The following is a 57,671-nucleotide window of genomic DNA, read 5'->3' on the forward strand; positions in this document are numbered from 1 at the left end:
TTTATTTAGTAGATAGTGCAGGTGTTTATTTGCCGTTGCAAGATGAAATTTTCCCGGATAAAGAACATTTCGGTCGGATTTTTAGAAATAATGCCCAAATGAGCAGTATGGGAATTACCCAAATCGCTGCTGTAATGGGAAGTTGTGTTGCTGGTGGTGCCTATTTGCCAATTATGAGCGATGAAGCTTTAATAGTCGAAAAAACGGGAAGTATTTTTCTGGCTGGGAGTTATTTAGTGAAAGCTGCCATTGGCGAAAGCATCGATAACGAAACATTGGGTGGAGCAACCACGCATTGTGAAATTTCGGGGGTGACCGATTATAAAGCCAAAGATGACAAAGACGCATTAGACAAAATAAAAAATATAGTTGACAAAATTGGCGATTTTGATACAGCGGGTTACAACCGAATCAAAGCGGAAAAACCAGTTTTAGACGAAAACGAAATCTATGGCATTTTACCAAAAGCTCGTAATGAACAATATGACATGATGGAAATCATCAATCGTTTAGTAGACAATTCCGAGTTTGAAGCGTACAAAGACGGTTACGGCCAAACTATTATTACCGGCTATGCCAGAATTGACGGTTGGGCAGTAGGAATTGTTGCCAACCAAAGAAAAGTAGTAAAAACTAAGAACGGCGAAATGCAGTTTGGAGGCGTAATCTATTCCGATAGCGCAGATAAAGCCACCCGATTTATTGCTAATTGCAACCAAAAGAAAATCCCTTTAGTATTCGTTCAAGATGTTACCGGTTTTATGGTGGGATCCAAATCAGAACATGGCGGAATTATAAAAGATGGCGCGAAAATGGTGAACGCCGTGAGTAATTCAGTTGTTCCAAAATTCACCGTTATTGTAGGAAACTCCTATGGTGCAGGGAATTATGCCATGTGCGGTAAAGCCTATGACCCAAGATTAATTTTTGCCTGGCCAAGTGCGGAACTCGCCGTTATGGGTGGAACGCAAGCGGCGAAAGTATTGGCACAAATTGAAGCTTCTTCGCTTAAAGCAAAAGGAGAAGTGGTAGATGAAACGAAAGAAAAGGAATTATTCGATAAAATAAAAGCGCGATATGACGAACAAGTTTCGCCCTATTATGCAGCCTCCAGATTATGGACTGATGCCATAATTGATCCAATAGACACCCGTACTTGGATTTCAATGGGTATTGAAGCAGCAAACCACTCTCCTATTGAAAAAAAATTTAATTTAGGTGTTATTCAGGTTTAGATTCCAGAGAGCAAATTTCTGTTGACCGATTTCTAAATTTAGATTGCAATCATCAACTTACGTAGTTAAAACATGAGAAAAATAGCTCTATCCCTCTTAACTGTATTCATTTTTGTTCAATGTGCTTCCATAAAAAAGCACAACAAGCATTTGAACGATATGATAACTGAAGAGAAGTTACAATCTGATGTTGATTATACCTATCGAAAATTACAGGAATTACATCCCAATTTATACTGGTATATTAGTAAGGAAGCGTTAGATTATAAATTTGACAGTCTAAAATTGACCCTTACAAAACCAATGACCTCTTTTAATTTTTACAAAAAATTGAGTCCTGTTGTAGCCGCGGTTCGACAAGGACATTTAGTTGTTTATCCTCCAACAAAATTATTGACAAAGAGAGAAACCAAAGCACTAATTAAAAAAGGAACAGGCCCTTTTTCACAATTTGATTTTGAACTTTTTAAGGAAAAATTGTATGTTGTAAAAAACAAGTCCTGTAATAAAACGATACAACCAGGAACTGAAGTCCTCGCTATAAATGGCACAAAACCAATCGATTTAATTAAAAAATACAATCAATATTACAGTTCAGACGGTTATAATAGCACTTTCAAAAAAAATTATTCAGGCAAACGGTTTTCTACGTTTTTCTCTTATGAAAATGGAATTAAGGATAGTCTGAAATTTGATTTCAAATTTAACGATAGCCTAAAAACGATTACCATCAGAAGAAAAAAGGAAGATACAACTACACATTCTAAGAAAAAAATTGCTGCTAAGGATAAAACCAAACCGAAAGAAAACAGAAAAAAGAAAAGAGTAAATGGCTATTATTCGATTGAAAAAAATTACAATAGAAACCTTCACTTTTTAGAAAAAGACAGTAGCATAGCTGTAATGAAAATAAGAAGTTTCAAAATTGGTGATTATAAAACTTTTTACAAAGAAAACTTTTCTAAAATTGCAACATATCAGTCTAAAACACTTATTCTGGATTTAAGGAATAACGGTGGCGGACGAGTAAGTGAAATTGCTGATTTATATTCTTATTTAGCTAACTCTCCTTTCGTTTTTTTGGATAAATCCGAAGTAGTTTCAAAAGCAAGCTTGTTCAATGGCGCCTATTTAAACGGTGGTTCTTTTGGTTTTAAAGCATTAAAAACTGTTTTTTCTCCAATAATGTACACATATTTGCTATTGACTGTTCATAAAAAACAAAACGGTAAAAATTACTATGAAACACAAACTAAATTACATAAAGTGAGTAAAAATGCTTTCAAAGGAAAAATTTATGTTCTTATCAATGGAGGAAGTTTTTCGGCTTCAAGTATAATTTCTTCCAATTTAAAAGGTTCAAAAAGAGCATTTTTTGTAGGCGAAGAAACTGGAGGAGCTTATAACGGGACTGTTGCGGGATTTACTCCTCGAGTAAAATTACCAAATTCGGATATCCAAATTCGGATAGGATTAATGTATATGGCTGCATATTTTAAAACAACTTTACAAGGTCATGGCATATTCCCTGATATGGAAATAATTCCTACAATTGAAGACAGAATAAAAGAAAATGACCCTGAAATGAGCTGGATTCTTAAGAATCTAAAATCGAGTTTTTAAAAATCCTCTCCAAATTTATATTCTATTTTAACAAAAATAATAAAAACGTAAAATTAAATATTTGATTAATCTTTTACAATTGATTAATAGTTATTTGTATATTTACTTAATCTTTACATAAGCAAACACTAATCTTTACTATATCATTTTTTTTAATACAATAAAAAGTATTTCTGAACATTTGAATTATTTAATTATCAGAAAAAATGAAAATGATTCCGGTTGTATTATTAAGTATAATAACCTCCGTTGTACAGTTTAGTGCTGCACAGACGGTAACGGAGAATGATGGATCATTTTTATACAAAAAAATTTACCTAGAGTCTGGAATTAATCTATCAATACCGGTACATATTCAAATGTATCGCTCTCATAAATTTGAAATTGGCGTTAATATAAGAGCATTTAAAAAAATTTCTCCAAAATGGGACTTGGGCCTTAAGGCTGATTATGATTACTGGCTTGTAAAAAAAAACAGCCCAATTCTAACTTCTGAGAGTACATTAGAGGAAAGAACTCTATATAGTAACTTTAGTATTTTTTCCATTAAAGGTAATACCCAATATAGTTTTACCCCTAAATGGTATTGGGGAATTGAATCAGGAGTAGGTTATACTCTTTCGGACGCAGATCGCAAATTCGGACTCGGTTTTGTATCCGAATTTGGCGGAGGAGCCCAGCAATTTGGACTCTCTTCAGCTTTTTACCTAGGAAGGTATTTTATCATTGGGAATAAAACAAACAAACTAGGTTTATCAGCTGATTTCACCCAATTTTTGGCTCATGGTCATGCTGAAAATAGTCTAGGTCTAAAAGTAAAATACCGTTTTATAGACTAAACTTCTTTAATCATTATTACTTTTTCTAAGCATACTAATCTTCAGGCTAGATTATATTCAATAATAACTATTTTAAATATACATCTGAAAAATATTTCCATATATCTATAAAAATTAGTAACCTAATGTTAAATATTTTAAACTATAGTATCATGAACAATGTAAAAAGCTTGAATAAATGGGCAAATTCGCACACTTATTTACCAGTAGATTTAGCAAGAATAGCACTTGGTGTGTTTTTATTTATGAAAGGAATTTCTTTTATAACAAACATCCAATATTTACATGATTTGATATCTCCAATTGACAAAATTGGAGGTGGAATGTTTCTCATACATTATATAGCACCAGCACATATGGTAGGAGGAATAATGATTGCGTTCGGTTTACTTACCAGATGGGCAATAATTGCGCAATTACCTATATTGATTGGGGCGATTATTGTTAATTTTATGGGACAAATGCATTCTCAGAACTTATTGTTGGCCATACTTTTACTTGGAATTTGCGTCTTTTTCTTATTTTATGGAAGTGGCAAACATTCGGCAGATTACTATTTTAAAATGCAACAATAATAAAGACTAAAAAAGAATCCCGTTTTCAAAAACGGGATTCTTTTTTATATCTAATCGTAGCTAGAATAATCTAAATACATTCCAGAATTTCTTTCCTTTTTATTTTCCCATTTTGTGTTTCAATAAATTTAGAAACATAATACACTTCTTTAGGTTTTTCATATTTGTCTAAACCATCAAAAATAGTTTCGTCCAAAGGTTGTTTTTCACCTTCGATAATTAAAGCTAATTTTTCACCTAATGTAGCATCTTGAATTCCAGTTACAAAAAATCTTGAGTGAATTTTATCAGATAACTTTTCCTCTATTTGTTCTGGGATTAACTTAATTCCACCGCTATTAATCACATTATCAATGCGACCTAAAAAAATAAATTCTTTATCATTTATCAATTCAACCAAATCATTAGTTACAATTGTTGCTTCTGAAATTTTTGGCGCATCAATTACTAGGCAATTTCTATCGTCTTGATAAATTTTTATGTTAGGTAAAACTGAGAATGCCTTCTCCCCTATTTTCTTGGCAGCAATATGAGTGATTGTTTCTGTCATACCATAAGTCTCATATCCTTTCATATTCAATTTAGAAAGACTTTTTTCTAGTGTTTTACTCAATTTTGCTCCACCAACAATCATTTTTTTAACATTTTTTAATTCCGCTAATGAATTTTCAGCCTGCAAAGGTACCATCGAAACAAAATCATATTTAGTTTCATTATGCAACAAGGGATGGGAACTTGGAGCTACAAAATCCATATCAAGTCCCAAAATAAAACCTCTGACAAACATCATTTTCCCCGCTATATATTTTGTTGGTAAACAATGTAATGCTTTATCGCCTGGACTTAAATCAAAAAAATTACCTGTAGCCAAAGCTGAATTTACCATGGCCTGTTTATCCATTCGAATGATTTTTGGGTTTCCAGTAGTTCCTGATGAGTTTAATTCGATATAGCTTTTTTTATCAAACCAATCGAGTATAAAATCCCCAACAGATTTTTCGTATTCTTCACCTTCTTTTATAAAACTGTACGCTACTCTACATAAATCATTTCGATTCAGATGAAACCCATTTAGCTTAAAATGATTATTCACGTTTTTGTAAGTGATTTTATCCATTGTGATTATATTGATTTAAATGATTATGTGGTGTTGGTTCTTCAATTTTTCCTGTTAATTTTTCTTTCCAGTTTGTCCAATTGTATTTTTTACTAAAGATAAATAAAAGTATCGGGTAAATGACTACAACAGGCAATATAACATCTAAACCAGCCGATGGTTTCGAAATATCTTTAAAAATAGAATGGGTTTGAAACGCAGACCAATCAGACGTAACTAATAAAGCACTAACTAAATTATTGGCCGCATGAAAACCTAAGGCTAGTTCCATTCCTTCATCCATCAAGGTGATGATTCCTAGTAATAACCCTGTTCCTATATAATACACTAAAACAATATTTCCTATTTTAGAAACTTCGGGGTTTGAAATATGCATGGCTCCAAAAATAACAGAAGTCATAATTAAAGGGAACCATTTATTTTTAGCAAGATTAGCGAAACCCTGCATCAAATAGCCCCTGAAAATATATTCTTCGGTACTGGTTTGAATTGGTATTAATAACGTCCCTATTACTGCTAATATGAGAAATGGAATGGGTTTAAAATTGATTACAAAATCAATTGGATTCGAAAAATAAAACAATACTGTTGAAAAAATTGTAAAAATTGACCAAATAGAAAACGAAAATAATACTCTGTTCCAATCTACCTTCGATCTGGATGTTGTTATGGAAAGCATCGTTTGTTTGTGCAAATATTTGACCACAAAGAAAATTCCAAGCATTGCGAAAACAAATGAAATCAATATCAAAAACAAAGTCAAATTTGGTTCAAAAAAACGCATAATAGCATTATTTGTAGTAGGATATGGTTTCCCTTTTACAAGTGTTTCATAGAACAACGCTATTAGTAAAGGTGCCTGACCCAAAAAAGAAGCACCAATAATTATTACTGAACCTAAAATATACTTCCAAAACCTATTCTCAGACTTTATTCCTAATTCTATAAACATAGATTTTTTATTTTTATATAGTATCAAAATTAGAGTAACAAATTTTACTTTTGTCACTCTAATAATAAAAATTTAATTCTCAATTAGTTAAAAAAACACATGATACAAATATACCACAATCCCCGTTGCGGAAAATCAAGAAACTGCCTCGCTCTTATAAAAGAAACTGAAAAAGAATTTGAAATCATTAATTATCTTACTAACATTCCCACTTTTAATGAATTAAAAAGTCTTATACAAAAACTAAATTTTGAACCTCTTGCACTAGTGCGTCAAAAAGAGAAAATTTGGTTAGAAAACTTCAAAAATAAACCAATGACTAATGACGAAATCATTCAAGCAATGGTGACTAATCCAATTCTGATTGAAAGACCTATTGTAATCAAAGGGAATAAAGCAATAATAGGAAGAGATTTAGATAATGTGACTGATTTTCTATAATTAAATTAACACTTTTTTATGATTTACATATTAAACCAAACTTCGTTTTGGTAATCTAAAAAAAGAAACTAAAACTATAAAAATGCCAAAAAAATTAAAAACCCTTTTAGCGCTTGCATTCTTATTTACAAGCCTACTAATTTTTGCACAGCAATCCAGTCCTGTACAAAAAGTAAAGGTAAGCGGAAAAGTAATTGAAAAAATCAGCAAGCAACCATTAGAATACGCTACGATCACTTTGATAAATACTAAAAATCCAAAAGCACTTGCCGGAGGAATTACTAATGCAAAAGGAGAATACAGTATTGATGTGAATCCAGGCATTTATAACATAAAAATTGAGTTTATCTCTTTCAAATTATCTGAAATCAAGGAAAAAAGCATTCAGAGTAATATTAATTTAGGAACAACTGCTTTAGATGAAGATGCAGCTCAATTGAATGAAGTAGTCATAAGAGCTGAAAAAACTACCGTAGAAATAAAATTAGACAAAAAAGTCTATAATGTGGGTAACGATTTAATGGTAAAAGGAGGAACAGTTAGTGATGTTCTTGACAATATTCCATCAGTTTCAGTGGATGTTGAAGGAAATGTGAGTCTGCGTGGTAATGACAATGTAAAAATACTTATCGATGGAAAACCATCAAACGCTATAAATATAGCCGATGCCTTGCGATTAATTCCTGCCGATGCTATCGAAAAAGTAGAAGTTATAACCAATCCTTCGGCAAGATATGATGCTGAAGGCGGAGGTGGTTTATTAAATATCATTTTGAAAAAAGGAAAAAACCTCGGTTTAAATGGAACTTTCATTGCTTCTACGGGTTATCCTGAAAATTATGGATTGAGCGGTACTGTAAATTATAAATCAAAGAATTTTAATCTTTTTACTAATCAAGGATACAATTACAGAAGTAGCCCTGGAAATATGATCACAAATACTGAATATTTAAATTCTGATAATTCGATTCGAAATTATGTAGATGAAAATAGAGATAACGAGAGATTAAACAAAGGTTACAATGGGAATTTTGGTGTCGAATTGTATATAGACAAATCTACTTCTTGGACTAACACGCTTAATTATAGAAAAAATAGTGGAGATGACACAGATAATGTTTTCCAAAAATATTATAACGCGGACTATATTTACGACTATACTAGAACTCGAATCAACGTCGAAGATAGTAAAAGTGAAAATGTAGAGTTTGCAACAAATTTCACGAAAAAATTCAAAAAAGATGGACACAAATTAACTATAGACGGTTCCTTTTCTACTAATGATGATAACACTACCGCTTTAGTCACTGATACAACAAATAATTCAGATGAGATAAAACTAGATAATACACTTAATCATCAAACTCAAAACAGAAATTTACTTCAAGCAGATTATGTTTTACCTTTAGGAAAGGGAAGTCAGTTTGAGGCAGGATATCGCGGTGATTTCTCTAAATTAGTTACTGATTACCAAGTTCAAAATGATGGAGTGATTGACCCAAATTTCACAAATACATTAGAATACAAAGAAAAAGTGAACGCTATTTACACCCAATATGGTATGAAAGCAAATAAATTTTCAGCGCTTTTAGGATTGCGTTTTGAAGATTCAAATATAGAAATCAATCAATTAGCAACGAATGATTTCAATACTAAAAAATACAACAACTTCTTTCCCAGTGCTTTCTTGACCTATGAAATTTCAGATAAAAGCAGTGCTTCCATAAGCTACAGCCGAAGAATTCAAAGACCTAGAGGGAGAATGATCAATCCATTCAGCAATTTATCCAGTAATATCAATATTTTTATGGGAAATCCTGATTTAGATCCGGCATTCAGTGATGCTATTGATTTAGGATATCTCAAACGTTGGGATAAATTAACCTTCAATACTTCATTATATGTAAACAAAACCAGCGGTGCATTCCAATTTGCAAGAAGAGAGTCTGGCAATTTTGTAAATGGAACACCAGTTATTTTCAGTTCACCAATAAACTTGGCTACAGAGTATAGAACTGGATTTGAGTTTACCTTAAACTATTCTCCATACAAATGGTGGAAATTGAATGGGAACTTCAATTTCTTCAGAAACCAAACACAAGGTGATTTTACCTATATTGATTTTAATGACAAAGAAGTTATTCAAAATTTTGACAATACCACAACGTCATGGTTTGCCCGTGTAACATCAAAAGTTAATTTACCATACAAAATTGACTGGCAAACTAATGCGACTTATAATGGTCCACAAAACAACGCTCAAGGTAGAAATTTAGGTAATTTTTCAGCCAACTTAGCATTCAGTAAAGATGTTATGAAAGACAAAGGAACCGTTTCTTTTAATGTAAGTGATGTGTTCAATTCTAGAAAAAGACTTTCGGAAACGAATCTTCCCGGCATACTCAACTCCTATTCTGAAATGCAGTGGAGAGTGAGACAGTTTAACCTATCATTTACGTATCGTTTCAACAAACCTGCAAATGAAAAAGAAAAACCTAAGAAAAATCAAAATGAAAATGGCGATGGAGGCGATTTTCAAGGATAAAACAATAGGGGCTCGTGAAAACGGGTCCTTTTTTATTTAAGAATAAATCGATTACAATTAATACTCTTCCTTATAAATCCGGAAGTATCTTTACCACAAAAAAAAGGACTCGTTTTCACGGGTCCTTTTTTTATAAAACAATTAGATTAAACTGATTGTTCGTGCTTCTTTTTTGCTCTTTTCTCTTTATATGCTTCCCAAGTCGCTCCTCCTACCCAATAGGATACGAAACCAACAAGAAAAAACATCAACCAAAATCCTATTGTAAGAACGGTTAAGAAAAGTAAAAAGCCTAAGTACTGTGAAAATTCAAACATGTTTTCCGGAATTTTTGAATGTAGCCACAAATGTAAGTTTAATTCCTTTTCTTACCAATAAAAAGTAACAAAAACTACCAATCAATTTTTATAAAAAGGGAATTATCCGTATTTTTGAGCTCAGAATTTGGAGCTGATCCCGCTATCCGTTGCAATCTTTTATACCGAACCCCGGCATAAAAGGATTTTCATTGCTATCGGGGCTAAAAAATCTACTAAACTACTTAATACTTATAAACAACAACACCATGAAATTTAGAATAGAAAAAGACACGATGGGTGAAGTGCAGGTTCCTGCAGACAAATATTGGGGCGCACAAACAGAACGTTCCCGCAACAACTTCAAAATAGGTCCATCGGCTTCTATGCCAAAAGAAATTATCGAAGGTTTTGCTTTCTTAAAAAAAGCTGCTGCTTACGCTAATTGCGATTTAGGCGTTTTACCAGTCGAAAAACGCGATGCTATTGCAGCCGTTTGTGACGAAATCCTAGCCGGAAAATTAGATGATGAATTTCCATTGGTAATTTGGCAAACAGGTTCAGGTACACAAAGTAACATGAACGTAAATGAAGTGGTTGCTAATCGTGCGCAAGTGCTAAAAGGATTCAACATTGGCGAAGGCGAGCAATTCATCAAAGCGAATGATGATGTAAACAAATCACAATCTTCAAATGATACGTTCCCAACAGGAATGCATATTGCAGCTTACAAAGCAGTTGTAGAAATCACCATTCCTGGTGTTGAAAAACTAAGAGATACACTTCATGCCAAAGCAATTGAATTCAATACTGTGGTTAAAATAGGTCGTACGCATTTAATGGATGCTACTCCACTTACATTAGGACAAGAAATTTCAGGTTATGTAGCGCAATTGAACTACGGTTTAAAAGCAGTTAAAAATACTTTGGCACACTTATCCGAAGTGGCTTTAGGAGGAACAGCTGTTGGAACCGGATTAAATACTCCAGAAGGATACGATGTAAAAGTAGCGGAATATATCGCTGAATTTACGGGGCATCCATTCGTAACTGCCGAAAACAAATTTGAAGCTTTAGCAGCACATGATGCAATCGTAGAATCACACGGAGCATTAAAACAACTAGCGGTTTCATTAAATAAAATTGCCAATGATGTGCGTATGTTAGCATCTGGACCACGTTCAGGGATTGGAGAAATCATCATTCCGGAAAACGAACCAGGCTCCTCTATCATGCCAGGAAAAGTAAACCCGACACAATGTGAAGCATTAACAATGGTTTGCGCACAAGTAATGGGGAATGATGTAGCAATTTCTGTTGGTGGAATGCAAGGGCATTATGAATTGAATGTTTTCAAACCATTGATGGCAGCAAACTTCTTGCAATCAGCTAGATTGTTAGGTGATGCTTGTATGTCTTTTGACGAACATTGCGCACAAGGTATCGAGCCAAACCACAAAAGAATCAAAGAATTAGTTGATAATTCATTGATGCTAGTTACGGCTTTAAACACTAAAATTGGATATTACAAATCCGCTGAAATTGCTCAAACCGCACACAAAAACGGAACTACTTTAAAAGAAGAAGCTGTTCGTTTGGGTTATGTGACTCCCGAAGATTTTGATGCTTGGGTTAAACCGGAAGATATGGTTGGAAGCTTAAAATAAGTAAAGCTGAAACATTAGGATTTTTACAGGAAACCCTGCAACGTAATAGTTGCAGGGTTTTTTATTTTATGATGTAGAGACGCACTGCAGTGCGTCTCTACCGCACGCCTTTACAAATAAAAAACCGTTCACCCAAAGGCGAACGGTTTTCTTTATACCATGTAAAGACGCGATGATTCGCGTCTGTACGTACAGGAAATTATTATTTTACTTCTTCGAATTCAACGTCTTCAACATTGTCTCCTTGAGCAGCATCCCCTTGAGGTTGTGCTTCACCTTGACCTTGTTCCCCTTGAGCATACATCGCTTCAGTTGCTTTTTTCCAAGCAGCGTTGATGTTGTCAAGAGCAGTTTGAATTGCAGGAATGTCTTGAGATTGGTGTGCCATTCTCAATTCAGTTAATGCATATTCTACAGCAACTTTGTTTTCATCAGATAATTTAGAACCTAATTCTTTCAATTGAGTTTCAGTTTGGAAGATCATTCCGTCTGCTTCGTTCAATTTTTCAGCTCTTTCTCTTGCAATTTTGTCAGCATCAGCATTAGCTTCTGCATCTTTTTTCATTCTTTCGATTTCTTCAGCAGTTAAACCAGAAGAAGCTTCGATACGAATATCATGAGATTTACCAGTTCCTTTGTCAGTTGCCGAAACTTTGATGATACCATTAGCATCAATATCAAAAGTTACTTCAATTTGTGGAACACCTCTTGGTGCTGGTGGAATACCATCTAAATGGAAACGACCGATAGTTTTGTTATCAGCAGCCATTGCTCTAGCTCCTTGTAAAACGTGGATTTCAACTGTTGGTTGAGAATCTGCAGCTGTAGAGAAAACTTGAGATTTTTTAGTTGGAATGGTTGTATTAGACTCAATAAGAGTTGTCATAACACCACCCATAGTTTCGATACCTAAAGATAAAGGAGTAACGTCAAGTAACAATACATCTTTTACATCTCCAGAAAGAACTCCACCTTGAATAGCTGCTCCAATAGCAACAACCTCATCAGGGTTAACTCCTTTAGACGCTTTTTTACCAAAGAATTTTTCAACCTCTTCAGCAATTCTTGGCATACGAGTAGAACCTCCTACAAGAATTACTTCGTCAATATCAGAAACCGATAAACCTGCATCTTTCAACGCTTTAGCAACTGGTGCCATAGAACGCTTAACTAATGAATCAGTTAATTTTTCAAATTGAGCTCTAGTTAATTTTTTAACTAAGTGTTTTGGTCCTGAAGCTGTAGCAGTTACATAAGGTAAGTTGATTTCAGTTTCAGTAGAAGAAGACAATTCAATTTTTGCTTTCTCAGCAGCTTCTTTTAAACGTTGCAAAGACATTGGATCTAAACGTAAATCAATACCTTCTTCAGTTAAAAATTCAGCAGCTAACCAGTCAATAATTTCGTGGTCAAAATCATCCCCACCTAAGTGAGTATCTCCGTTTGTAGATAATACTTCAAAAACTCCGTCTCCTAATTCAAGAACAGAAATATCAAATGTACCTCCACCTAAATCGTAAACAGCAATTTTTTGATCTTTACCTTTTTTATCAAGACCGTATGCCAAAGCTGCAGCAGTAGGTTCGTTGATAATACGCATCACTTTAAGACCTGCAATTTCACCCGCTTCTTTCGTAGCTTGACGTTGTGCATCATTAAAGTAAGCAGGAACAGTAATAACTGCTTCAGTAACTGTTTGACCTAAGTAGTCTTCAGCAGTTTTTTTCATTTTTTGAAGTGTCATTGCTGACAATTCTTGTGCAGAGTATAAACGACCATCAATATCCACACGTGGTGTATTGTTGTCCCCTTTTACTACTGAATAAGAAACTCTTTTTGCTTCAGCAGAAACTTCTGAAAAAGAATGACCCATAAAACGTTTGATAGAAGCAATAGTCTTAGTTGGATTAGTTACCGCTTGTCTCTTAGCAGGATCTCCTACTTTAATTTCTCCACCTTCTACAAATGCAATGATAGATGGCGTTGTTCTTTTTCCTTCAGCATTAGGGATAACTACTGCTTCATTACCTTCCATTACAGAAACACAAGAGTTTGTTGTACCTAAATCAATTCCGATTATTTTACCCATTTTTACTATATTTAATTTTATTATATACTCATTTTAATAGCTCGAAGTCGATAAGTCAATCTTTGTGCCAATGCAATACACGTCCTTAAATTGTCAGTTTATGTTAAAATTGGCGTAAAAAAATCTGACAACATGACATTTTAGAGAGTTTGTCATTATAACCGAAGTTGTCATTCCTAGTGGCACCCTAATCCCAGCCGACAGTTAGATTCATCATGAATTCAATATAGTAGCCAGTTGCCGTTACTATTTAGCTCTACAAAGAAGAAATAATTAGCCAAACCGCAACTTCCTGTAGCTGCGCTCACATTATATAAAAGGGCTAGCAGATTGCATAAAAATCTATTTCAATAAAAATGAAATTAAATATATAATTTCACTATATTTGAAATAACTTAATTAATTTCATTAAAGATGAAACATTATATAATAATGGCAGATATTATTGCAAGTGTTGAAAAGAATCAAAATCAACTTATGCAAGATTTTAAAGAACTTATAAGAGAAACAAACGAATCTTATAAAGAAGAAATATTATCCCCTTTAACAATCACTTTAGGAGATGAATTTCAATGTATATTAAAAGATTTAGAAGCTTCAGTCAATATTATTCTAAATTTAGAAGAGGCTATTATTCATAAAAAATTAAATTTTCGATTAAGATATGTTTTACATCAAGGAAATATTGAAACGCCAATAAATAGTACTATTGCATATGAAATGCTTGGTTCTGGCTTAACAGAAGCTCGACACAAACTAAATAATTCAAAACATAATAAGTTCCGATATACAATTTCAGTCGAAAATAAATTACAGCATACTATTTTAATTAATGCTTTCAAAATATTTGAAAATATTACAGAAAAATGGGATATTGAAAAAGACTATGAAATTGTGTCAAATTTCATAAAATTTAAAGATTATAAAATTGTTTCAGAGAAGATGAATAAAACACGTTCTCAATTATGGAAAAGAGAAAAAACATTAAATATAGAATCTTACAATTCTATTAAAAATATAATACAATTAATAACTCTAAATCAATAAATATGGGCTTCTTCCACTTTGTATTATTGTTTATTTATATTGAAATTCTTTTAGGTATTTTCTACTACATAATTACTCCAAATTCTATACGCAAGAATACTATAATAGACTACAAATCTTTATTAAAGGGAATTATTGAAAGAATATTTTTGATGGTTTCATTAATTAACAATTATCCGCACGCTTTGACATTATTCGGAACTTTAAAATTAGCTACCAGATTGAAAAGAGATAATGACGAAAGATAAAATTAAGGAATCAACTTATAATGACTTTTACTTATTTGGTAACTTTATGTCAATAATTGTTGCCATTTTTTACGTATTTTTATATGGAAAATTTGTTATTTAAAAAACTTATCCGATAGCGCTGGGATCTCGCTCGCGACCACAATAAATTAGCCAGATAGCGCGGATTTGCAATCAGTACCCACAACAGTTAGATACAAAAAAACTGAAGCTATTATTTTTCCATTTATTTTTTTGCAAAAAAAGAACCCATACAAAAACCAATGCAGCTAGTTAACCCAAATAAAAAATGAAAAATTTAGATTTAAAAGAAATTAAAGAGAGAGCGCTACAAATCAGAAAGCAATACCATCAACTGGAAAAAGACCATCATGGTAGCGAATGGACGGTAGAAGAAGATGCCTTGGCTTTTCTAACTGATGCGGGATTAGTAGGACGTCATACGATGTCCCAACAAGGTCGCTGGCCAAAAGGAAATACAAATCCTGAACTACAGCATAAATTGGGTGAATGTATTTGGTGGTTGACAGTACTTGCAGACCGAATGGACATCGACATTAATGAAGCTGTAGCATCTTTTTTGACAAAAACTGAAAATTTATTAGGGGAATAAAATCTAAATCGGCACAAAATAAAAAACTCGTTTAAGTTCAATAGCACAGATTATAATTTCGTGCTATCGAATTTTATTTATAACATAAAGATAAATCCGAATGGATCTAAAGCAACATTATACTTCGTTATACAATCAATCTATTGAAAAGATTGCAGCCGATACCTATCAAATTGACAATCAAATCGATTCGCTTTCAGACAATAGATTTGGTATTTCTTTATTAATTCGACCTGATAGTCACACCAAAAAAAACATTCAGGGCTTTTTAGACGAGCTGAAACAAATCGATCCCGAGCTATATTATTATCCCAGTTCTGATATTCATATCACTGTGCTATCGATTATTTCCTGTTACGATGGTTTTGATTTGGCCACAATTTCGATTCCCGATTATGCAGCAGTTATAGAAAAAAGTCTTGTTGAAATAAAGGATATAGCAATTAATTTTAAGGGAATTACTGCTTCCCCTTCGGCTATAATGCTACAAGGTTTTACCAATTCTAATTCCCTAGATGATTTGAGAAACAACCTAAGAAAAAATTTCACGAATTCTGGATTAGAGGAAAGTATTGACAAACGTTATTCCATTAATACCGCTCACGCAACTGTAGCTCGATTTCGAAAAAAAATCAGTAATAAAGATAAGTGGATTGAAATTTTAGAAAAATATCGAAATTTTGATTTCGGAAATTTTAAAGTTGATAAATACAATTTGGTTTATAATGATTGGTACCAGCGAAAACAATTTGTCAAAGAATTACACGAATTTCAGTGCAGTTAAAAAAAGCAGCAAACAAAAGTTTGCTGCAAGTTACGTTTTTAACAATCAATTAATTTACAGCCTTAGTAGACTTCCCTACCGTTAAATAAATGTGATTGTTAGGATACAGGAATTCGATCTTAGTGTTCTGTTTATTTATTCTCATTTCTATTTGTTCCTTTTCATTTTCTAAAGAATAAACCGTATAATTAGGATCTAAAGAAAAAACACTTGACTTAACAATTTTATATTTCAATCTCATTTCAGTTAGAAAGAATACCACATTGCTTTTTTTTATATCTAAGAACACGAAAGAATATTCGTTTCCTGTAATATCACATTCTCCTTTTTTGAAAGGTTCCTCGTCTATGCAATACCGCTGAACGTTAAACACCTGTTCTTGAGCATACAAACCGCCAGTTATAAGTAGCATTAAAATTATTTTTTTCATCCTTCTTAGATTATATTTTATTATCCGGAAATGAATAATTATTTTTTATAATACAAAAGATAGGCCACATTACTTTTTTTCGTCTCAACAAGCAATAAATTAACAAATCACTTTTATCCGATTGTCATAAAAAAGCTTTAAAAAATAAGGTCAAGCTTCATTACATTCCTTTTTTATTAGTATTTTCGATTTTATAAATCTATATACTTTTATTGAAATTTAATCAATAACGTATTTTAAAATAACACAAAATGACTTTATTTATAAAAGAATTATCTTTCCGTTGGTCTGATCTGGATCCTAATTTTCATGTAAGACATAGCGCTTACTATGATTTTGGAGCCCAGCATCGTATAGAAATTCTAGAAAGTCTTGGATTAACGATGAAGGTGATGCAAGCACAAGGTTTTGGACCTATTCTTTTTAGAGAAGAATGTGTTTTTAGAAAAGAAATAAAAATTTCAGACAAAATTTTTATGCATACCAAAACCTCCAAAATGAAAGCCGATGCTTCGCGCTGGTCTATAGTACATGAGTTTTTGAATGATGACAACAAACTCTGTGCTACCATAACTGTTGATGGCGCTTGGATGGATACCAAACTTCGAAAATTAGCTTCTCCTACTCCTGAAATTGCAGTTCAAGCCTTGAGTATTTTCCCTAAAAGTGACGATTTTGTAAGTCTTTAAAAAGAATTTAAAAAGATAAACCCATTTCCTCATTTTGGATAGAACTATAAGAGATTGGGTTACTTTTTAATTTAATATAGTATTGACATTTGTATTGTTAATTAAAATCACAGTTAAAATAAAAAAGTATGAATATTAATAAAAAAATCGAACTGGGAAGTCAAGGACTTTTTGTTCCAAAAGTAGGGTTGGGCTGTATGGGAATGACCCAAATTGCAGGAATGGATATTTATGGAAAAGCGGATGAAGCTGAATCTATTGCTACTATTCACCGTTCATTGGAACTAGGGTACAACTTCCTGGACACTGCGGATTTATATGGTCCTTTATTAAATGAAAGGCTTGTCGCCAAAGCCATTAAAGGAAATCGAAATCAATATACCATTGCTACAAAATTTGGCTATGAAATTGATGACAATGAACAACTGACTTGGCAATTCAACGGTACAAAAAATTATGTAAAAAAAGCCGTGGAGCGTTCGCTTAAAAATTTGGGAACAGATTATATTGACTTGTATTACTTGCATCGTTTAGACCCAAATACGCCAATTGAAGAAACAGTTGCCGCAATGGCTGAACTGGTAAAAGAAGGGAAAATTGGTCACATCGGACTTTCGGAAGTTTCATCGGTGACAATAAAAAAAGCCCATAACGTTCATCCTTTGACTGCGGTACAAACAGAATATTCATTGTTTGAGCGTGGCGTAGAAGAAACAGGGATTTTAAAAACACTTCAAGATCTTGGAATCGGGTTTGTGGCCTACTCCCCATTAGGCCGAGGATTTATTTCTGGAGATATCAAAAAACCTGATGATTTTGCTGATAATGACTTTAGAAAAAGTTTACCTCGTTTTCAAGGTGAACAATTTTACAAAAACATTGCCTTAGTAAATGAAATAAAAACATTGGCTATTGAAAAAGAAATAACCCCTTCACAATTAGCTATTGCTTGGATTGTTTCAAAGGGTATTTTACCAATTCCGGGAACAAAACGCGTGAAATATGTCGAAGAAAATAATGCAGCCGCCGAAATTAAATTAAGCATTGAAGATCTGAAGCGTTTAGAAACCATTATTCCTATGGGAACCATCACAGGCGCTCGTTATGATGCTGCCAATATGGGTGCTATCGATCAATAAAACAAATTATTCAGTAGGTTAAGCTATCTTTACTTTCGCATTTCCTACTGTATTTATAATTCGCACCATGAAAAAAGAAACCAACTCTCCTTACATTATCAATTCCATTTCTGAGTTGCGTCGTTTATATTTAGTAAGGAAACAAAAAAGTAAAAATATCCGCAATAAATAAACGTCTTGTAAGTCTGATAATCTAATCATTCTATCTTGTTCCTCCATCAAAACAGCTACTGTTACAGGGAAAATTTCGGCTATTTAGAAAGGCAAAGATGGCTATATAGCGGCTATTGAAAAAAAAGACTAATTTTTTAAATTAAATTCCTCAAACTTTATGGCAAGAGTAACAATAATAGATTCCGAAATAATTATTTAACGGATATTTGCTTTTTATAAGATGCTTAAATTCGATAGAATTTATTTATTCATTTCCAAAAAGTGACACTTTTTTTATACTTTTATAAACAAAAATAATTAAGGCTAGTTAAAAAAAAAGGATAACAAATCGAAAGATAAAATAAAAAGAGATGAAAACATTGGGACTTATTGGTGGGATTAGCTGGGTTTCTACTGCTGATTATTATAAACTTATTAATGAAGGAGTAAACGAGAGACTGGGAGGCATCAATTTTGCCAAATGCATAATCCATTCTTTCAATTATGCAGATATTATAAGAAATAATAATAACAATGACTGGGAATCAACTTTTATCATGCTCTCTGAAGCCTGTGAAAACCTGCAGCAAAGTGGTGCCGAAGCTATTGTTTTATGCGCTAACACAATGCATCTTTTAGCCGATAGAATTCAGCAAAAAATGTCGATACCCGTAATTCATATTGCAACCGAAACTACAAAAGAAATAAAAAAATTGAATCTATCTAAAGTAGGGCTTTTGGGAACTAAATTTACAATGGAGCTGGAATTTTTTACCTCTAAACTCAGTGATCAAAATATTGAAACTTGTATACCGGAGCCGGAAGACAGAGATTTTATTCAAGACACCATTTACCATGAACTGGGAAAAGGAATCATTAACCCCGATACGAAACAGCGGTACATCAATATTATCAATAAATTAATAGAAAATGGAGCTGAAGGAATTATTCTGGGTTGCACTGAAATCCCATTATTAATTCAACAAGAGGATATTGCCGTTCCTATTTTTGACACCGCAATAATTCATTCGGCAGCTGCAGTTGCATTTGCTTTAAGCTGAAATTTTCAATCTTTTTTAATTAAACCAAAATTATTATAAATCAAATAAAATATGAAATTACCAAAATTACTATCCCTAATGGCTGTTGCCTTAGCCATTACGAGCTTTAAAACAATAACTTCTGATTCTAAAATCGTAACGCCATCAAGAGAATTCTACCAACTCAAAACCTATATTTTCAAAACGGAACAGCAGGAACAAACAACTGACAAATTTTTAAAAGAAGCGTATTTACCTGGACTTAATAAATTGGGAATTAAAAATATTGGAGTTTTTAAACTAAAACCAAATGCTACTGATTCGCTAAAAAAAATTATCGTACTAATTCCTTTTTCATCCCTATCACAATTTCTTCGATTGGAAGAAAAACTGGCCAAAGACAAAACCTATTTAACTGCAGGAGCAGATTATTTGAATGCGACCTATAAACAAGCACCTTATGCGCGTATCGAATCTGTTTTATTGAAAGCATTCGCTGATCATCCGATGATGACAACTCCCGCTTTGAATAGTCCTAGAGCAAACCGGGTGTATGAATTAAGAAGTTACGAATCAGCAACCGAAGCGATATATAAAAATAAAGTGGATATGTTTAATGCTGGTGGAGAAATAAAACTCTTTGACCGACTTGCGTATAATCCTGTTTTTTATGGCGAAGTTATTTCGGGAGCTAAAATGCCAAACCTAATGTACATGACTACTTTTGCAGATCAGGAAAGTCGCGATGCACACTGGAAAGCTTTTGTAGATTCACCAGAATGGAAAGGGCTAATCGCTATGAAAAAATACAAAAACAATGTTTCACACATAGACATTACTTTTTTATACCCAACCGACTATTCCGACTATTAGACCTTTGTATAAAAAGCTAAAAAATACTTACACCTAAACTATTGGTTTTATAACTAATCGTTGCAAACATTATTCCCCAAACTACAACCCTAAAAAAGTTGTAGTTTTTTATTTTTAAGAATTATAAAATCCATTTTTAAAGATAGAAATACGCATTGTCAGAAAGATTATACAAATAAATTTAAGTATCTTTAATACTATGGAAACCCTCAATACAATACTAAAACTCGCTGCCGGTGTAGGCTTATTCCTTTTTGCCATGTATCTTGTCGAAGAATCTTTAAAGAATCTATCCGGGAGAAGTTTTAAATTGTTTCTTCAGCGCATTACTAAAAATAATATCGGTGCTGTAGTCGGCGGAACCATTGTGACTGCTGTTCTTCAGAGCAGTTCCATGGTTTCGATGATGGTTTTGGCATTTGTCGGTGCTGGTGTTTTCACAATGAAAAATGCACTGGCAATTATTTTGGGTGCAAATCTGGGCACGACACTCGCAAACTGGATTTTCGCAACGCTGGGTTTTAAAACGGATATTGAAGTAATAGCCTATCCCGCGGTTTGTTTGGGTGGTTTTTTATTAATGGTATTTGGGAATCGGAAAACCTTAAAATATCTCTCCTATTTTCTTTTAGGATTTGGCTTATTGTTCATCGGTCTTTCCTTTATGAAAACAGCTATGGAATCGCAGGTCCAGCATTTTGATTTTTCTCAATATGCCATGATGCCGCTTGTCGTTTTTTTACTCATTGGATTTGGAATTACTTTAATCGTCCAATCCAGTACCGTGACCATGGCACTTACATTGAGCGCACTTCACGCCGGAGCGATTGGTTTTCCCATGGCAGCCGCAATTGTTCTGGGTTCAGAAACCGGCACCATCATTAAAATAGTAGTCAGTGCAATAGGTGGCAATGCTTCAAAAAAGCGGGTGGCACTTGGTAATTTACTTTTTAATATCACCAGTACCGCAGTTGCTTTTGTATTACTGAGACCAATCCTGCTAGTGATAACAGATGTTTTCAATATCAAAGATCCTCTGATTGGCCTCGTAACTTTTTCGAGCCTGATCAATCTGTTTGCCATTGTACTCTTTCTTCCCTTTCTTGAAATTTTTACGAGGTTTTTAGAACGTTTTTTTAAAAACTCCAATGGGTCAACTGCTGCCTTTATAAACCATGCCTCCATTAATGAACCAGAAACTGCACTTGATTTATTCCGAAGAGAAACAAAATACTTCATTCACAATTCGATGCTTTTTAATCTAGAATTATTCAAAATTGATACACTACAGATTCGGGAAAATGATGATTTTAAGATCATCAATGAGAAAAAAAATTTCTTTTCTAAAACCGAAGAAGAAAAATATGATTTTCTGAAACAATTACAGGGCGAATTACATGCTTTTTATCTGGAACTAAGAACAATATTAGAAGGCGAACAACAGGCGGAACTCAACCAACTTATTTCAGCCGTACGTAGTTCTATGCACTGTGTGAAAAGCGTGAAAGACATTGGAACCAATATTACGAATCTCAGACATTCGTCAAAAGATATCAAATACAATTTTTTTATACATCATAAAAAAGAAACTGAAAATCTATACGTTCAGTTGAATGCATTCCTCTGTGAGGATAAAAAAGCAAGCTTTGAAGAACTACAAAATATATTTGATTCCATTCAGAATAATTATAGTTTAGCTCTCAATAATTTTTATACAGAAGCACAAAACGCATCCATTGAAGATATTGATATCACTACTGTTATTAACTTCAATCGGGAACTTTTCACGTCAAATAAAGCGATACTTATGGCCGTAAAAGAAATCTTATTGGAGGAAAAACAAGCGGAATATTTTAATGAGATTCCGATTTACAAAACCTAACGTAAACACTATTTTGCCCATTTACCTCTCATTTTCAATTAACCAGGTCATAAAATTATTTTAAGGATATTTTAATCCAAAAATTTTGTAAGTTAATATTCAAATTATATAAACCATTTCTGATTTAAATTTTCATCTTTGTGTTTAATTCAATTTAGACTTTAAATTGCTTTTCTAGTCTAAATTGGCTAATTTTAGACCTAAAATCAAGACCTTTTGAAAAAATACCTACAAAAAAGTATTAAAATTTTCCTCTGGATAATAGGAACTATAATCGTATTGTTTTTATTGTTACTCCTTGCTATCCAAATGCCGTCAGTTCAAAATTTCGCCAAAGAAAAAGCAGTATCATATCTGGAAGGGAAGATTAAAACCAAAGTTTCCATCGACACCTTAAAAATTGGATTTCCAGAAAAAATAATACTCAAAGGTGTTTATTTTCAAGATCAAAAAAAAGATACCCTTTTAGCCGGAGAGCGATTAGCTGCTGATATTAGCTTGTTACAATTGATCAATAACAAAATAGAAATCAGCTCCTTGGAACTGGAAGGCATTACCACCAATTTAAATAGAGATGCTAAAGCTGTTTTTAATTTTGAATATATCTTCAAAGCTTTTGCTTCGCCAGAGAAACAAAAGAATGATTCACCCCCAATGCAATTTTCCGTTGAGGAAATTAAGCTAGACCGAATAAAATTTAATTATAATGATGCCGTTACAAAAAATGATATAAATGCCAATCTAAATCATTTTGAAACAACGGTAAAAACATTTGATTTGGATCAAATGAATTTTGAAATTCCGAAAGCTAAAATTAATGGATTGAAGTTTAAATTAAAACAAGGCGTAGTTCAAATATCCAATAAGACCAAAGTTGCTGCTGCAAAAAATGCGCCGGAGGCCATCTTAAAATTAAAGTTAGGTGAAATCGATTTATCTAAAATTGATTTCGATTATCAAAGTGATGAAACCAAGTTATCCACTAATTTTTATTTAAAAAAACTGTTAGCTAAAATTGATAAAATTGACCTTAACAATCAATTACTATTAATAGAAAGCATTGATTTGACCGGTGTTGAAGGCGGATTGGCTTTTGGAAAACTAGATCTAACAAATGCAAAAAATCAATCTAATAACAAAACTAACAACTGGGAAGTAAAAGTAAACAAAACAACGTTTAACCGAATTAACTTCCGTTATGACAATAATAACAGTGTCGCAACTAAGGAAGGCATCGATTACAACCATTTAGATTTTACTAAATTAAACTTACAAGTTGATGCCTTGTATTACAATCCCGAAAAAATTTCCGGAGATGCAAATTCGTTAACATTCAGAGAGAAAAGCGGATTAAATGTTCAATCGTTTAATGCTGAATTTTTCTACGGTAAACGAAATGCTTCTCTTAAAAAATTATATTTAAAAACGCCTCAAACAGAATTGAGAGATGAAATTCTAATAGGGTATCCTTCCATTGAATCATTGGCTAAAAATTCAGGAGAATTAGGTCTTATGGCTAATTTGAAGAAAAGTAAATTGGGAATTAAAGATATTCTTCTTTTTGCTCCTACCGTATCCAAGACGAATCCTTTCATGAGCTATCCCAATGCGATACTGCTTATTAATGGTAAAGTTTCCGGAAAATTAAAGAATATGGTATTTCCAGCTATCGAAATCAGCGGCATTGGAACCACAAAAGTGGCAGCAAGCGGCAGAATTATAGGTTTACCTGATGTAAACAAAGCCTACTTTGATTTGAATATCAAAGACTTGCAATCCGGTTCGAAGGATTTTAATGGAATTTTACCTCCAGGAACAATTCCAAATTCGATTCAGTTGCCTTCAAAATTAAGTGCAGTAGGAACTTTCAAGGGGACAATTGCTAATTTTAATACCAATATGAATTTGGTTAGTAGTTTTGGAAATGCAAAAATCAAAGGTGCGTATGACCGCAGCATAAAAAATCGAGATAAGTATGATGCCCAAGTAGAACTGACTAATTTTGAATTAGGTAAATTTATCAAAAACGATTCTATTGGAAAAGTCACTTTAAAAGCTACTATAAAAGGAAATGGTTCCAATCTAAAAACTGCTACGGCTTCGTTCAACGGAACGATTCAAAAAGCCTATTATAATAAATATACATATCAAAATCTAAGCGTAAAAGGAAGTATTCGCAGTGGAAACTTCAATGCTACTGCTGTGGCAAAAGATCCTAATCTGACTTTTGATTTAGTCAGCAGCGGCAGTTTTAGAGATAAATACCCAACTGGCAAATTAAAACTGAATGTTGACATTGCTGATTTGGAAAAACTGAATCTGCATGCTGGTCCAATGAAAATAAGAGGTGTTGTAGATGCTGATATTCAATCGGCGAATTTAGATTATCTTAATGGAACCTTAAATGCACACAGCATAACTATAGCCAATGCGAAAGAACAATTTGTAATTGATTCAATAAACGTAATGGCAACATCTACTTCTGAAAAGAATACATTACTATTGAAATCACCATTTTTAGATGGTGAGGTAAATGGAAAATACAAGTTGTCAAAAATAGCGACCGCTTTATCTAATTCTATTGCAAAGTATTATGACCGCAAACCAAATTCAAGAAAAATTGCTGTTGAAAAACAACAATTTGCTTTTAAAATTGGGATAAAAGATAGTCCCATTTTATTGAAACTTATTCCTGAATTGAAAAGTCTTGAACCAATTAACATCAATGGAAAATACAATTCTGTTAACGATAGTATTGTTCTAAGCGGTATAATTCCAAAATTAAATTACGGAGAAAATACCATCACAAATGCTGCTCTGAAAGTGGACACGCAAGATAAAGCGCTTGTTTTCAGTTTGATTGTAGACGATATTCAAAACAAACAAATTCAGTTGCCTTACACCAATATTTCGGGGAAAGTGCATAATAATATTCTGGATTATACGCTACAATTAAAAGATGTAAAAGACAAAGAAAGATACTTGATTACAGGAAATTTGCAGGCAACAAACGGAAATAACCAAATCAGTTTTGATCCAAAAAATCTATTGCTCAACTATGAATCTTGGAAAATATCCCAAGACAATTTAATTCGTTTTGGCAAAAAAGGAATTTACGCGGATAATTTCGAATTGAGTAAAGACGGGAGCAGTATCCGAATACAATCGCTATCCAATACTACTAATGCACCAATCGCGATTGATTTCAAGGATTTTGACATCAAAACCATTACCAGTATGGTTGAAAAAAAGGATTTGCAAATGAGCGGAAAAATCAACGGAAACGCATTGGTTAAAAATGTAACTACAAAACCCTTTTTTACTTCGGATTTAAATATTGAAGATTTCACTTTCAAAAAAGATACTGTAGGTAACGTTAGTATCAAAGTTAATAATGCATTTTCCAATAGATATGACGCAGTAATTTCGATTACAGGTCAAGGCAACCAAGTCAATTTAGACGGGAATTATAAAACAGCAGACAGCAGTTTTGATCTGAATCTGGCTATTGAAAAACTGAATTTAAAAAGTATTCAGGGCTTTACTTTGGATAATATAAAAGAAAGTACAGGCTTTTTTAGTGGCAATTTTAAAATTACAGGCAATACAACTCAACCCAAAGTAATTGGAGAATTACAATTCAATGGAATTGGTTTCAAAGCCACAAAACTCAACTCAACCTTCAAGTCAGCAAATGATAAAATCGTATTTACCAGCGATGCCATTCTTTTTGATAATTTCATTCTAAAAGACGAAAAAGACAATGATTTAAACATTAACGGAAAAATCAACAGTACGAATTTCAGGAATTTTGGTTTTGATTTAGCCTTGGATGCCGATAATTTCAAAGCTATTAATTCTAAAGCCAAAGACAATGATTTGTATTATGGCGAATTGTATTTAGACAACCATTTAAAAATATCAGGCAATTTTGACAATCCTGTTGTTGAAGGAAATATCAAAATTAATAAAGACACTAAATTCACTATTGTTTTACCACAATCTGATCCATCTATAGCCGATAGAGAAGGAATTGTAGAATTTATTGATCAAGACAATCCACAATTAATGGGCGATATTGCTCTAGCAGAATTTACTAGTGAATCAGAGATAAAAGGAATCAATGCTTCAGTAAATATTGAAATAGACAAAGAGGCCGAATTATCGCTGATTATTGACAAAGCAAACGGGGATTTCCTTAAATTAAAAGGAGAAGCACAATTGAACGGTGGAATTGATCCATCCGGAAAAACTACCTTGACTGGCCGTTATGAATTAACTGAAGGAAGCTATGAAATGAATTTTAATGCTATCAAAAGAAAATTTGACATTAAGCCTGGAAGTTATATTTTATGGACTGGAGAACCTACCACGGCCGATATTAATATTACAGCAATTTATAAAACAGAAGCGGCACCAATTGATTTGGTAAATGACCAATTAGGGACTGTTACAGCCGAAGTTAGAAATACTTATAAGCAAAAAATTCCTTTCGAAACTAAATTAAAAATGACTGGTGAATTGATGAAACCTACCATTTCGTTTGACATCGTTTTGCCAGAGGGTAACAATAGTGTTTCAACGGAGATTATCAATACTACACAAGCCAAACTGACTCAATTACGTCAGCAGCCGGATGAATTGAACAAACAGGTTTTTGCTTTACTCCTACTTAATCGTTTCATTGGAGAAAATCCATTTGCGAGTGAAGCAGGAAGAGCCAACGTTTCTTCATTAGCGAGAGAAAGTGCCAGTAAAATTTTATCACAGCAACTGAATAATCTTGCCGGCGATTTAATTAATGGTGTTGAACTTAATTTTGATTTGAATACATCTGACGATTATACAACGGGAGAACGAACAAATAAAACCGATTTGAATGTAGGCATTTCCAAAAAATTACTGAACGATCGATTGAAAGTTACTGTAGGAAGTAGTTTTGGAATTGAAGGACCGCAACAAGTAAATCAGAATGCTAACAATATAGCCGGTGATGTTTCTTTAGACTACCAACTTTCAAAAGACGGAAGGTATAAAATTCGAGTCTATCGAATAAATAAATATCAAGTGGCCCTTCAAGGTGAAGTAGTAGAAACAGGAATTGCTTTTATCATTACTTTGGATTACAATAAATTCAAAGAGTTATTTGGTAAAAGTAAAAAGCAAAAAGCAACTAAAAAATCAAAAAAAGAATCAAAAAAGAAATCTGATGAATAAGACCCATTTACTATATTTTCTTTTTTTAGCATTGTTTGTCACATCGTGCAGCAATACAAAATTTTTGCCCGAAGGAGAACTGCTTTACACTGGCGCAACATTAAAAGTAGAAGGAAATGAGACAACTAAAAAAGAAAAAAAAGCGTTAAAAACAGCACTAAAAGAGATCCTCAGACCAAAACCCAATTCCTCTTTTCTTGGGTTAAGACCCAAATTATTCATTTATAATTTAGCGGGAACGCCAAAAAAAGAAAAAGGATGGCGTTACTGGCTGAAAACCAAAGTGGGTGAACCACCGGTTTTATACAGTAAGGTTGATTTAGAATATAGTAAAAGTGTTTTACAGAATTTCTCTGAAAATAGTGGTTATTTCAACACTAAAACAGAAGCAGATTCAACTCGCCATGGTAAAAAAGCCACAGCGGAATATATTGTAAAACCCGGTAAACAATATAAAATTAGAGAAGTAAAATTCCCTACAGATTCCTCCATAATCTCTAGTGCTGTTCGCAATACCAACCGCAGAAGTCTATTAAAAAAAGACAATGGATATAGCCTTGATGTTATTAAAGAAGAGAGAGTTCGTATTGATACCAGACTAAAGGAAAAAGGTTTTTTCTACTTCAACCCCGATTATCTTATAGTACAGGTCGACAGCACCGTTGCAGACCATCAGCTAGATCTTATTGTAAAAGTAAAAGACGAAACTCCAAAACTAGCGGAGACACCATTCAAAATCAATAAAATTATTGTTTATCCTAACTATTCTATTGGTTCTGATAGTTTGAAACCTAATTATAATTCTATCAAAAAATATCATGATTTTACTATTATAGATCAGGAGAATTTATTTAAACCACGAATTTTTGACCGTGCTTTGTATTTCAAAAAAGAAGATTTATACAATCGCACCAATCATAATTTATCTTTGAATCGACTGGTGAATTTGGGTACTTTCAAATTCGTTAAAAATCAGTTTAAACCTTCAGATACCTTAGGAAATTATTTAGACGCCTATTATTATCTTACGCCTCTACCTAAAAAATCACTTCGTTTGGAAGTATTGGCAAAAACCAATTCTGCTAATTATACCGGAACGGAACTCAATTTAAACTGGAGCAATCGAAACGCTTTTAGAGGAGCTGAATTACTGACTATATCTGCTTTTGGCGGTGTCGAAGTACAGGTTTCCGGACAAAACAATGGATTTAATGTCTATCGGGTTGGAACCGAAGCTAATTTAGTTTGGCCAAGATTTGTTTCCCCATTTAAGCTCAGATCATCTAGTGGTTTTGTACCAAAAACAAAAGCTACCTTAGGATATGAATTTCAAAACAGAACCAAATTGTATTCTTTACAAACATTCAAAGGATCCTTTGGTTATTTATGGAAAGCAAGTGAAAAAAAAGAACATTTACTAAATGTTACCGAAATCACTTATGCAAGTCCTCAAAACGTAACTCCTTTGTATCGAGAACAAATTGTAGCCAATCCATCACTGGGTAAAGTAATTGAGAAACAATTAATTTTTGGCCCAACGTATTCCTTTACGTACACCAATACGCTACAGAAAAGAACGAAAAACACGTTTTATTATAAAGGAACCATCGACTTAGCCGGAAATATAGCCGGATTAGCTACAGGAGCAAATCTAAAAAAAGGAGACACCATCAAACTGTTTGATGTTCCTTTTAGCCAATTTATAAAAATAGAAAATGATTTTAGACATTATTTAAAATTAGGTCCTGACTCCCAGCTAGCCAGCAGAATTATTGTAGGCGCAGGATTTGCTTACGGAAATTCGAATGAGTTACCATTTATTAAGCAGTTTTTTATTGGTGGAACCAATAGTCTAAGAGCATTTCGCGCGCGATCCATTGGTCCTGGAACGTATGATGGCAATGCTGCGGCCAGTAGTTTTTTAGCAGATCAGTCCGGAGATTTAAAACTGGAGTTTAATACGGAATATCGAGCCAAAATTTATGGTTTGGTAAAAGGTGCCTTATTCCTAGACGCGGGAAATATTTGGCTGTTACAAGATAACCCTGAAAAACCAGGAGCTAAATTTTCTAAAAATTTCATGAATGAATTAGCCGTTGGGGCTGGTGCCGGGTTGCGTTTTGATTTCTCTTTTCTAATTCTTAGAACAGACCTCGCCTTCCCTATCAGGAAACCTTATTTACCGGATGGACAACGCTGGGTTTTGGATCAAATCAATTTTGGAAGTGGCACGTGGAGAAAAGAAAATTTAGTTTTCAATTTGGCTATTGGATATCCTTTTTAGGAGGTAGAATTAAGGCAATAAAAAAAATTTTATTCCTTTTTAGTTGAAAATTCCAACAGTTTTTACAAATTTATATGGAACATCCAGAAGTACAACCAAATAAAAAATATTTAATTTACCTTACACTCCTATAAAAGCAATATAATTATTTACTGTAATTTGTATTTATTTAAAAATAAGCAATTTAAATAGAAATAAAATTAATTAAAGTGAGTAAAATGTTTTTCATTCTTGAAAACTAAACACAATAAAGTAGGCAATACAATCAAAAGTAAAGGCATCGCAATAATAAATCCTCCAATCACAGCAATAGCTAGTGGCTGATGCAATTCTGAACCCGTTCCAATTCCTATTGCTAGTGGAAACAAGGCTATGATTGCTCCAAGCGCGGTCATTAATTTAGGGCGCAAACGAGTGGAAATTGAATAAATTATAGATTCATTTACATTCCGTGTCAATTTAAAAGTTTCTCTAAATTGTAAAAAAGTAAAAATAGCATTCTCACTTATTATTCCTACTATCATAATAATTCCTGTGTAACTCCCCACGTTTAATGGCGTTCCTGTTAGAAAAAGCAAGATATAACTTCCTGCAATTCCCAAAACAGAAATTATTAAAATTACCAATGCTACTCTAAAATCTCTAAATAAAAATAAGATCACACCAAAAACCAATAAGGAAGAAGCGATTAATATCATCAACAACTCCTTGAACGATTGCTGTTGCTCTTTATAAGCTCCTGCATATTCTATATAATAACCACGTGGTAAATGAATATTGCTTTTAACTTGTGTTTGAATATCCTTCATCACACTTCCTAAATCTCTATTATCAAGCCTTCCCGTTACAACGCTTATCATTTGGAGATTTTCACGTTCTATTTCAGCTACTCCTTTTTGAGCTTCAATAGTAACCAAACTGGAGATAGGAATGGATTGTCCATTTGGTAAAAAGAGTTGCAATTTTTTGATGTCTTCTAAACTTCTTTTTTCTGAATTTTTATAGATTAACCGAATGGGAATTATGCGTTCATTCTCTAATAAATTCCCAATAACATTCCCTTCAAGCGCAGTTTGCAACTGAAATTGCAAGTCGGCTGGAGTGATTCCATATTGCGCTAACTGACTATAATTAGGCACAATATTTATGGATGGTCCAGCCAAAATAATGCCATCAAATACATCAGCAGTACCTTTTACTTTTTCGACTAATGCATTTACTTTTTTGGCTATTTTTTGCAATTCTGCTTGATTATCACCAAATATTTTTACTTCAATTGGCGAAACGGAGCTCATTAAATCACCCAACATATCCCCTATCACCTGACCAAAATCAATACGTAAAGCCGGCTGGGTCGCTTCTACTTTTTGTCTGATTTCATCAATAATAGCATTACTGGTTTTACTTCGGTCTTTTTTTAATTGTATCAAATAATCGCCGCGATTGGGTTCCGTTATAAAAAATCCCATTTGTGTCCCTGTGCGACGACTGTACGCTTCTACTTCAGGAATTTTTATAATTATTTTCTCTACTTCTTTCAGCATTCTGTCAGTTTCTTCAAGTGAAGTTCCTGGTGGACTTTCATAATCCAAAATGATGCTGCCCTCATCCATTTCCGGTAAAAAACCAGTTTCTAAATTAGGGAGTATAATAAAAATAGAAAGTACCAGAACGATACAAAATGAAATACTAATGATCGGTTTTCCAATAAAATAAGCGACCCATGTCTGCTTTTTCACATCATGTATTTCAGTTTCGTTTTTCGATTGAGAACTATTTTCTTTTTTGGAAAGCAATAAATAAACTACAGGAAGTAGCAACCATGTCACAAAAAAGGAACAGACCAAAGTGATTATCATGGTATCCGTTAATACTTTAAAATACGAACCCGCAACACCGCTCATTAAAACAAAAGGAATAAAAATCACAATTGTACTTATGGATGAACCCACCATTGCCGGGAATAAATACTGTATCGCTTTTTGCAAAAGCGATACAGTAGGCTCATCAGGATGTTCCTCATGTGTTCTATGAATTTGCTCTACAACTACAATCGCATCGTCAATAATTAATCCTAAAGCCGCTGCAATCGCTCCTAAAGTCATAATATTGAATGTTTGTCCGGTTAGGTACAAAACAATTAGTGTGAGTCCTAAAGTAACGGGAATAACAATCAAAATAGTGGCACTGGCTTTCACCGATTTCAAAAATAAAACAGCAACAATTATGGCCAACAAAAGTCCTATTAACAAACTATCCGTTACACTTTTTACAGCATCATTTACAAAAATGGCCTGCTCATAAAATGGCGTTATTATTATGTTTTTAGGAAGGATTTTTTTTAATGATTCCAGTTTATCATGCATCGCCTCTGATAGCGTAATCAAATTTGAATTGGGTTGCTTGAGAACAGCTATAAGAATACTTTCTTTACCATTGGCATTAACTTTTATGTATTCTTTAGCTTCACGAATTTCCACCGAAGCAATATCTTTTAAGGTTACAATTCCTTTTCCGTTATTACGAATAACCAGATTTTCCAGTTCCTCCTTTTTATCAACCTGAGCATCTGTAATTGTAAGATATAAATACCGGTAATCCGACAAATACCCATTGGATTTAATAAAATTAGTTTGACTTAATACTTGTGTGATAGCATCCGGTGTAATTCCTAATGCTGTCATTTTAGTAAAATCAAGTGACAACCAATATTCTTTTTCTTTTCCGCCAATAATCCTAATCTCAGAAACACCATCAATTTGAGAAAGGAACGGTTTTATGGTATAATTGGCTATTTTTTTGAGTTCAATAGCGGAGAGTCCTTTTCCTTCTATAGCATATCCAATTACCGGAAGAATTGAAGGATTCATTTTTTCGACTGAAATTTGTGTATCAGGCGGAAGATTATTTTTTATCTGATTGATTTGCTCTTCTATCCTGGTTTTACTCAAATCGATATCGGACTTCCAATCCATGAATGCCGAAATCTCACAACTTCCTCTACTGGTTGTGCTCCTGATTGTTTTTAAATCCTGTACTTTTTTTATGGCATTTTCCAACGGTTTTGTCACCGTAATCATCATTTTATCGATGGGTTGTTGTCCGGCATCAGCAATGATTTTTATTTTCGGAAAAGTAATTTCGGGAAATAAACTGGTTTGCATTTTAGAATATGCGAAAAAACCTCCCAGAATTATTAGAAAAATGATGGCACTCAGTCCGTTTTTATGTTTGACAAAAAAGTTATTCATTTCAATCCGCTTTTATCACTTTTACTTTAATTGTATCTGCAACACCATAATTTCCTGAAAGTAAAATTTTATCTTCAGGAGTTAAAATCGGCGACAGAATCTCTACTTTATCTTGAGTTTCTACTCCTTTTTTTATTGGAATTTTTATTGCTGTATTGTTATTAATCAGTTTCATAATCCAAAAATCCGTTTCCGTTTCATTACTTAAAACGGCTGCTTTTGGCAACGAAACAGTTTTTAAATTTGAACTTTTATTAATTCTGACTTTTACTATTAAATTCTCTGGAATATCATGTTTGCCAATTACTTTTAGAATCACACTTTGCGTTTGCGAAGTGGCGTCAACTGTGGGCATGTATTTTTGAACTTTCGCTTTTACCAAAGTACTATCCGGTAAGATTACCGTTAGTTCTTCATTGATTAAAACATATTTTTTGAACTCATAAGGCAAACTCAGTACTATGGCAAAACTATTGGAGTCATTGATAGAAACTAATGGATCACCATCCTGAACATAATCACCTTGTTGCACATTTACTGAAGTTACAAAGCCATTAGTATTTGCTCTTACTTTTATGGCTCCGCCAAAATTTAAGCTTGGATCAATTTTATTAATCGTATTCCCTAACACTTTTGCCTCACGGGTTTTTATCGAAAATAATACCGCCCCGTTAGAAACATAATCATTGGAAGCCACATTAACTGAATTTAAATACCCCGTAGCATTTGCTTTTATAATATTTTTGACCAAATAAGCGGCTGTAGCATTCAGGTCAATATAACTTTGAATTGAACGGGTATTAATAGTAGTTAAAGTCACAGGAACACTCGGGTCAATTACTTTTTCGGCTTCATTGCTATTTTTACAGGAAATAAAAAAAAGTGCTGTAAGGATAAAAAATAGAATTGATTTCTTCATAGAATTAGTCATTAAAGCTCCAATAATTAATTTCATTTATAATTTGGAGTTTGTTGCTATTATTTAGGGAAATGGCATTTTTGATGGCTATTAAATTGCCAACAGCAATAATATATTCTGTGATTTGTGCATCTCCGGTAAACAATAATTTTTTATTCGCTTCAATTAATGCGTCAGCAATAAGAAGCTGCGATTGCAACTGATTTTCTACAGCTGCTGATTGTTTCAAATTCAAATTCAACATCAATAATTGTTGTTGGTATTGTTTATTGAAATTGCTTTTATAAGCTAAATTAGTAGCTAATGCCGCATCATTTTTTTGATGCTGCAAAGTACGTTGGTTGCCATCATAAATAGGAATTGACAGTCCTAAACCCACACTAAATCCAAAATTTTTATATGCCTGATAAGCAAAACTGGAATTATAACCTGCATCACCTAATAAAGACAAGGACGGTTTATAACTGTAATCAATGAATTTATTTTGATTCTGAAGTTTTAAACTGTCTACTTCAAATTGTTTCAAAAAAACTATTTTCTCAGAAGATCTACTATTTTTCAAAGTAATTTCAGGCTTTTTTAAATGGACAAAAGTCGTATCAGTTTCTCCAGAAAGATAGTTTAACAAGGCCATATTATTTTGATATTGCTGTTTTAATTGTAATAATACTAAATCTTGTTGCTTTACCGTTGCACTAAAAATTAAATAATCCGTTTGTTTATAAATGGCATTTTGGGTTAATTTTTTTAGAATGCTTGTTTCTTTTTTTAAAAGATTTGAGATTTTCTGGTTGAAGGTAATTTGTTCTGAACTAGCCGAAGCCAAAATATATTGAGTAATAATGGTTTTGTTTAAATCTTTTGAAGCAATTTTTTGATTCAAAACCAACCTTTCTTTAATAAGTTGAAACGAGTCAGATTGCGAATTGATTCTATTTTTTCCAATTATTTTTTGGTTAACACCTACCAAACCCGCAACAGATTGCCCGTTACTTAGCGCGGTATCATAACCAAAACCACCAATTAGAGGTGCATAATTAACATTAAGATTTCCGGTAACTTGTGGTTTATAAACTGCTCGATTCAATAAACTATCCAGTGTCGCGGATTTTATTTGATTGCTGTAATCCTTAAGTAAAGGAGAGTTATTTTGTGCTTTGGTAATGAAGTAACTCAAATCTTTTTCTTGCGAAAAAGATTTGAAACAAATAAAAATTAATAGTAAAAGCTTCCATTTCATTGGATAAATTTAGATAAAAAGAATGAAACTATTTAGAAATTGGCTCAACAACTAGAATAACGAACGAATTAAGTACTATTCCTGCTCGTGGTTTTGGGTTATCTGCTGTTGGCTCTGGTTTTACACCAAAATCCGCCGTAGGCAAATACAGTTGATTTGTAGTTCTGTTCACTGCAATGGTTCTGGCCCCTTTTTGCGTCTTTACAGTTTCAATAACTGAAAAAGTATTTGCGTTACTCTCTTTTATAACGGTAATCGTTCCTTCACCATTGGAAGTAAAAATAAGATTCTTTTTGGCATCAAAAGCAACGCCGTCACAACCATAACCAATTGGCAAAGCCTTTATTATTTTTCCATTTGTAGCATTAACAACAATCATCAAATTATTACCGCAAACAGAAAACAATCGGTTCGTAACTAAATCTATTGCCAATCCTGATGGTTCCTCGCCAGGAGCAATATTCCAGGTATTTGTAACTTTTAATGTTGAAGCGTTTATCGTTTTTATTTCGTTTTTATCTTCAATATTCACATAAATTAACCCTTTAGTATTGGTTACTGAAAACTCTGGTTTTCCACCCAATGGAATTGTTTTCACCACTTTATTTGTATTGGCATCAATAACCGTAGCATCATTACTTTCAGCATTGTAAACAAACACTTTTCTAGAAAATTGATCGTATAAAATGGCATCTGGTTTAACTCCTGCAATTTTCACTTTTTCAAGTAATTCAAATGTTTTCAAATTGACAACTGTAATAGAATTGTCTTTTCCATTACTGATAAATGCTTTATTTAGATCATTTGCAACCGCAATTCCATGAACTCCTTTTGTATTTGGAATAGTAGCTATTGTTTTATCTGATTTTAAATCAATCACATTGACCATGTTTCCGTGTGAAACAAATAAATGTTGCGCCACATCATCAACGGCAAGATAATCCCATCCATCATTTCCAGAAGTGCTGATCTTTTTGGAAAATTTATAGGTTTGACTGTAACTATTAGAAATGGCAGTAATAATTACAATCGATAGTAGTATTTTTTTCATTTTAAAAAATTTTAAAAATTAATTTCGACCTTTTTTTTTACGACAAATAACAGGTGCGATCTATTTGTATTTTATGCAGACACCACTCTTTGCATCATTAAAAAGAGTTGGATATAAAACCAACTCTTTAAGATATTAATGTATTAACCAAAACTATTCTTTAACCGACATACCATTTTCTTTAAAAGCAAGGCTTTTACTCTTCATCCCTTTTTTTAAATCTACTTCATAGATAGTTCCATGTTTTGAACTTTCTGTTTTGTCCGCTTCTGCAATTTTCCAATCACTGTATTTCGATTTTACAGCTGCTAAAACTGCTTTTGGTAAATTAACAACTTTAATTTCTCTTTCTGTTTCCAGCCAAGTTCCATCTTCTGAGAAATTAGCAGAAATCTTGTCTCCTTCCAATGTGAATTCTGCTTCCCATTCTTTTGGACCTTCAACTCCCCAACTCACTTTTGTTGCAGTAGGAAATTTTTTAACGAAGGCTTTTTTTACTGCATCCGGCGGAGTTCCGGCAAACGCACAACTGCAAACGAATACAATTGACATAATCATTACTAATTTTTTCATTTTTTTAGATTTAAAAGTTAATTGCAAAAATATTACAGTACAAATATCAAATGAAATTCTATTTTAATTCTATGCTAAGAGAATAGCAATTCAGTTTTTAAAATTCAACTATTTATTACATCTGGTCAATTATTTGCAAAAATACTTCCTGCCAATAATTTGGATGATACGAGGTCTCCCTATCCCCAAAACGTACTATAATAATATTCTTTTCTGGATACATATAGAGATATTGTCCAAACAAACCAACAGCAAAATAACTCCCATATTTCAAAGGTCCTATTCCCCAATTATTATTATAAAAGTGTTTGTTATTTCCAGATGGATCTGAATGAGTTGATAATTCTACCCATTTTTTGGATAGAATTTGCTTCCCATTCCAATTCCCACCGTTTAGATAAAGTCTGCCTAACTTCGCAAAGTCAATGGCTCTTGCTTCTAAACAACAAAATGATTTTTCAATTGCTTTAGCATCTTTTCGGTCTAAACTCCATGCCGCAGGTGCCTCCATTCCTAATGGCTTCCAAATTTTATCTTCTAAATATTTTGAAATCGTACCTCCAGTCACCTTCTCTATGATATATCCTAAAAGTAATGTGTTCTCGCTGCTATATCTAAATTTAGTATTGGGTGGACATTCAAGCGTTAAATTGAGCATTCTCGCTCTTAAATTATCACCCCAGTAAAACGCTGCATTATCAGATGCAGGATCTAATTCGCTATCTGTAAAGCGAATCCCTGATGTATGTTGCAATAAATTCTTTATGGTGATTTGTTCCCAACCTATTTTATTTTTAAATTCGGGTAAATAATCAACAATAAAATCATTCTCACTTTTTATTTTTCCTTCATCAATTGCTATTCCTATTAATGTTGAAACAAATGGTTTGGCCATCGAGAAGGAAGAAACTAACGAATTTGATGTATACCCTTTGTTATATTTTTCGTAAACAATTGAATCATTGCGAATAATTAAAAATGATACCGTTTTATGTAATGTCGTAAAACTATCCAAGCTGACATTTGTAGAATTAAAATCCCTATTGATTACTCCTATTTTTGTTCCTAAATGAGAATCTTTACTGGATTTAAAGAAATTATAAACGGGACCTTCATTATTAACTACCCTTTGCGGAAAATGTTTATAATCATTTTGACTTGGAATCCCTCCATATCGCAAGGATCGCAATATATCACAAGAAATTAACGAACACAATAAGAGAGAAAGAAAAAAATATTTAACCATCTGTTTTGATTTCATTGTATTGACTCTTTTTTATTTAAATTCAATAGTATAGTCTTTTGTCAAAATAAAACAATGTTTACCATTAGTATGTTTATAGTTGAACCCCAACCCGCTTACATCCGCAATTTCTTTTACGATTGACAATCCAAGACCTAATGATTCCTGTGAAGTAGAGTTTTTATGGAACCGTTCAAATAACTGACTATCAATCGGGCTGTCATCTCCCAAATTTGATATTATAATTTCCTTATTGGTTATAAAAATCTCAATATTCCCACTATTAATATTATGCCTAATTGCATTTTGCAATAAATTATTAACCAATACTAAACACAAGTCAGCATTCATCAAAACACAAAAATCACTTTCAATATTTTTTATTACCTCAATTTTATTGGCTTGAATGTGCTCTTCAAAAAAGACTAAGGAGTTATCAACTATATTTTCAAAAGAGACCTTTTCTGTAACATTAAATTGTCTGTTTTCAATTTTGGTAAGTAATAAAAATGATTTGTTTAATCGAATTATTTTAGAGCAAGCATCGTCAATCGCAATGATTAATTTTACATCATTCTCTTTCAAATTTTCAGATTGAATAAGTAAATCAATTTTCGATTTTATAACCGCTAATGGCGTTTGAATTTCGTGCGAAGCATTTTCAGTGAATTTCTTTTGACTATTAAAATCAACTATCATTTTCCGCATCATAATATCCAAAGAAAGATTCAATTCATCAAATTCTGTTACAGAAGTATTAGTAAAATGCGGAATTACATTATCACTGGCACGAAATTTATTTAAATTGGATACTGTCTGATAAAAAGGTTTCCATACTGTTTTTGAAATCCAAAAATTTATAATCAAGTAGGTCACAAAAAGCAAAATCAATAAAACAACTAAGGAAGTAAAAATACCTCTGAACAATTCGTTATATTCTAATGTACTTCTCCATATTTTAATGGAATAATTAGTATTTCCAACTTTAAAAATAGAAGAAAGTAATCTGTTTTCTGCCAGTTCATTTTCTTTTTTATCAAAAATTAAAGTGTCTGAAAAAATAAGTGCAGGTGTTTTTAAAGCATTTATTTTATCCGTTTTTTTAATTGTAGCTTCACTGCTTTTAGTGATTATTTTCAAAAAAATAGTATCATCCTCTTTTAAATAATTTTCTATTAGTTCTTTTCGATTTAGCAATAGTTCGTTATTACTTTCGCGCACCTCTCTTGTAATGATATGAAAACAAATGAATCCTGATAGAAATAATATCGGAATACTCAATATCAAATAATACAAACTTGTTTTAGCTAATAATTTCATTCTTGCGTTTTAAAATTGTAACCTATACCGTAAATAGTTTGCAAATAATCTTCACATTTTTTTTCTAATAATTTTTTACGCAGATTTTTCACGTGATTGTATATAAAATCGAAGTTATCTAATCTATCCGAATTATCACCCCAAAGATGCTCTGCAAGCGCACTTTTACTCACTACTCTATTTTTATTAGATATAAAATATAGTAATAAATCATATTCTTTTGACGTTAAAATTACATCTTGATTATGAACTAAAACACGTCTTTCGTGAGGCAAAATTTTTATTTCATTGATACTAATTTCTAAATTTCCATCAAAACTTTTTCTTCTAATCAAAGCTTTAATTCGTGAATTAAGTTCCGACAAATGAAATGGCTTTGGCAAATAATCATCCGCTCCAAGGTCCAAACCATTTACTTTATCATCAAGTGAATTTTTTGCAGAAATTATTATAATACCCGCTTTAGATTTTTTTTGTTTAATTTCTCTGAGTAAATCTAAACCAGAGCCGTTTGGCAAAGTAATATCTACTAAAATACAATCATAATCGTATATCGCAATTTTCTGTTGTGCATGATAGAAATCAGGAGAAATTTCAACAATATTCCCTTCCATTTCAAGATATTGTTCAATGCTTTTTTGTAATTCTGGCTCGTCTTCTATTAGTAGTATTTTCATAGGTAATGTAAAAATAAAGCTAAAATCTATTCTAATTCTGTTTTTGAATTAAATTTAAGTGATTTCAATAGCTCATTAGTTCAAAGTCGCCCCACTAACCCAAATTTCAGAAGCTCCCATTGACCTCTTATCTAAACCTCTTATTTATTTACGTTGTTGAATGATTAGAATATGACGTAATAAATTGCCAAATATTTAATAAATCTCCATTTTTAAACCTTATCATTGCTACATTCTATTATCTTTGTTTTAAGTAAACCTACTGATAAATTATGGAAGAATGTATCTCTGTCTTTGATATGCTTAAAATCGGTGTTGGACCCTCTAGTTCTCACACACTTGGACCTTGGCGCGCAGCAGAACGTTTTCTAAGTGAATTGAGAGACGAAAATTTAATCCATAAAATAACTAAAGTAAAAATAGACTTATATGGTTCACTTTCGTTAACGGGAAAAGGGCACGCAACTGATTTAGCCATTATGTTGGGCTTAAGTGGAAAAGATCCTGAATATATTCCTATCTCGGATATTGATAAAATTATAAAATCAATCAAGGATAAAAATGAGATCAAACTTGGCAATGAAAACCAGATTCCTTTCCATTTTTTACAAGATATTGTTTTCAATAAAAATTTTCTTCCTTTTCATTCCAATGGTTTGACTTTTACAGCTTATATAAATCATGATAACGAATATATTTCAACCTTCTACTCCATTGGGGGCGGATTTGTTGTAAAAGAAGAACGCATCAATGCCAAGAAAAAAAATGCTATAAAATGTGCTTTTCCCTTCCCAATCGATAAAGCAACTGAACTTTTAGACTACTGCAGAAAAGAGAATAAAAAGATTTCGGAAATTGTTTATGAGAATGAAAAATCGATGCGCACCGAAGAAAAAATCAATCATGAGTTAATGCGCATTTGGAAAACTATGCTGGAGTCTATATATATTGGTTGTCATTCTGAAGGAATTTTACCCGGAGGATTACATGTCCGCCGTCGTGCATTTGATATGCACCAAAACCTCATTGGCTTAGCAAACTATGACTCTCCGCAAACTTGGTTAGAAGAAATTAGAAAAACCGAAGTGAAATTTCGCCAAATCTTAAAATGGGTAAGCTGTTTTGCACTTGCTGTAAATGAAGTCAATGCTGCTTTAGGACGGGTGGTTACCGCTCCAACTAATGGAAGTGCAGGCGTAATTCCATCTGTTTTAATGTATTATTTAGTTATTGAAAACCATAATGCAGGCGAAAAAGAAATCAAACAATTCCTAATGGTAGCCAGTGAAATAGGAAGTATTTTCAAAAAAGGATCTACTATTTCAGCAGCTATGGGCGGTTGTCAAGCTGAGATAGGCGTTTCATCCTCTATGGCGGCGGCGGCTTTATGTGAATTAATGGGAGGAACACCAGAACAAGTTTTAATGGCTGCCGAAATTGCCATGGAACACCACCTCGGTTTAACGTGCGATCCTATTGGCGGATTAGTACAAATTCCTTGTATCGAAAGAAATACAATGGGAGCCCTAAAAGCGATTAATGCTGCCGAATTAGCATTAGAAACAGATCCGAAAAACGCAAAAGTTCCTCTAGATAAAGTGGTCGACACCATGTGGCAAACGGCTAAAGACATGAACAATAAATACAAAGAAACATCTGAAGGTGGTTTAGCAATCGCTGTAAATATGGCAGATTGTTAAAAAAGTATTCAGTGATCAGTCACAGTTACTCCATACTGCGACTGATCACTGAATACTTTTTTTTAAATCTCTTTTCTTTCCAATTCTAATTTTTGAATAGGTTGATAGACAAAAGGTATCTCTTCAATTTCGACATCGCTTTTATCCAATCCAAATGCTTTAGTGTCTGAAAGTGACCAGTTTTTAAGCATGTAATAGGAATTCAACAATAAAGCATCTTTAACGGCAAACTCATTTTCGACAGAAAGGAATTTTTCTAAAATAATGAATTTAAAATCAGGTTCGGTATTGTATTTTGTAGAACCGTCGGGACGAATATGTAAATTTAATTCTTTATTTTTAACTAAATTCTGTACAATTTTCTTGAAATACAATTCAACCTTAGGCTGGATTCTAAAACCAATATTCAAAACAATTTTGATGACTTTATCGTCTAACAATTCGATTACCTCATAATTTAAAGTAAAAGGATCATTGGTTCTGTTGATATGAAAAAACCAGTAGACATCCGCTCTTTTTGGCTTTTTGGAAAAAATGGATTTTAATATTTTTTCTTCCACTTCATAATTTCTATCCGCCTTAGACAGATAAATCAAATGCGTAGAGTATTTTGGAATACTCATATCATTGCTCAATTCCTGAAGTTGTTGCGTATGCGCAGATAAATTAGTGAACTTTAGAAATTTATTGTTAATTTTTCTGGAGAAAAACCAAGTATACATAGTCATAAAAATGAAAAGCTCAAAAAACAAGAACATCCAACGTTCTTTGATTTTTACAATATTGGCAACAAAAAATGCGATTTCAATAATACCAAAAACTGTAATGATTATGGCTATCAGAATTCTGTTCATTTTTTTTATATAAATTAGATAATAATTTAAAAGGACGGTTGTCATCAACATGGCAATAGTAATCGAAAATCCGTAAGCTGCCTCCATGTTGGAAGAATTTTTAAAATATAAAATCATCAAAATACAGCCTGCCCAAAGAATTGTATTGACAGATGGAATGTAAATTTGGCCTTTCAAATTAGTTGGATTTCGCATAGCAACTCTTGGCCAAAAGTTAAGTGACATCGCTTCATTTATTAACGTATAAGAACCGCTTATTAAAGCCTGTGAAGCAATGATTGCCGCAAAAGTGGCAATGATAACACCTGAAAAAAGAAACCATTGGGGCATGATGGTATAAAAAGGATTTCTTCCTTGAAGAAATGTATTTCCCTGCGTCATAAGCCAAGATGCCTGACCCAAATAATTCACAACTAAAGCGATCTTAACAAAAATCCAAGTAATCCTAATGTTCTTTTTTCCACAATGTCCTAAATCCGAATACAAAGCTTCGGCTCCCGTAGTACATAAAAAAACGGCTCCCAACAACCAGAATCCATGAGGATATTCAACCAGTAATTGATAGGCATACTTTGGGTTTAATGCGGTCAAAATAGCAGGATGATCTAATATTTGGACAAATCCTAAAACAAAAAGCATGGAAAACCATACTACCATAGCCGGCCCAAAAAAGAAACCCACTTTTTGGGTTCCAAATCTTTGAAAAAAGAATAATCCAGATAAAATTATAATCACAATGGGAAGTGTTGGAATACCCGGAACCACATCCCCTAATCCTTCAACAGCAGAGGCTACCGAAATTGGTGGTGTAATAATTCCATCAGCCAAAAGTGTAGTTGCTCCAAGTATTGTAGGAATTATTAACTTGCCTTTACCAAAACGCTTTACTAATGCATAAAGTGAAAAAACACCTCCTTCTCCATGGTTATCTGCTGAAAGTGTCAATAAAATATATTTAAATGTCGTTTGAAATGTTAGTGTCCAAAAGATGCACGATATACCGCCATAAACGAGCAGTTTTGATATTTCTCTTTGTCCAATAATGGCTTTCATAACATATAATGGACTGGTTCCTATGTCACCATAAATAATTCCTAGTGCCACTAAAAGGGATGCCGCACTGACTTTTTGAATAGTTGATTTATTCATTTTAATTTTTAATTTTTAGATTGTAAAACGTATTAATTATTAGGCAATAGATATCTTAATCGTGATGTTTAGAACATACAATTCAATTATTTTTTTGCCTTTTTTGATTATTGCTTAAAGCTGATTCCTGAAAGCATTGTGAATTTTAGCTGGTATTAAAGCGATAACCAACTCCGGATTCTGTAATGATAAATTTAGGTCGGTTGGGGTCTTCTTCTATTTTTTTACGAAGTTGCGCCACAAAAACACGCAGGTATTGTGTTTGATCAGAATAACTGTTACCCCAAACTTCCATGAGTAAATACTGATGTGTGAGTACTCGACCTTCATTTTTCACCAAAATAGAAAGCAAATTATATTCGGTGGTTGTTAATTTTAGAATTTCGCTTTTTAACTTCACAATCCTAGAAGTGAAATCAATCGAAATTTCGCCAAACTCAATTATTGGTTCGTTCTCATTTTGGTGTAAATTTCTTAAAGCAGTACGAATTCTAGCCAATAATTCTTGGGTTCTAAATGGTTTTGCCAAATAATCATTAGCACCGTTATCAAGTGCTTTTACAATTTCTGCTTCGGTATTTTTTACGGTTAAGATTAGAATAGGTTTTTTATACCATTCTCTCAATCTTTTTAAAATGATCTGTCCGTCTTCGTCAGGTAAACCTAAATCCAAGATAATTAAATCCGGCTGGTGGTTTGCTGCAAGAGAAATTCCTTCCTTTCCATTTACAGCGAAAATAGTTTTATACCCATTTGAATCTAAAGCGATTTCGAGTAGTTTTCTAATTTGGCTTTCATCGTCTATGATTAATATTTCGGCTGAGTTATTCATTTGAAATGGCTGCTGTATTCATTACTAATGTGGGGAAATATATTTTAAAAGCAGAACCGCCTTCTTCTTTATTTTTTAAAGTTATTTTACCATTTTGGGCTTCAACAAAACCTTTTACAATAGACAAACCTAAACCGGTTCCACCCGTTTTAGAATTTTGCAGTCTGTAAAACTTATCAAAGACTTTATCTATTTCAGCTTCTGGAAAACCGTTCCCATCATCGGAAATAGTGATAACACAGGGCATAAATTTATCTGGATTATACTCAAAATCGGCATCTGCATGGTATTCTACTTTAATTTCTATTTTAGCTCCTTTCGGCGTATATTGGGAAGCATTAAAAACCAAATTATAAATAATTTGTTCCATCAAACCGTAATCCAATTTGAAAAGCGGTAAATTTTCATCGGCAACAACTGCAATTTTATGAAAATGTAAATCCTCTTTCAAACTATCTAGAACATTATAAACTAATTCTTTTAAATCACACCAATCCATTTTTGGTTGTATAACACCCGATTCTAATCTGGACATATTCAATAAATTCTCCACTTGATGGTTTAGTCGTAAAGATGCTTTTTCGATTTCTGAATATAATTTTTGTTTATTTTCCTCAGAAATAGTCAACGTTTTACTTTGTATCGTATCTATGGAGCCCATAATTGTAGAAATGGGAGTACGTAATTCATGTGATAATGAGTCCAATAAAGAATCGTAAAGCTTCATTGTATTAATCCTGAGTTCTTTTATTTGCAATATTTTTTCGGCTTTTCTAATTCTATAAGTCAAAACGCCATTGATTAGCGCAATTAGAAAGAACAAAAACAATAGTAAAGAATCTTCTGCATTACTAACATGAAATGTGTAATAAGGTTGCAAGAAGAAAAAATTCATGATTAAAGCACTTAAAACGGCACTTAATAAAACAGGGAAAATGTCTAAAAATGTAGCTAATAAAGAAACTACTACTAGCAATAAATAACCCACAATTTTGTGATCCAAGTAATCTCTAGTGAATAAACAAAGCGAAGCAACTATACTTACAGACAATAAACATATCAGGTATTGGTTTTCTCGTTTGATTTGGTTTAAAATACTTCTCACAACTATTTTTATTATTAACACTACAAAGTTAAATGATATGTTGTAAGTATTTTATAATATATCTGAACATGGTATAAAGATTTTATAAAGATTTTTTCACTGATTTCTTAAGAACATTCCAGTAGAGAATATGTTTAATCGTAATCATTCATTTCAACAACTTAAGACTCCTACCAGCCTTCATTTAACCCATTTTTAAGTGCCAATCGGTATTTTTCTAAATCAAATTTATATAAATCCGGTGCTTTGTGCGCTCCTCCTTTTCTGCTTTCTTCTAATTTTTCGAGAATATCATAACGCAGCATCTTTCTATAAAAATTACCGCGATTCAACTTCTTTGCTAAAATAATTTCATACAATTTTTGAAGTTCGGGCATAGTAAATTTTTCAGGCAATAAACTGTAACCAATAGGTTTATGATTTAATTGTCTGCGCAAGGTTTCTAATGCTTTATCAAAAATACTTCTGTGATCCATCATAAAATTTGGTAATTCATCAATTGATTTCCATTCGCACGCATCAGAAAAATCATCAATAATTAAATTTACATGTTGAAAATCGACTAAGGCATAAAACCCAACGGATAGAAACCGCTGTTTGTTCCATAGCGTATCAGGAAAATTATCAAAAATTCCATCAGATCGATTTAAATCACTAAAAACTTTAAATTCTTGCAAATAAATATTTTCCGCCCCTGTCCTACTAAATAAAATTCTATTAGCCGCTTCTTCAAGATTTTCTGTTTTTAAAACATACCCTCCGGGAAGAGCCCAAAGATCTGTCTCTTTTAGTCTCGTTACCAATACTTTTAAAATAGTATCATGAAATCCAAAAACGACACAATCCACGGATAAATTAGGAATGTATATATCCCAAGATTCGTTTGATTTTTCTTCTATTATTTTATTAAATTCCATTATTTTATATTGATTTCAAAAATACGAAATTGATTATAATTTCTACTTTAAAAACTGATAATCAAAAAATAAACTATCTTTTTTTGTAAATATTAAAAAAAATAATTAATATTGCTTCATAATGAAGCAATAAAAAAACTATTTACTAAAAAAACCAAATGAAGAACAATTCAATTTCAAAAATCGCAAAGACTTCGCTTCTTTCAGCGCTTGTCATTTCTGGAATTTCTTGGGCAAAAAACCCAGAAATAAAAGAGACTACACCCAACCCAATAATAACTGTTAATGGATTTACCTTTTCTGATTTAAATAAAAATGGAAGGTTAGATAAATACGAAGATTACCGTCTTTCAACTCAAGACCGAATTCAAGATTTGATCAATCAGTTGACTGATGAAGAAAAAGCAAGTATGCTTATTGGAATTGGAATGCCCGGTTTTGACTGGGCTAAAATGCAGTTTACCACTGGTAAAGACACTGCAAAAGTTCCCGGTTCTGCAGGAGGAACAACAGCGATTTCTCGTTTAGGAATTCCTTCTGTAATTGTATCTGATGGTCCTGCTGGTTTGCGTATTAAATCCATTAGAGAGGAGGATCCGAATACCTATTATGCTACCGCATTCCCTGTGGGAACAGCATTAGCTTCTACTTGGAATGTAGCTCTTATCAATACTGTTGGTAAAGCAATGGGTAATGAGGTAAAAGAATATGGAGTAGATGTTTTATTAGGTCCAGGAATGAATATTCACAGAAACCCGTTATGTGGTAGAAATTTTGAATACTATTCTGAAGACCCATTAATAGCAGGAAAAATTGCAGCTGCAATGGTAAATGGAGTACAATCTAATGGTGTCGGAACTTCAATAAAACACTTTGCTGCAAATAATCAAGAAAGAAACAGAATGGGTGTTAATGCCCATGTTAGCCAAAGAGCGTTACGCGAAATATACCTACGAGGATTTGAAATTACTGTTAAAGAATCACAACCATGGACGGTAATGTCTTCTTATAACTTATTGAATGGTACTTACACATCAGCACGTAAAGACTTATTAACTACCGTACTTCGTGACGAATGGGGTTTTAAAGGATTAGTAATGACTGACTGGTTTGGGGGTTATAATGGATTTGGAGCTATTATGAACAAAGACGTTGTTAGTGATGTTACTCAACAACTTAAAGCAGGAAATGACTTATTGATGCCGGGTTTACCTGCACAACAGAATGCAATTATTAAAGATATAAAAAACGGAAAATTATCTAAAGAAGAAATCAATATTAATTTAAGAAGAGTGCTTGAATTAGTAATGAGATCTCCAGCAATGAGCAATTACAAATATTCTAACAAACCAAACTTAAAAGAAAATGCAGAAGTTACAAGACAAGCTGCTGCAGAAGGGGTTGTTTTATTAAAAAACAGTAACAATGTATTGCCTTTTACTTCAAAATCAGCTCCTTTAGCCGTTTTTGGTGTAACCTCTTATGACTTTATCTCTGGCGGAACTGGTAGTGGTGATGTTAACGAAGCCTATTCCGTTTCCTTAATCGATGGTTTAACAAACTCTGGGTTTACTATTGACAAAGAATTAGAAGGATTATACAAACCTTTTATGGCTACTCAAAAAGAGATTGAAACAAAAAGACGTGAAAAAGAAGGTTTATTGGCAACTCCAAAAAGACTTCCTGAATTAGAATTAAATTCAGAAATTGTTAAAAATAAAGCGAACACTTCTGAATTGGCATTAATTACAATTGGAAGAAATGCTGGTGAAGGTGATGACCGTAAAGTAGATGAAGATTTTAATTTAGCTCAAGATGAAATCAACTTAATCAATACGGTTTCAGCAGCTTTTCATGCTCAAGGCAAAAAAGTGGTGGTAGTTTTAAATATTGGTGGTGTAATCGAAACGGCAAGCTGGAAAGATAAAGTAGATGCTATCCTTTTACCTTGGCAACCGGGTCAAGAAGGTGGAAATTCTGTTGCGGATGTTTTCTTTGGAAAAGTAACTCCTTCTGGAAAATTAACAATGACTTTCCCAGTAAAATATGAAGATACACCGTCCGCTAAAAACTGGATTGGAACACCTGCTGAAAATCCTACAAGTGTAACTTATGAAGAGGGAATTTATGTTGGATACCGTTATTTCAATACATTCCATGTAAAACCATCTTACGAATTTGGTTACGGATTATCTTATACCACATTTGATGTATCTAATTTAAAATTGAGTTCAAGTGCATTTTCAGACAAAATGAATGTTACCGTAACTGTAAAAAATACTGGTAAAATAGCAGGTAAAGAAGTAGTACAATTATATCTTTCTGCTCCTGCAAAAACAATTGACAAACCAACAGAAGAACTTAAAGCTTTTGGTAAAACTAATTTATTACAACCTGGAGAAAGTCAAACGATTGTATTGACACTAAATTCAAAAGATCTGGCTTCATTTATTCCTAACAAAAATGCTTGGATTGCCGAAGCAGGTTCTTATAAAGTGGCAATTGGAACCTCATCATTAAATATTAAGCAAACAGCAAATTTTACGTTAGCAAAAGAAAAAATTGTTGAAAAAACAAATTCAGCGTTTACTGCAGATGCAAAATTTACAGACTTGAAACACTAATTTATACATTTCAATTATTAAATTATTGATTCAGCTTCTGCAAAGAAGTAGTAATTAAAAGCCTGACAGCAATGTTGGGCTTTTAAAATAAAAATTAAGTGCTGTTTAAGTTTTTGCATCTTATGCTAACTTGAAAGAAGTTCGATAAATTTATTTACCCTTTAACCATCAAGGAGAAAAAATGCTTTTTTTAAGAAGAGAAATATATACTTTTGAAACCCAATACTAACTTACGACTAAACACAAGATAAAACATGAATATAAGCACTTTAAAATCAAAACCCCATTATCCTATTTTAGATGGTTTGCGTGGCGTAGCCGCATTGATGGTGGTTGCTTTTCATATTTTTGAGGCACATGCTACTAGCCATCTGGACCAAATAATCAACCACGGGTATCTTGCGGTTGATTTTTTCTTTTTATTATCTGGTTTTGTTATTGGCTATGCTTATGATGATCGATGGGATACTATGTCAATTGGAAATTTTTTCAAACGCCGATTGATTCGGCTTCAGCCTATGGTGATTATAGGAATGATTATCGGAGCTTTGTTATTCTATTTTCAAGATTCGGTATTGTGGCCTACTATTCATGAAGTACCTGTATGGAAAATGCTATTGGTAATGTTCATTGGATTTACGCTGATTCCTGTCCCAACGTCTTTGGATATTCGTGGCTGGACAGAATTGCATCCGCTAAATGGCCCTGGCTGGTCTTTGTTCTATGAATATATTGCTAACATTCTCTATGCCCTTATTGTCAGAAAATTTTCAAAAACAGCGCTTTCGATATTCGTATTTCTTGCTGGATGTGCACTAATTCATCTTGCAGTTACAAGTCCAAATGGCGATATTATTGGGGGATGGTCGCTAGAACCGGAACAAATACATATTGGTTTTGCTCGGATGATGTATCCTTTTTTTGCAGGATTATTGCTTTTCCGTATGGGAAAATTGATTCAAGTAAAAAACGCTTTTTTTTGGTGTAGTTTGCTAGTTATAGCAGCATTAGCTATGCCAAGGATTGGTGGAAGCGAGCATGTATGGTTGAATGGTATTTATGATACAGCAGTTGTAATTTTATTTTTTCCTCTGGTTATTTTCTTGGCGGCAAGCGGAGCCATTAAAAGTAAATTTTCTTCACGGGTATGCAAATTTTTTGGTGATATTTCTTATCCGATATACATTACTCACTATCCAATAATATACATATATACAGGATGGGTAGCAGATAATAAAATCCCATTTAGTGAAGCATTTCCGGTGAGTATATTAATTTTATTATCGTGTGTTGTACTTGCTTACATTTGCTTGAAATTATATGACGTACCTGTAAGACAATGGATAAATAAAAAAACAGCTTAGATCAAGTTGGAAATGATTTTTTAGCAAAAACAATAAATAAAAAAAATTACTTACATAACTTTAAATATTTTCTATTTAACAATAATTAAAAAATGGATTTGAATTATTTCAAGTCCATTTTTTTGTTTTAAAACTAATCGATTTTACTACTTTTACAAACTAAATCTGAAATATAATATCAAATGTCTGTAGCAAAAAAAGATTACAAAAGAATTACAACAAAGTCATTAATTGAAATGAAAGCCAATGGAGAGAAAATTTCCATGCTGACTGCTTATGATTATACGATGGCTAAAATTGTTGATACTGCTGGAATCGATGTAATCCTTGTTGGTGATTCGGCTTCGAATGTAATGGCTGGACACGAAACGACTTTACCTATTACTTTGGATCAAATGATATACCACGCTTCCTCCGTAGTTAGAGCCATAGAAAGAGCTTTGGTTGTGGTTGATTTACCTTTTGGAAGTTACCAATCTGACCCAAAAGAAGCATTACGCTCTGCCATCAGAATCATGAAGGAAAGTGGTGGACATGCCGTAAAACTGGAAGGTGGAAAAGAAATTAAAGATTCTATCAAGAAAATATTAAACGCAGGGATTCCAGTGATGGGACATTTGGGTTTAACCCCACAATCGATCTATAAATTTGGAACCTATACTGTTCGTGCCAAAGAAGAAGAAGAAGCTGAAAAACTAATGGAAGATGCTCAATTATTGGAGAAACTAGGTTGTTTTGCCTTGGTTCTTGAAAAAATTCCGGCCCATTTAGCTGAAAAAGTTGCACAGAGCGTTTCGATTCCAGTCATTGGTATTGGTGCCGGTGGTGGTGTTGATGGTCAAGTATTGGTCATTCACGATATGTTAGGAATGAACAATGAATTTAGTCCGCGTTTCTTAAGAAGATATATGAATTTATATGAAGGAATGACAACTGCAATCAGTCAATATGTCGCAGATGTGAAATCTAGTGATTTTCCTAATACTAATGAGCAATATTAGTATTCATCCACAGTATTAGTTTTAAAAAAAAAGCCTAAAAGTGTCTAACAAAATCATTTCAAACAAAAATAACTTACAAATTCTGCACGAAGACAACCACCTTATTGTGATCAATAAACGTGTTGGTGATATTGTGCAAGGCGATAAAACCGGGGATAAGCCATTAAGTGAGGTTGTCAAAGAATACATAAAAGACAAATACAATAAACCCGGGGAAGTATTCCTGGGCGTTGTACATCGTTTAGACAGGCCTACAACTGGAATTGTCGTTTTTGCCAGAACAAGTAAGGCCTTAACCCGTATGAATGAACTGTTTAGCAATCGAGAAACTCAAAAAACATATTGGGCAATCGTAAAAAATAAACCTTCAAAAGAGGAAGATAATCTTGTTCATTATATAAAAAGAAACGAAAAAAACAACACTTCAAAAGCACATATAAAAGAAGTCCCAGAAAGCAAATTAGCCAGTTTGGATTATAAAATATTCAAAGAACTCAATAACTATTTTGCATTAGAAATCAATCTTCACACGGGAAGACATCACCAAATCAGAGCGCAACTTTCTGCTGAAGGTTCGCCTATAAAAGGGGATTTAAAATATGGTTTTGACCGCAGTAACCCTGATGGTGGCATTCATTTACATGCTCGAAAATTAACATTCATACATCCTGTTACAAAAGAAGCCTTAACCCTAACTGCTCCTACTCCATCAGACTCTATCTGGGATGCGTTATGATTTTTTTAAAAGAATAATTCATTATGTAAATTATAAAAATTAACTTGCATAGCACTAACTAAATTGTGCGTGCCTAATGAATTATAAAACGACTATAGGATTTAGAAAAGAAACTTTAACAAAGTTACTGGATGTAATCATTACTCATGAAAATGAAATTATTCAGGCTTTATACGATGATTTCAGAAAACCGGCTTTTGAAGCGGTACTCACAGAAACCAATTATGTTATTTCTGAATTAAAAGACACTATAAAGAATTTATATAAATGGGCTAAACCAAAAAAAGTATTCCCTTCCATTCTCAATTTTCCTTCCACTGATTATATTTACAAAGAACCTTACGGCAAAGTATTAATTATAGCACCATGGAATTATCCGTTTCAACTGGCTCTTAGTCCTTTAATTTCAGCTGTCGCGGCGGGAAACCAAGTAGTTCTTAAACCTTCTGAACTCACTCCAAAAACATCCGAAATTATTGGAAAAATTATTGGAAAAACATTCCAAATCAGTCATGTAGAAGTTGTTGAAGGCGGAGTTGAAGTCACTCATAATCTACTTACTCAACGCTGGGATTATATCTTTTTTACAGGAAGCGTTCCGGTAGGCAAAATTGTTGCAAAAGCAGCAGCCGAAAACTTAACTCCCGTAACCTTGGAACTTGGCGGAAAAAACCCTTGTATTATTGATGAAACTGCCAATTTAAAACTCGCCGCTAAAAGAATCGTTTGGGGAAAATTTATTAACGCTGGTCAAACTTGTATCGCACCCGATTATATTTTGATTCAAAAAAACATGAAAAATCATTTCATGGGATTCATGAAAGAAGAAATCACCAAAGCATACGGGGAAGATCCTAAACTATCCCCCGATTATGCACGGATCATAAATCAAAAAAACTGGCTTCGGTTGGTCAATATGATTGAGAGCGACAAAGTAGTTTTTGGAGGTCAAACTGAAATTGAAAATTGTTACATCTCCCCTACTCTTATAGATGAATCGAGTGTTGATAGCATGATTATGAAAGAGGAGATTTTTGGTCCCTTGCTTCCTATTCTTTCCTATGAAAATGAGACAGAAATAAAAGTTATAATCTCTAAATACGAGAAACCATTGGCTTTATACATTTTTACGGAAAATTATTCGTTTGCACAAAAAATCATTCACAAATATTCTTTCGGAGGTGGCTGTATTAATGATACAGTAATCCATTTTTCTAATAAAAGGTTACCTTTTGGAGGTGTTGGCCATAGCGGAATAGGCGCGTATCATGGCAAATGGAGTTTTGATACTTTTTCACATAAAAAAGGAATCGTAAAAAAAGCAAATTGGTTGGATTTATCGATGCGTTATGCGCCTTACCATGATAAATTAAAAACAATTAAAAAATTATTAAAATGGTTGTAACCAAAAAACAATCGGTAAATGAAGCCATTTAATACCGACTGTAAGTTCGGTTTTTTAAAAACAAGTCCATTTATACAAAATCCAGGAAAAAAATTATTGGATTATTCAAATCTACCTATTTACAGAGAAACAAGACAAAGTGATATGCGCATTGTTGCACATAAAAGAGCTGGACTTACAGCTCAAAATTTTACGATTAGCGTACTTGCAATAAACTATGTCACTTGTCCAATGCAAGATTTTGATTCGCTAAGAATAAAAAAAATATTACATTTACCTGCTTCATCCGAAATAACTATGATTATTGGATGTCGTCTTCCAAAGGAACAAGGCGTTTATGGAGATCGTTTTAGAATTCCATTTGAAGAAGTCTATTTTAAACTATAAATACAATCAATTCGCCTAATACATAAATTAAATGATGAAAACTACCAAAGAAAAGATAGAAGAAATTAAAATCAATGGATACCAATTAGATTTTGGAAATGTATTCAATCATGCATTTGAAAACTATAAAAAAATCGCAATATATGCCGGTTTAATCATTTTTGTTTTCTCGGTTCTGATAGCAATTCTTATATTTGGAGCAGTAATTTTTACTTTTGGAGTTTCCATTTTAAATGAAAAATCATTAGAAAATTTAAAAAACGAAAATTTTTCAGGTGTTTTCATGTTGGTTTATGTAGCTGGAGCAATTGTATTATCTTGCCTTTTGAGTCCTTTCCCTGCCGGTTTAATTAAAATGGCACATTGTGGCGAAAAAGACGAGGAATTTCATGTTTCTACAATTTTAGAATATTACAAAGCTCCTTATTTTAAGGAACTGCTAATATCTACAATCATAATTTCAATATTAAGTTCCGGCATATCATCATTGCTTGATTATTCCGGAATTAAAATAGTTGGATCTTTAATTGCAATGACAATTTCTTTTTTAACTTTTCTAACAATTCCCCTTATAATTTTTGGTAATTTAAAAGCTATTGAGGCTATAAAATCTAGCGCCATAATTATATCAAAACAACCCTTCGTACTTTTGGGATTAATCATTGTATCCGCAATAGCTTCAATGGTTGGATTTATAGGATGTTGCATTGGAATATTTTTCACAATTCCTTTTATGTATTCCATGTACTATGCCATCTATGTTGCCATTATAGGAATAGATTCAGAAAACGAGTTTGAATAAATCTTTTTAGATATTAACCGTCTTAAAAAACAGAATTAAAAACTTTATTTGTGTTTTTTTGAAAAAAGCCATATATTTCAAAAATATAAAGATAGATCCCCAAGTCAATCTTTCAAACCTAAGCAAATTTATCCTATGGTATCATACTGTAGTTCTTTACTATACTTTAAACTTAACTTTATTTTTTTTAGTTTGTTTAATGATTTTATAATGGTCAATCATTTTTTATTAATTAAAAAACTGATTGATAACGGCTTGAAATTTTGGTTATTATTTACTATTTTACTCTTATTTCTTTTTTTGACAATCTATAATTTTTTAAAAATTAAAGGTTTTTTAAACAGTACCTTCATAGAAAAAAATGACTACAGTGATTCAAAAAATAAAGAATATCAAACCTATCTTTTATTTTTAGGCCTTATACTACCCATCATCGAAATTAATTTTGAACTTTTTGATATAAGACCAAAAAGTCTCTTAATCACTAACGGTCTTATTGGTTTTTCTTTATCGATTATCTATTTTATTAGTACAAAATCTATTTATGTTTTAAAAAATATTAAACATTTATTCATTGTAGTTTTTATTTTATATTTTGGTTTAATCTGTAGGAATTTAATTTTTACCCCTTCTGACATTATTCCTATTATAGCATTTATAGTCAATTTTTTCTTTTCTTATAGTGTTCTAAAACCTTTAAAATTGTATTGGTTTTTTGTTCTGTCTGTAATTCTTTATTTGATTACAGTTACAACTTTAGAATTAATTCCATTTAAAACAAGTATCTTATTATTAAATTATTCCCTTATAATATTCATTATAAACTACATTCGATATATATCATCATTAAAAATCAAGGACAAATTTCGTTTTAATGATCAAATTATAAATAAGGGAAATTCTCTTATTATTGCTACAAATAGAAAGGGAGAGGTTTCCTTTTGTAGTGAAACTATTACTTCAATTTTAGGATACTCTATAAATGAAGTTTTGGGATTAGGATATTGGGAACTTACTGAAGATACCGATTTTTTTGGCGAAGCATCCCAAACTGATTTCAATGAAGAAGCAATGTTTATAAGGAAACTTAAATGCAAAAATGGAGAATACAAATACATTCAGTGGAAAAATAAAAAATTTTCAGACGATTTAATCATCGGAATTGGTCAAGATATAACTAATGAAATTCAGATTCAAAATCAATATAAAAACTTAATTCAAACAGCTACTGACATTATTTTTGAAGTAGATGATGATGGTAATTTTACATTTGTCAATGATTTTACCATTAAAATTTTAGGCTATCAAGTGGAAGATATCCTTACGAGAAATTATTCAGAATTTATACGGGAAGATTATATTGCTGAAATGATGCTTTTTTATCAAAATCTAGAAGAAAATGAATTTGATTTTCCAACTATCGAAATTCCATTATTAAAAAAAAATGGTCAAATAGTTTGGATTTCTCAAAAAGTAATTATTCGCAGAAATGACTTAAACATAATAATTGGCTACTCCGGTATAGCCAGAGATATAACTATTTTAAAAAATATCGAAGCTGAAAATAGAATACGCCAAGAAAAAAATGAAGAATACAACAAAATCATTAAAAAATTATCTACAACTAATTTTAGCCATTTCGAAAATTTTGAAATTAGCATAAAGTTAATATTAGAAGCTGCTGCAAAAAGTTCTAAGTGTAATCGGGTCAGTTTTTGGAAATATACAGTAGATACCATTTATTGCGAAAATTTATACTTACTAGATACCAATACATTCGGAGAAGGAATTATTTTAAAGAAGAAAAAATTTCCAATTTATTTTGAATCTATAAAAAACAAAAAACAAATTGTTGCCCCAGATGTTTTTAATAAATGGGAAATATCAGAATTCATCGAAAACTATTTTTTAAAAAATGACATTAGATCAATTCTAGATATTCCTATTTTTACAAATGGTGAATTAATTGGAACAATATGCTTTGAAACTACTGGAATTATTAGAAATTGGGATAATGAAGATGTCAATTTTGCACGAACAATTTCAGACATTATATCATTGGCAATTGCATCTCAAATGCGACATGAAGTAGATAAAAAATTAGAATATAAAAGCGAGCTATTATCCGCTATGGCGCTTTGCACCGAGAAATTCTTAAATAGTAAAGATATCAAAGCTATTTTTTCGGATGTTCTTATAATAATGGGAAAAGCAACAAAATCACAGCGGGCGTATTATTACGAAAATGATGAGAATTCATTGATAAGCCAAAAATACCGATGGATAATTAATAACAATAAATTAACTAAAAACAACAAAGAACTTCAAAATTTACCTCATGAGTTTTTTGAGGAATTGCTATATCCGCTTTTAAATAATCAAATTTTTAAATCTACAGTTTCCAAAATTGAAAATGAATCCTTAAGACATAAATTATCTCAAGTAGATGTATCTTCAGTAATCCTTTTTCCAATTTTTGTAAAAAACAAATTTCATGGATTTTTAGGATTTGATGATACTCACAATGAAAGAATTTGGAATGAGGATGAAATCAATATTTTACAAACATTAGCAAGAAACATTGCTGCCTCTATAGAACGAATTACAAATGAAGCCGTAATATATGAAAGTGAAGAAAAATTTAGATTATTAGCTAATAATATTCCTGGTACTGTTTATTTATCAAAATATGATGAAAATGCCACTAAAATTTATATCAATGATGAAATTGAAAAACTAACTG

The 57,671-nt window shown here is 32.5% G+C and carries 43 protein-coding genes (2 of these 43 only partly in view); 26 read left to right on the plus strand and 17 right to left on the minus strand.

The features are described from left to right. The 4 genes from ACM55G_RS12820 to ACM55G_RS12835 all read left to right on the plus strand — a co-directional run. Positions 1-1,235: the 3' portion of an acyl-CoA carboxylase subunit beta gene (locus ACM55G_RS12820; protein ID WP_416844333.1), read on the plus strand. It extends 394 nt beyond the left edge of the window; the window shows 1,235 of its 1,629 coding nt (coding positions 395-1,629); the start codon falls outside the window, past its left edge; its stop codon occupies positions 1,233-1,235. Positions 1,236-1,307: 72 nt separating this feature from the next. Continuing rightward, positions 1,308-2,858: a S41 family peptidase gene (locus ACM55G_RS12825; RefSeq protein WP_416844334.1), complete on the plus strand. Its 1,551-nt coding sequence runs from the start codon at positions 1,308-1,310 to the stop codon at positions 2,856-2,858. Positions 2,859-3,064: 206 nt separating this feature from the next. After that, positions 3,065-3,697: a hypothetical protein gene (locus ACM55G_RS12830; protein ID WP_416844335.1), complete on the plus strand. Its 633-nt coding sequence runs from the start codon at positions 3,065-3,067 to the stop codon at positions 3,695-3,697. A gap of 152 nt (positions 3,698-3,849) precedes the next feature. Further along, positions 3,850-4,272, plus strand: a complete 423-nt coding sequence (locus ACM55G_RS12835) for a DoxX family protein (RefSeq protein WP_416844336.1) — start codon at positions 3,850-3,852, stop codon at positions 4,270-4,272. A gap of 70 nt (positions 4,273-4,342) precedes the next feature. On the opposite strand, the gene ACM55G_RS12840 is transcribed toward ACM55G_RS12835, so the two are convergent. Then, a complete protein-coding gene (locus ACM55G_RS12840; protein WP_416844337.1) occupies positions 4,343-5,389 on the minus strand; it encodes an AMP-binding protein in 1,047 nt (348 codons plus the stop codon). Then, complete coding sequence (locus ACM55G_RS12845; RefSeq protein ID WP_416844338.1) at positions 5,382-6,341, minus strand: CPBP family intramembrane glutamic endopeptidase; 960 nt, start codon at positions 6,339-6,341, stop codon at positions 5,382-5,384. Before ACM55G_RS12845 ends, ACM55G_RS12840 begins: the two co-directional genes overlap by 8 nt. A 99-nt stretch (positions 6,342-6,440) precedes the next feature. On the opposite strand from ACM55G_RS12845, the gene arsC reads away from it, so the two are divergent. Both arsC and ACM55G_RS12855 read left to right on the plus strand, forming a co-directional pair. Continuing rightward, positions 6,441-6,782: an arsenate reductase (glutaredoxin) gene (arsC, locus tag ACM55G_RS12850; RefSeq protein ID WP_416844339.1), complete on the plus strand. Its 342-nt coding sequence runs from the start codon at positions 6,441-6,443 to the stop codon at positions 6,780-6,782. 82 nt (positions 6,783-6,864) lie between these two features. Further along, positions 6,865-9,327: a TonB-dependent receptor gene (locus tag ACM55G_RS12855; RefSeq protein ID WP_416844340.1), complete on the plus strand. Its 2,463-nt coding sequence runs from the start codon at positions 6,865-6,867 to the stop codon at positions 9,325-9,327. 146 nt (positions 9,328-9,473) lie between these two features. Here ACM55G_RS12855 and ACM55G_RS12860 read toward each other — a convergent pair whose 3' ends face one another. Then, on the minus strand, positions 9,474-9,644 hold the full coding sequence (locus ACM55G_RS12860; RefSeq protein WP_416844341.1) for a hypothetical protein: 171 nt from the start codon (positions 9,642-9,644) through the stop codon (positions 9,474-9,476). 248 nt (positions 9,645-9,892) lie between these two features. Between ACM55G_RS12860 and fumC the strand changes: the two genes are divergently transcribed. Further along, positions 9,893-11,290 carry a class II fumarate hydratase gene (gene fumC, locus ACM55G_RS12865; RefSeq protein ID WP_416844342.1) on the plus strand — a complete coding sequence of 466 codons (1,398 nt, stop codon included), beginning with the start codon at positions 9,893-9,895 and terminating at the stop codon, positions 11,288-11,290. A 202-nt stretch (positions 11,291-11,492) separates the two neighbouring features. On the opposite strand, the gene dnaK is transcribed toward fumC, so the two are convergent. After that, positions 11,493-13,379, minus strand: coding sequence for a molecular chaperone DnaK (gene dnaK, locus ACM55G_RS12870; RefSeq protein ID WP_416844343.1), 1,887 nt, complete (start codon positions 13,377-13,379; stop codon positions 11,493-11,495). A 432-nt stretch (positions 13,380-13,811) separates the two neighbouring features. Here dnaK and ACM55G_RS12875 point away from each other — a divergent pair, with 432 nt between their 5' ends. The 3 genes from ACM55G_RS12875 (at position 13,812) to ACM55G_RS12885 (ending at position 16,071) form a co-directional block, all read left to right on the plus strand. Beyond that, positions 13,812-14,426, plus strand: coding sequence for a SatD family protein (locus tag ACM55G_RS12875; protein ID WP_416844344.1), 615 nt, complete (start codon positions 13,812-13,814; stop codon positions 14,424-14,426). 537 nt (positions 14,427-14,963) lie between these two features. Next, positions 14,964-15,287, plus strand: coding sequence for a nucleoside triphosphate pyrophosphohydrolase family protein (locus ACM55G_RS12880; RefSeq protein ID WP_416844345.1), 324 nt, complete (start codon positions 14,964-14,966; stop codon positions 15,285-15,287). A 100-nt stretch (positions 15,288-15,387) separates the two neighbouring features. Next, positions 15,388-16,071, plus strand: coding sequence for a 2'-5' RNA ligase family protein (locus ACM55G_RS12885; protein WP_416844346.1), 684 nt, complete (start codon positions 15,388-15,390; stop codon positions 16,069-16,071). Positions 16,072-16,120: 49 nt separating this feature from the next. On the opposite strand, the gene ACM55G_RS12890 is transcribed toward ACM55G_RS12885, so the two are convergent. Continuing rightward, positions 16,121-16,501 (minus strand): hypothetical protein, encoded by a 381-nt coding sequence (locus ACM55G_RS12890; RefSeq protein ID WP_416844347.1) that lies wholly within the window; start codon positions 16,499-16,501, stop codon positions 16,121-16,123. Between the two features lie 251 nt (positions 16,502-16,752). Between ACM55G_RS12890 and ACM55G_RS12895 the strand changes: the two genes are divergently transcribed. From ACM55G_RS12895 to tamL, 7 genes are all read left to right on the plus strand, one after another. Further along, entirely contained in the window at positions 16,753-17,190 is a 438-nt protein-coding gene (locus tag ACM55G_RS12895; RefSeq protein WP_416844348.1) for an acyl-CoA thioesterase, read from the plus strand. A 128-nt stretch (positions 17,191-17,318) separates the two neighbouring features. Then, positions 17,319-18,329: an aldo/keto reductase gene (locus ACM55G_RS12900; RefSeq protein WP_416844349.1), complete on the plus strand. Its 1,011-nt coding sequence runs from the start codon at positions 17,319-17,321 to the stop codon at positions 18,327-18,329. A gap of 524 nt (positions 18,330-18,853) precedes the next feature. Continuing rightward, entirely contained in the window at positions 18,854-19,543 is a 690-nt protein-coding gene (locus tag ACM55G_RS12905; RefSeq protein ID WP_379858399.1) for an aspartate/glutamate racemase family protein, read from the plus strand. A 51-nt stretch (positions 19,544-19,594) separates the two neighbouring features. Further along, positions 19,595-20,395, plus strand: a complete 801-nt coding sequence (locus ACM55G_RS12910; protein ID WP_416844350.1) for an NIPSNAP family protein — start codon at positions 19,595-19,597, stop codon at positions 20,393-20,395. Positions 20,396-20,594: 199 nt separating this feature from the next. Further along, entirely contained in the window at positions 20,595-22,277 is a 1,683-nt protein-coding gene (locus tag ACM55G_RS12915; protein WP_416844351.1) for a Na/Pi cotransporter family protein, read from the plus strand. 216 nt (positions 22,278-22,493) lie between these two features. Further along, complete coding sequence (locus ACM55G_RS12920) at positions 22,494-27,494, plus strand: translocation/assembly module TamB domain-containing protein (RefSeq protein WP_416844352.1); 5,001 nt, start codon at positions 22,494-22,496, stop codon at positions 27,492-27,494. Next, entirely contained in the window at positions 27,487-29,778 is a 2,292-nt protein-coding gene (gene tamL, locus ACM55G_RS12925) for a translocation and assembly module lipoprotein TamL (RefSeq protein WP_416844353.1), read from the plus strand. Before ACM55G_RS12920 ends, tamL begins: the two co-directional genes overlap by 8 nt. Positions 29,779-29,978: 200 nt before the next feature. Here the strand turns inward: tamL and ACM55G_RS12930 are convergent, their stop codons facing one another. The 8 genes from ACM55G_RS12930 to ACM55G_RS12965 form a co-directional block, all read right to left on the minus strand. Continuing rightward, entirely contained in the window at positions 29,979-33,029 is a 3,051-nt protein-coding gene (locus tag ACM55G_RS12930; protein ID WP_416844354.1) for an efflux RND transporter permease subunit, read from the minus strand. Between the two features lies 1 nt (position 33,030). Then, positions 33,031-33,984 carry an efflux RND transporter periplasmic adaptor subunit gene (locus ACM55G_RS12935; RefSeq protein WP_416844355.1) on the minus strand — a complete coding sequence of 318 codons (954 nt, stop codon included), beginning with the start codon at positions 33,982-33,984 and terminating at the stop codon, positions 33,031-33,033. Continuing rightward, the gene (locus ACM55G_RS12940) at positions 33,953-35,188 is read right to left on the minus strand and encodes a TolC family protein (protein ID WP_416844356.1); all 1,236 of its coding nucleotides are present in this window, start codon (positions 35,186-35,188) and stop codon (positions 33,953-33,955) included. The genes ACM55G_RS12935 and ACM55G_RS12940 overlap by 32 nt, the downstream gene beginning before the upstream one ends. A gap of 28 nt (positions 35,189-35,216) precedes the next feature. After that, positions 35,217-36,239, minus strand: a complete 1,023-nt coding sequence (locus tag ACM55G_RS12945) for a YncE family protein (RefSeq protein WP_416844357.1) — start codon at positions 36,237-36,239, stop codon at positions 35,217-35,219. A gap of 153 nt (positions 36,240-36,392) precedes the next feature. Beyond that, positions 36,393-36,812 carry a PepSY-like domain-containing protein gene (locus ACM55G_RS12950; protein WP_416844358.1) on the minus strand — a complete coding sequence of 140 codons (420 nt, stop codon included), beginning with the start codon at positions 36,810-36,812 and terminating at the stop codon, positions 36,393-36,395. 115 nt (positions 36,813-36,927) lie between these two features. After that, positions 36,928-38,073, minus strand: a complete 1,146-nt coding sequence (locus ACM55G_RS12955; RefSeq protein ID WP_416844359.1) for a serine hydrolase domain-containing protein — start codon at positions 38,071-38,073, stop codon at positions 36,928-36,930. Positions 38,074-38,088: 15 nt separating this feature from the next. After that, complete coding sequence (locus ACM55G_RS12960; RefSeq protein ID WP_416844360.1) at positions 38,089-39,375, minus strand: sensor histidine kinase; 1,287 nt, start codon at positions 39,373-39,375, stop codon at positions 38,089-38,091. Beyond that, on the minus strand, positions 39,372-40,052 hold the full coding sequence (locus ACM55G_RS12965) for a response regulator transcription factor (RefSeq protein ID WP_416844361.1): 681 nt from the start codon (positions 40,050-40,052) through the stop codon (positions 39,372-39,374). The genes ACM55G_RS12960 and ACM55G_RS12965 overlap by 4 nt, the downstream gene beginning before the upstream one ends. A 272-nt stretch (positions 40,053-40,324) precedes the next feature. On the opposite strand from ACM55G_RS12965, the gene ACM55G_RS12970 reads away from it, so the two are divergent. Then, positions 40,325-41,752, plus strand: coding sequence for an L-serine ammonia-lyase (locus ACM55G_RS12970; RefSeq protein ID WP_416844362.1), 1,428 nt, complete (start codon positions 40,325-40,327; stop codon positions 41,750-41,752). A gap of 62 nt (positions 41,753-41,814) precedes the next feature. Here the strand turns inward: ACM55G_RS12970 and ACM55G_RS12975 are convergent, their stop codons facing one another. From ACM55G_RS12975 to ACM55G_RS12990, 4 genes are all read right to left on the minus strand, one after another. Next, positions 41,815-43,755 carry a KUP/HAK/KT family potassium transporter gene (locus tag ACM55G_RS12975; protein WP_416844363.1) on the minus strand — a complete coding sequence of 647 codons (1,941 nt, stop codon included), beginning with the start codon at positions 43,753-43,755 and terminating at the stop codon, positions 41,815-41,817. A 145-nt stretch (positions 43,756-43,900) separates the two neighbouring features. After that, the gene (locus tag ACM55G_RS12980; RefSeq protein ID WP_416844364.1) at positions 43,901-44,587 is read right to left on the minus strand and encodes a response regulator; all 687 of its coding nucleotides are present in this window, start codon (positions 44,585-44,587) and stop codon (positions 43,901-43,903) included. Beyond that, complete coding sequence (locus tag ACM55G_RS12985) at positions 44,580-45,692, minus strand: sensor histidine kinase (protein ID WP_416844365.1); 1,113 nt, start codon at positions 45,690-45,692, stop codon at positions 44,580-44,582. The genes ACM55G_RS12980 and ACM55G_RS12985 overlap by 8 nt, the downstream gene beginning before the upstream one ends. Positions 45,693-45,862: 170 nt before the next feature. Further along, positions 45,863-46,609 (minus strand): NUDIX domain-containing protein, encoded by a 747-nt coding sequence (locus ACM55G_RS12990; RefSeq protein ID WP_416844366.1) that lies wholly within the window; start codon positions 46,607-46,609, stop codon positions 45,863-45,865. 158 nt (positions 46,610-46,767) lie between these two features. On the opposite strand from ACM55G_RS12990, the gene ACM55G_RS12995 reads away from it, so the two are divergent. The 8 genes from ACM55G_RS12995 to ACM55G_RS13030 form a co-directional block, all read left to right on the plus strand. Continuing rightward, positions 46,768-49,233, plus strand: coding sequence for a glycoside hydrolase family 3 N-terminal domain-containing protein (locus ACM55G_RS12995; protein WP_416844367.1), 2,466 nt, complete (start codon positions 46,768-46,770; stop codon positions 49,231-49,233). A gap of 254 nt (positions 49,234-49,487) precedes the next feature. After that, positions 49,488-50,597, plus strand: a complete 1,110-nt coding sequence (locus tag ACM55G_RS13000) for an acyltransferase family protein (RefSeq protein ID WP_416844368.1) — start codon at positions 49,488-49,490, stop codon at positions 50,595-50,597. A gap of 182 nt (positions 50,598-50,779) precedes the next feature. Then, positions 50,780-51,598, plus strand: coding sequence for a 3-methyl-2-oxobutanoate hydroxymethyltransferase (gene panB / locus ACM55G_RS13005; protein ID WP_416844369.1), 819 nt, complete (start codon positions 50,780-50,782; stop codon positions 51,596-51,598). A gap of 40 nt (positions 51,599-51,638) precedes the next feature. Then, entirely contained in the window at positions 51,639-52,334 is a 696-nt protein-coding gene (locus ACM55G_RS13010) for an RluA family pseudouridine synthase (protein ID WP_416844370.1), read from the plus strand. Between the two features lie 76 nt (positions 52,335-52,410). After that, a complete protein-coding gene (locus ACM55G_RS13015) occupies positions 52,411-53,739 on the plus strand; it encodes an aldehyde dehydrogenase (RefSeq protein ID WP_416844371.1) in 1,329 nt (442 codons plus the stop codon). Positions 53,740-53,757: 18 nt separating this feature from the next. Beyond that, a complete protein-coding gene (locus ACM55G_RS13020; protein WP_416844372.1) occupies positions 53,758-54,126 on the plus strand; it encodes a nitroreductase family protein in 369 nt (122 codons plus the stop codon). A gap of 31 nt (positions 54,127-54,157) precedes the next feature. After that, positions 54,158-54,928, plus strand: a complete 771-nt coding sequence (locus tag ACM55G_RS13025) for a hypothetical protein (RefSeq protein WP_416844373.1) — start codon at positions 54,158-54,160, stop codon at positions 54,926-54,928. Between the two features lie 702 nt (positions 54,929-55,630). Further along, on the plus strand, positions 55,631-57,671 hold the 5' portion of the coding sequence (locus ACM55G_RS13030) for a PAS domain S-box protein (RefSeq protein WP_416844374.1). Its footprint extends 1,460 nt past the window's final position; 2,041 of the gene's 3,501 nt are visible here — the first part of the coding sequence; its start codon is at positions 55,631-55,633; its stop codon lies off the right edge, out of view.

This window comes from Flavobacterium algoriphilum, assembly GCF_048158655.1.
GTDB classification, from domain to species: domain Bacteria; phylum Bacteroidota; class Bacteroidia; order Flavobacteriales; family Flavobacteriaceae; genus Flavobacterium; species Flavobacterium algoriphilum.

Coding starts and splice junctions, on each gene's coding strand:
- ACM55G_RS12825 (WP_416844334.1), top strand. CDS start 1,308: ATGAGAAAAATAGCTCTATCCCTCTTAACTGTATTCATTTTTGTTCAA.
- ACM55G_RS12830 (WP_416844335.1), top strand. CDS start 3,065: ATGAAAATGATTCCGGTTGTATTATTAAGTATAATAACCTCCGTTGTA.
- ACM55G_RS12835 (WP_416844336.1), top strand. CDS start 3,850: ATGAACAATGTAAAAAGCTTGAATAAATGGGCAAATTCGCACACTTAT.
- ACM55G_RS12840 (WP_416844337.1), bottom strand. CDS start 5,389: ATGGATAAAATCACTTACAAAAACGTGAATAATCATTTTAAGCTAAAT.
- ACM55G_RS12845 (WP_416844338.1), bottom strand. CDS start 6,341: ATGTTTATAGAATTAGGAATAAAGTCTGAGAATAGGTTTTGGAAGTAT.
- arsC (WP_416844339.1), top strand. CDS start 6,441: ATGATACAAATATACCACAATCCCCGTTGCGGAAAATCAAGAAACTGC.
- ACM55G_RS12855 (WP_416844340.1), top strand. CDS start 6,865: ATGCCAAAAAAATTAAAAACCCTTTTAGCGCTTGCATTCTTATTTACA.
- ACM55G_RS12860 (WP_416844341.1), bottom strand. CDS start 9,644: ATGTTTGAATTTTCACAGTACTTAGGCTTTTTACTTTTCTTAACCGTT.
- fumC (WP_416844342.1), top strand. CDS start 9,893: ATGAAATTTAGAATAGAAAAAGACACGATGGGTGAAGTGCAGGTTCCT.
- dnaK (WP_416844343.1), bottom strand. CDS start 13,379: ATGGGTAAAATAATCGGAATTGATTTAGGTACAACAAACTCTTGTGTT.
- ACM55G_RS12875 (WP_416844344.1), top strand. CDS start 13,812: ATGGCAGATATTATTGCAAGTGTTGAAAAGAATCAAAATCAACTTATG.
- ACM55G_RS12880 (WP_416844345.1), top strand. CDS start 14,964: ATGAAAAATTTAGATTTAAAAGAAATTAAAGAGAGAGCGCTACAAATC.
- ACM55G_RS12885 (WP_416844346.1), top strand. CDS start 15,388: ATGGATCTAAAGCAACATTATACTTCGTTATACAATCAATCTATTGAA.
- ACM55G_RS12890 (WP_416844347.1), bottom strand. CDS start 16,501: ATGAAAAAAATAATTTTAATGCTACTTATAACTGGCGGTTTGTATGCT.
- ACM55G_RS12895 (WP_416844348.1), top strand. CDS start 16,753: ATGACTTTATTTATAAAAGAATTATCTTTCCGTTGGTCTGATCTGGAT.
- ACM55G_RS12900 (WP_416844349.1), top strand. CDS start 17,319: ATGAATATTAATAAAAAAATCGAACTGGGAAGTCAAGGACTTTTTGTT.
- ACM55G_RS12905 (WP_379858399.1), top strand. CDS start 18,854: ATGAAAACATTGGGACTTATTGGTGGGATTAGCTGGGTTTCTACTGCT.
- ACM55G_RS12910 (WP_416844350.1), top strand. CDS start 19,595: ATGAAATTACCAAAATTACTATCCCTAATGGCTGTTGCCTTAGCCATT.
- ACM55G_RS12915 (WP_416844351.1), top strand. CDS start 20,595: ATGGAAACCCTCAATACAATACTAAAACTCGCTGCCGGTGTAGGCTTA.
- tamL (WP_416844353.1), top strand. CDS start 27,487: ATGAATAAGACCCATTTACTATATTTTCTTTTTTTAGCATTGTTTGTC.
- ACM55G_RS12930 (WP_416844354.1), bottom strand. CDS start 33,029: ATGAATAACTTTTTTGTCAAACATAAAAACGGACTGAGTGCCATCATT.
- ACM55G_RS12935 (WP_416844355.1), bottom strand. CDS start 33,984: ATGAAATTAATTATTGGAGCTTTAATGACTAATTCTATGAAGAAATCA.
- ACM55G_RS12940 (WP_416844356.1), bottom strand. CDS start 35,188: ATGAAATGGAAGCTTTTACTATTAATTTTTATTTGTTTCAAATCTTTT.
- ACM55G_RS12945 (WP_416844357.1), bottom strand. CDS start 36,239: ATGAAAAAAATACTACTATCGATTGTAATTATTACTGCCATTTCTAAT.
- ACM55G_RS12950 (WP_416844358.1), bottom strand. CDS start 36,812: ATGAAAAAATTAGTAATGATTATGTCAATTGTATTCGTTTGCAGTTGT.
- ACM55G_RS12955 (WP_416844359.1), bottom strand. CDS start 38,073: ATGAAATCAAAACAGATGGTTAAATATTTTTTTCTTTCTCTCTTATTG.
- ACM55G_RS12960 (WP_416844360.1), bottom strand. CDS start 39,375: ATGAAATTATTAGCTAAAACAAGTTTGTATTATTTGATATTGAGTATT.
- ACM55G_RS12965 (WP_416844361.1), bottom strand. CDS start 40,052: ATGAAAATACTACTAATAGAAGACGAGCCAGAATTACAAAAAAGCATT.
- ACM55G_RS12970 (WP_416844362.1), top strand. CDS start 40,325: ATGGAAGAATGTATCTCTGTCTTTGATATGCTTAAAATCGGTGTTGGA.
- ACM55G_RS12975 (WP_416844363.1), bottom strand. CDS start 43,755: ATGAATAAATCAACTATTCAAAAAGTCAGTGCGGCATCCCTTTTAGTG.
- ACM55G_RS12980 (WP_416844364.1), bottom strand. CDS start 44,587: ATGAATAACTCAGCCGAAATATTAATCATAGACGATGAAAGCCAAATT.
- ACM55G_RS12990 (WP_416844366.1), bottom strand. CDS start 46,609: ATGGAATTTAATAAAATAATAGAAGAAAAATCAAACGAATCTTGGGAT.
- ACM55G_RS12995 (WP_416844367.1), top strand. CDS start 46,768: ATGAAGAACAATTCAATTTCAAAAATCGCAAAGACTTCGCTTCTTTCA.
- ACM55G_RS13000 (WP_416844368.1), top strand. CDS start 49,488: ATGAATATAAGCACTTTAAAATCAAAACCCCATTATCCTATTTTAGAT.
- panB (WP_416844369.1), top strand. CDS start 50,780: ATGTCTGTAGCAAAAAAAGATTACAAAAGAATTACAACAAAGTCATTA.
- ACM55G_RS13015 (WP_416844371.1), top strand. CDS start 52,411: ATGAATTATAAAACGACTATAGGATTTAGAAAAGAAACTTTAACAAAG.
- ACM55G_RS13020 (WP_416844372.1), top strand. CDS start 53,758: ATGAAGCCATTTAATACCGACTGTAAGTTCGGTTTTTTAAAAACAAGT.
- ACM55G_RS13025 (WP_416844373.1), top strand. CDS start 54,158: ATGATGAAAACTACCAAAGAAAAGATAGAAGAAATTAAAATCAATGGA.